46 protein-coding genes, 9 tRNA genes, 2 rRNA genes and 4 pseudogenes (2 of these 61 only partly in view) are annotated in these 57,671 nt (G+C 53.9%); 9 read left to right on the forward strand and 52 right to left on the reverse strand.

Annotated elements, in window-relative coordinates; translation table 11 throughout:
* The 6 genes from ACHHV8_RS35520 to ACHHV8_RS35545 all read right to left on the reverse strand — a co-directional run.
* Window positions 1–70: the beginning of a GPW/gp25 family protein gene (locus ACHHV8_RS35520; protein ID WP_395164147.1), read on the reverse strand. 332 nt of this gene lie to the left of the window's left edge; 70 of the gene's 402 nt are visible here — the first part of the coding sequence; its start codon is at window positions 68–70; its stop codon lies beyond the left edge, outside the window.
* Between the two features lie 63 nt (window positions 71–133).
* Window positions 134–859: a phage baseplate assembly protein V gene (locus tag ACHHV8_RS35525; protein WP_395164148.1), complete on the reverse strand. Its 726-nt coding sequence runs from the start codon at window positions 857–859 to the stop codon at window positions 134–136.
* A complete protein-coding gene (locus ACHHV8_RS35530; RefSeq protein ID WP_395164149.1) occupies window positions 856–1,947 on the reverse strand; it encodes a phage late control D family protein in 1,092 nt (363 codons plus the stop codon). Before ACHHV8_RS35530 ends, ACHHV8_RS35525 begins: the two co-directional genes overlap by 4 nt.
* Before the next feature lie 3 nt (window positions 1,948–1,950).
* Window positions 1,951–2,589, reverse strand: coding sequence for a CIS tube protein (locus ACHHV8_RS35535; protein WP_395164150.1), 639 nt, complete (start codon window positions 2,587–2,589; stop codon window positions 1,951–1,953).
* Between the two features lie 194 nt (window positions 2,590–2,783).
* Window positions 2,784–5,972: a hypothetical protein gene (locus tag ACHHV8_RS35540; protein ID WP_395164151.1), complete on the reverse strand. Its 3,189-nt coding sequence runs from the start codon at window positions 5,970–5,972 to the stop codon at window positions 2,784–2,786.
* Window positions 5,973–5,986: 14 nt separating this feature from the next.
* A complete protein-coding gene (locus ACHHV8_RS35545) occupies window positions 5,987–7,588 on the reverse strand; it encodes a hypothetical protein (RefSeq protein WP_395164152.1) in 1,602 nt (533 codons plus the stop codon).
* Between ACHHV8_RS35545 and ACHHV8_RS35550 the strand changes: the two genes are divergently transcribed.
* Window positions 7,566–7,793: a hypothetical protein gene (locus tag ACHHV8_RS35550; RefSeq protein WP_395164153.1), complete on the forward strand. Its 228-nt coding sequence runs from the start codon at window positions 7,566–7,568 to the stop codon at window positions 7,791–7,793. The genes ACHHV8_RS35545 and ACHHV8_RS35550 overlap by 23 nt on opposite strands.
* Before the next feature lie 19 nt (window positions 7,794–7,812).
* On the opposite strand, the gene ACHHV8_RS35555 is transcribed toward ACHHV8_RS35550, so the two are convergent.
* The 11 genes from ACHHV8_RS35555 to ACHHV8_RS35605 all read right to left on the reverse strand — a co-directional run bounded on the left by ACHHV8_RS35555 (window position 7,813) and on the right by ACHHV8_RS35605 (window position 17,736).
* Entirely contained in the window at window positions 7,813–8,256 is a 444-nt protein-coding gene (locus ACHHV8_RS35555; protein WP_395164154.1) for a phage tail protein, read from the reverse strand.
* A 5-nt stretch (window positions 8,257–8,261) separates the two neighbouring features.
* Window positions 8,262–8,504, reverse strand: a complete 243-nt coding sequence (locus ACHHV8_RS35560; RefSeq protein ID WP_395164316.1) for a DUF6760 family protein — start codon at window positions 8,502–8,504, stop codon at window positions 8,262–8,264.
* Window positions 8,459–8,836, reverse strand: a complete 378-nt coding sequence (locus ACHHV8_RS35565) for a phage tail assembly protein (RefSeq protein ID WP_395164155.1) — start codon at window positions 8,834–8,836, stop codon at window positions 8,459–8,461. The genes ACHHV8_RS35560 and ACHHV8_RS35565 overlap by 46 nt, the downstream gene beginning before the upstream one ends.
* Before the next feature lie 86 nt (window positions 8,837–8,922).
* Window positions 8,923–9,357 carry a phage tail protein gene (locus tag ACHHV8_RS35570; protein ID WP_395164156.1) on the reverse strand — a complete coding sequence of 145 codons (435 nt, stop codon included), beginning with the start codon at window positions 9,355–9,357 and terminating at the stop codon, window positions 8,923–8,925.
* A 79-nt stretch (window positions 9,358–9,436) separates the two neighbouring features.
* Window positions 9,437–11,173 carry a phage tail sheath subtilisin-like domain-containing protein gene (locus ACHHV8_RS35575; protein WP_395164157.1) on the reverse strand — a complete coding sequence of 579 codons (1,737 nt, stop codon included), beginning with the start codon at window positions 11,171–11,173 and terminating at the stop codon, window positions 9,437–9,439.
* A gap of 149 nt (window positions 11,174–11,322) precedes the next feature.
* Entirely contained in the window at window positions 11,323–12,129 is an 807-nt protein-coding gene (locus ACHHV8_RS35580) for a hypothetical protein (protein ID WP_395164158.1), read from the reverse strand.
* Between the two features lie 11 nt (window positions 12,130–12,140).
* Entirely contained in the window at window positions 12,141–12,710 is a 570-nt protein-coding gene (locus ACHHV8_RS35585) for a Pvc16 family protein (protein WP_395164159.1), read from the reverse strand.
* A gap of 133 nt (window positions 12,711–12,843) precedes the next feature.
* On the reverse strand, window positions 12,844–13,449 hold the full coding sequence (locus ACHHV8_RS35590) for an ATP-binding protein (protein WP_395164160.1): 606 nt from the start codon (window positions 13,447–13,449) through the stop codon (window positions 12,844–12,846).
* Window positions 13,343–15,136 carry an ATP-binding protein gene (locus tag ACHHV8_RS35595; protein ID WP_395164161.1) on the reverse strand — a complete coding sequence of 598 codons (1,794 nt, stop codon included), beginning with the start codon at window positions 15,134–15,136 and terminating at the stop codon, window positions 13,343–13,345. Before ACHHV8_RS35595 ends, ACHHV8_RS35590 begins: the two co-directional genes overlap by 107 nt.
* 73 nt (window positions 15,137–15,209) lie before the next feature.
* Complete coding sequence (locus tag ACHHV8_RS35600) at window positions 15,210–15,734, reverse strand: type III secretion system chaperone family protein (protein WP_395164162.1); 525 nt, start codon at window positions 15,732–15,734, stop codon at window positions 15,210–15,212.
* Window positions 15,735–15,819: 85 nt separating this feature from the next.
* Complete coding sequence (locus ACHHV8_RS35605) at window positions 15,820–17,736, reverse strand: hypothetical protein (protein WP_395164163.1); 1,917 nt, start codon at window positions 17,734–17,736, stop codon at window positions 15,820–15,822.
* A gap of 243 nt (window positions 17,737–17,979) precedes the next feature.
* Between ACHHV8_RS35605 and ACHHV8_RS35610 the strand changes: the two genes are divergently transcribed.
* Window positions 17,980–19,374, forward strand: coding sequence for a hypothetical protein (locus tag ACHHV8_RS35610; protein WP_395164164.1), 1,395 nt, complete (start codon window positions 17,980–17,982; stop codon window positions 19,372–19,374).
* Window positions 19,375–19,451: 77 nt separating this feature from the next.
* Here the strand turns inward: ACHHV8_RS35610 and ACHHV8_RS35615 are convergent, their stop codons facing one another.
* Both ACHHV8_RS35615 and ACHHV8_RS35620 read right to left on the reverse strand, forming a co-directional pair.
* Window positions 19,452–20,570, reverse strand: coding sequence for an ABC transporter ATP-binding protein (locus ACHHV8_RS35615; protein WP_395164165.1), 1,119 nt, complete (start codon window positions 20,568–20,570; stop codon window positions 19,452–19,454).
* A 91-nt stretch (window positions 20,571–20,661) separates the two neighbouring features.
* A complete protein-coding gene (locus ACHHV8_RS35620) occupies window positions 20,662–21,402 on the reverse strand; it encodes a PucR family transcriptional regulator (RefSeq protein ID WP_395164166.1) in 741 nt (246 codons plus the stop codon).
* Between the two features lie 648 nt (window positions 21,403–22,050).
* Between ACHHV8_RS35620 and ACHHV8_RS35625 the strand changes: the two genes are divergently transcribed.
* From ACHHV8_RS35625 to ACHHV8_RS35650, 6 genes are all read left to right on the forward strand, one after another.
* Window positions 22,051–22,758, forward strand: a complete 708-nt coding sequence (locus ACHHV8_RS35625; protein ID WP_395164167.1) for a lactate racemase domain-containing protein — start codon at window positions 22,051–22,053, stop codon at window positions 22,756–22,758.
* Window positions 22,700–23,374, forward strand: coding sequence for a nickel-dependent lactate racemase family protein (locus tag ACHHV8_RS35630; RefSeq protein WP_395164168.1), 675 nt, complete (start codon window positions 22,700–22,702; stop codon window positions 23,372–23,374). The genes ACHHV8_RS35625 and ACHHV8_RS35630 overlap by 59 nt, the downstream gene beginning before the upstream one ends.
* Before the next feature lie 138 nt (window positions 23,375–23,512).
* The gene (locus ACHHV8_RS35635) at window positions 23,513–23,905 is read left to right on the forward strand and encodes a hypothetical protein (protein ID WP_395164169.1); all 393 of its coding nucleotides are present in this window, start codon (window positions 23,513–23,515) and stop codon (window positions 23,903–23,905) included.
* Between the two features lie 4 nt (window positions 23,906–23,909).
* The gene (locus tag ACHHV8_RS35640) at window positions 23,910–24,512 is read left to right on the forward strand and encodes a gluconate 2-dehydrogenase subunit 3 family protein (protein ID WP_395164170.1); all 603 of its coding nucleotides are present in this window, start codon (window positions 23,910–23,912) and stop codon (window positions 24,510–24,512) included.
* Window positions 24,499–26,073: a GMC family oxidoreductase gene (locus tag ACHHV8_RS35645; protein ID WP_395164171.1), complete on the forward strand. Its 1,575-nt coding sequence runs from the start codon at window positions 24,499–24,501 to the stop codon at window positions 26,071–26,073. The genes ACHHV8_RS35640 and ACHHV8_RS35645 overlap by 14 nt, the downstream gene beginning before the upstream one ends.
* Window positions 26,074–26,171: 98 nt before the next feature.
* Window positions 26,172–26,480: an MTH1187 family thiamine-binding protein gene (locus ACHHV8_RS35650; RefSeq protein WP_395164172.1), complete on the forward strand. Its 309-nt coding sequence runs from the start codon at window positions 26,172–26,174 to the stop codon at window positions 26,478–26,480.
* Between the two features lie 227 nt (window positions 26,481–26,707).
* On the opposite strand, the gene ACHHV8_RS35655 is transcribed toward ACHHV8_RS35650, so the two are convergent.
* The 33 genes and pseudogenes from ACHHV8_RS35655 to ACHHV8_RS36890 form a co-directional block, all read right to left on the reverse strand.
* Window positions 26,708–26,780, reverse strand: a tRNA-Lys gene (locus tag ACHHV8_RS35655).
* Between the two features lie 7 nt (window positions 26,781–26,787).
* Window positions 26,788–26,872 (reverse strand) — tRNA-Tyr (locus ACHHV8_RS35660).
* 52 nt (window positions 26,873–26,924) lie between these two features.
* Window positions 26,925–27,000: transfer RNA gene (locus ACHHV8_RS35665), tRNA-Phe, on the reverse strand.
* A 27-nt stretch (window positions 27,001–27,027) separates the two neighbouring features.
* Window positions 27,028–27,104, reverse strand: a tRNA-Asp gene (locus ACHHV8_RS35670).
* Between the two features lie 14 nt (window positions 27,105–27,118).
* Window positions 27,119–27,194: transfer RNA gene (locus ACHHV8_RS35675), tRNA-Thr, on the reverse strand.
* 13 nt (window positions 27,195–27,207) lie between these two features.
* A tRNA-Val gene (locus ACHHV8_RS35680) sits at window positions 27,208–27,283 on the reverse strand.
* A gap of 62 nt (window positions 27,284–27,345) precedes the next feature.
* Window positions 27,346–27,419 (reverse strand) — tRNA-Met (locus ACHHV8_RS35685).
* A gap of 20 nt (window positions 27,420–27,439) precedes the next feature.
* A tRNA-Ser gene (locus ACHHV8_RS35690) sits at window positions 27,440–27,527 on the reverse strand.
* A 79-nt stretch (window positions 27,528–27,606) separates the two neighbouring features.
* Window positions 27,607–30,556: ribosomal RNA gene (locus ACHHV8_RS35695) — 23S ribosomal RNA — on the reverse strand.
* 131 nt (window positions 30,557–30,687) lie between these two features.
* Window positions 30,688–30,763: transfer RNA gene (locus tag ACHHV8_RS35700), tRNA-Ala, on the reverse strand.
* Between the two features lie 101 nt (window positions 30,764–30,864).
* Window positions 30,865–32,407 (reverse strand): 16S ribosomal RNA (locus ACHHV8_RS35705).
* Together the 16S and 23S rRNA genes with 9 tRNA genes alongside form the textbook arrangement of a ribosomal RNA operon.
* A gap of 706 nt (window positions 32,408–33,113) precedes the next feature.
* Window positions 33,114–35,131 (reverse strand): annotated as a pseudogene (ligA, locus tag ACHHV8_RS35710) (NAD-dependent DNA ligase LigA).
* A gap of 202 nt (window positions 35,132–35,333) precedes the next feature.
* Window positions 35,334–37,691, reverse strand: a pseudogene (gene pcrA / locus ACHHV8_RS35715) (DNA helicase PcrA).
* A 30-nt stretch (window positions 37,692–37,721) separates the two neighbouring features.
* Window positions 37,722–38,435 (reverse strand): heptaprenylglyceryl phosphate synthase, encoded by a 714-nt coding sequence (gene pcrB / locus ACHHV8_RS35720; RefSeq protein ID WP_395164173.1) that lies wholly within the window; start codon window positions 38,433–38,435, stop codon window positions 37,722–37,724.
* Window positions 38,436–38,790: 355 nt separating this feature from the next.
* Window positions 38,791–39,669 carry a spore coat protein gene (locus ACHHV8_RS35725; protein ID WP_395164174.1) on the reverse strand — a complete coding sequence of 293 codons (879 nt, stop codon included), beginning with the start codon at window positions 39,667–39,669 and terminating at the stop codon, window positions 38,791–38,793.
* A 27-nt stretch (window positions 39,670–39,696) separates the two neighbouring features.
* Window positions 39,697–39,933, reverse strand: coding sequence for a hypothetical protein (locus ACHHV8_RS35730; RefSeq protein WP_395164175.1), 237 nt, complete (start codon window positions 39,931–39,933; stop codon window positions 39,697–39,699).
* 161 nt (window positions 39,934–40,094) lie between these two features.
* Entirely contained in the window at window positions 40,095–40,967 is an 873-nt protein-coding gene (locus tag ACHHV8_RS35735; protein ID WP_395164176.1) for an SDR family oxidoreductase, read from the reverse strand.
* Window positions 40,968–40,983: 16 nt separating this feature from the next.
* Entirely contained in the window at window positions 40,984–41,184 is a 201-nt protein-coding gene (locus tag ACHHV8_RS35740; protein WP_395164177.1) for a DUF2188 domain-containing protein, read from the reverse strand.
* 238 nt (window positions 41,185–41,422) lie between these two features.
* Window positions 41,423–42,556, reverse strand: coding sequence for a hypothetical protein (locus ACHHV8_RS35745; protein ID WP_395164178.1), 1,134 nt, complete (start codon window positions 42,554–42,556; stop codon window positions 41,423–41,425).
* A 245-nt stretch (window positions 42,557–42,801) separates the two neighbouring features.
* Window positions 42,802–43,803, reverse strand: a complete 1,002-nt coding sequence (locus ACHHV8_RS35750; protein WP_395164179.1) for a DUF4340 domain-containing protein — start codon at window positions 43,801–43,803, stop codon at window positions 42,802–42,804.
* Window positions 43,800–45,185: a GldG family protein gene (locus tag ACHHV8_RS35755; RefSeq protein WP_395164180.1), complete on the reverse strand. Its 1,386-nt coding sequence runs from the start codon at window positions 45,183–45,185 to the stop codon at window positions 43,800–43,802. The genes ACHHV8_RS35750 and ACHHV8_RS35755 overlap by 4 nt, the downstream gene beginning before the upstream one ends.
* A 24-nt stretch (window positions 45,186–45,209) precedes the next feature.
* Complete coding sequence (locus tag ACHHV8_RS35760; RefSeq protein WP_395164181.1) at window positions 45,210–45,920, reverse strand: ABC transporter permease subunit; 711 nt, start codon at window positions 45,918–45,920, stop codon at window positions 45,210–45,212.
* Window positions 45,913–47,041 (reverse strand): annotated as a pseudogene (locus ACHHV8_RS35765) (ABC transporter ATP-binding protein). The gene ACHHV8_RS35760 and the pseudogene ACHHV8_RS35765 overlap by 8 nt, the downstream one beginning before the upstream one ends.
* A gap of 305 nt (window positions 47,042–47,346) precedes the next feature.
* Window positions 47,347–47,739, reverse strand: a complete 393-nt coding sequence (locus ACHHV8_RS35770) for an STAS domain-containing protein (RefSeq protein ID WP_395164182.1) — start codon at window positions 47,737–47,739, stop codon at window positions 47,347–47,349.
* A gap of 12 nt (window positions 47,740–47,751) precedes the next feature.
* Complete coding sequence (locus ACHHV8_RS35775; protein ID WP_395164183.1) at window positions 47,752–48,804, reverse strand: AfsR/SARP family transcriptional regulator; 1,053 nt, start codon at window positions 48,802–48,804, stop codon at window positions 47,752–47,754.
* Window positions 48,695–49,144, reverse strand: a complete 450-nt coding sequence (locus tag ACHHV8_RS35780; protein WP_395164184.1) for a hypothetical protein — start codon at window positions 49,142–49,144, stop codon at window positions 48,695–48,697. Before ACHHV8_RS35780 ends, ACHHV8_RS35775 begins: the two co-directional genes overlap by 110 nt.
* Window positions 49,041–49,526, reverse strand: a complete 486-nt coding sequence (locus ACHHV8_RS35785; protein WP_395164185.1) for a hypothetical protein — start codon at window positions 49,524–49,526, stop codon at window positions 49,041–49,043. Before ACHHV8_RS35785 ends, ACHHV8_RS35780 begins: the two co-directional genes overlap by 104 nt.
* Window positions 49,527–49,774: 248 nt before the next feature.
* A complete protein-coding gene (locus ACHHV8_RS35790) occupies window positions 49,775–51,088 on the reverse strand; it encodes an FtsW/RodA/SpoVE family cell cycle protein (protein WP_395164317.1) in 1,314 nt (437 codons plus the stop codon).
* Window positions 51,088–51,420 (reverse strand): PadR family transcriptional regulator, encoded by a 333-nt coding sequence (locus ACHHV8_RS35795; protein ID WP_395164186.1) that lies wholly within the window; start codon window positions 51,418–51,420, stop codon window positions 51,088–51,090. The genes ACHHV8_RS35790 and ACHHV8_RS35795 overlap by 1 nt, the downstream gene beginning before the upstream one ends.
* Before the next feature lie 85 nt (window positions 51,421–51,505).
* Window positions 51,506–51,655, reverse strand: a complete 150-nt coding sequence (locus ACHHV8_RS35800) for a hypothetical protein (protein ID WP_395164187.1) — start codon at window positions 51,653–51,655, stop codon at window positions 51,506–51,508.
* Window positions 51,645–53,021: a sodium-dependent transporter gene (locus tag ACHHV8_RS35805; protein WP_395164188.1), complete on the reverse strand. Its 1,377-nt coding sequence runs from the start codon at window positions 53,019–53,021 to the stop codon at window positions 51,645–51,647. Before ACHHV8_RS35805 ends, ACHHV8_RS35800 begins: the two co-directional genes overlap by 11 nt.
* Before the next feature lie 286 nt (window positions 53,022–53,307).
* Entirely contained in the window at window positions 53,308–54,300 is a 993-nt protein-coding gene (locus ACHHV8_RS36885) for a U32 family peptidase (RefSeq protein ID WP_483874905.1), read from the reverse strand.
* Window positions 54,301–54,303: 3 nt separating this feature from the next.
* Window positions 54,304–55,811: pseudogene (locus tag ACHHV8_RS36890) on the reverse strand (peptidase U32 family protein); the annotation flags it as partial.
* A 713-nt stretch (window positions 55,812–56,524) separates the two neighbouring features.
* Here ACHHV8_RS36890 and ACHHV8_RS35815 point away from each other — a divergent pair.
* Window positions 56,525–57,671 carry the start of an FG-GAP repeat domain-containing protein gene (locus tag ACHHV8_RS35815; RefSeq protein ID WP_395164189.1) on the forward strand. It continues 1,682 nt past the right edge of the window, so the window shows 1,147 of its 2,829 coding nt (coding positions 1–1,147); its start codon is at window positions 56,525–56,527; its stop codon lies beyond the right edge, outside the window.

A 57,671-nucleotide genomic window follows, 5' to 3' on the forward strand; every position in this document is an offset into this window, starting at 1 on the left:
GGATTCTGCCTGTGGATGGATCGACCTGTATCGGAAATTTCCAGCCCCGGCCCAAAAATTCGTCCGCCATAAGCCATCCGCTCCTTTCCCCTGCTCCGTATGCGCCGGACGGCACCGTGCGATGATCATGAACCTAGTTTATTTTGACCATACTTCCTTTGATATTGATCAGCCCGTCCGACTTAATATCGAGCGAGGCCCCAGCCTTCAGCGCCATCGTCGCCGTAGCCTCAATGTTAACCTGCGTCGACTTGATTTTAACCGCCTGCTGGCTCTCGATGGTGACCTCACCTTTGGCATTGAGCGTAATTTTCGTGGAACTGCTCTTGATCGCGATCTCGTTAGCCGAGCCGCCTTCAATCGTAATCACGTTATTTCCGCTTTGATCGGCGATCTTGAGCTTATCATCCTTGTCCGTTAACTGGATGGTGTGGCCTTTTTTCGTTTTTACCGTGACGCTCTCCTCACCGGACTTGTCGTTAAACACCAGCTGATGACCGGAGCGGGATACAATTTTGCGCTCATCGTTCTTCTCGGCAGGGGTCGGCGGTTTATGCTTGCTGTTCCACAGCATCCCGATAACAAAGGGCTGGCGAATCTCGCCCAAATGAAAAGCAACGAGCACTTCATCGCCGACCTCCGGGATAAACAAGCTTCCCATGCTGTTCCCGCCCATCAGCGTAGCGATTCGCGCCCAGTCGGTCTCGGTCTCCGTTTCCTGCAGCGGCAGCCGCAGCTTTACCCGCCCCAGCTTGTCCGGATCGTTGTTGTTCGTCACTACTCCGACCATCACACCGTGGACCTTATGGCTGAACGGATCCGCCGACGTACTTATCGAAAGCTCCGGCCGAATCATCATATCGCATTCCCTCCGATCTGAAAGCGCGTCACGTAACCGTCGTCAGTCAACAAATGGGTCGCACCGGTAATAAAGTACGGCTGATCGTATTTCTTTCCGAGCCCGCTTAAGGCGATGTATCGGCCGGCTCGTATCTCGGGAAGCCCGACGGATTCCCCGCTGCCGCTAAGCAGCTTCATGGAGCGCCGGTTCAAGTAGGCTTCCGCCATATTTTTGGCTTCCTCTTGAGACGAAACGTTGGTGTAAATGTACTCTACATAGTCGCCTTGGACAGCGAGCAAATCTTTGCCGGTCTTCGCGTTTTTGCCGAGCTTCTGAATCGTTCCGGATTTGCCCTCCACCACCTTCAGCTCCTTATCGTCCCAGCCCCGGACTTTCACTTCCGTAAGCTGTTCCGCCAGATTGGCGTCGATAAACAAGCTGCGCAGCGTCCTGCCGTACTCCAATGTGACCACAGGTGACGTTTCCGTCAACGGCTTGCGAAAGTAAACATGTTTGCCGACGATGAAAAAATCGTAGTTCACCAGCTGCGCTAAATGCTGAATGTACATATAATCGCTGGCCCTGTTCTGCGAAAGCGCGGGAAAGCTTGTAGTTGTTGCATCCACATGAGCCGTTGCACCATGGTTTCCGGCAATTTCCGTCACGATATCGCTGTATTTCTTGTTGTTCCATGTGCGCGACTTGCTGCCCTTCAGCATCAAATAAGTCAAGTCCATTCCCCGGACGATAAGCCCCGGCGTTTCGCTTTCCGCAAAATCCGCCACAACCGAGGTGATGTAGCCGGAAAAAACCGGCGCTAGCTTGTTCGAATAGCCCAGCTGAATGTCTATCGACTTCCCCAGCGAAAAAGTATCCAGCCATAAAAAGTCGCCTTTTTGCAGGTCAAACGCATTGGTTATGCGAAAAGAAAACGTATCGGCCACAGCCTCTACCGTCGTCTCCACTTCCAATCTGCTAATGCCGATCTCCGCTGGAATGGCGGTTCCATCCACGCTGATTTCGAGGGAGGGCGCAAAAAACTGAGCGTATTTCTTCTCAAGCTCTTCTATGGAGTATTGCTTGGAATCAAGCTGCAGCTGTGCCATAGGCTAATCCGCCCCCGGAACCGTAAGCTTGCGTCCCGTCGTCATACGCCTTGGATTATCAATCCCGTTGGCATCGGCGATTTCCCTCCAGCGGCCCGGATCCTCGTATTCCTGATCGGCAATCATCCACAGCTCCTCCTGCTGCTTGCTTATGCGCTGCTTCACCAGCTTCGCGCTGGAAGGCGGCAGCTCTTTCAGTAGCTCATCGGGGTCCTTCCACGATTTAAACTGAACCTTGAGCTTGGCCCGGACCGGGATGCCCGAGTCGAGAAACATAATGAAATTTTGCGTAACCTTCTCCACTACCCCCTGGAAATCCAGCGAGCCCCAAACAAACCGGCAGACCGGCGGCCGCTTCAAGGTCGAGTCCTTGTCCAGCAGCGACATGATGCGGTTCGTATAGTCCCTTACATCCGTCCGGTCCCCATAGGTATCGAAGAACAAGTCGACATTCAGCGTCGTTCCGTTGCCGTGGGCATACTGTCCGATCGGCATGGAAAGGCTGGGGATTTTCATCCAGTTGTAGGTGTTGCCGGTGTCCAGCGTATATTCGCCGGGATTGAATAAAACTTCGATGTCATCATCGGGGTCCTTCGCTTTCTTGCCCCTATCCACTAAAATCATCGCTTTCTGAAGCGCCATCGGGAATCCGTCCCTTCCTTTCCATCCCATTTCACGGCCCTAAGGCCATTGCGAACAGCCTCTGCTCTCGCCGGCCGTTCCTACTGCCTTCGCATCCGTGCTACAGTCCTCTTCGCTGACGCTCGAACCGCATTTTCTTCTCGATTTCCTGGTACACCTTATCCGCAATTTTACGAATATCCAGCTGCGGCAGGTCACTTGATCAGCTCCTCCAGCTGGCTCAGCTCGATCTGCGGCGCCGGCTGTATCGCCGGCACGGCTGCTGCTGCCGGAGCTTGAGCAGGGGCCGGCTTCAGCCAGCTGATATCAAGCGGAGTCTGCGCCCATTCGCTTTCTTCCGGCGTAACGGAAGGTGTCCGCTTATGCTCCAAGACATCCTGATGACCGGCCCTATGCTCTAGCCCGGAACCGGTCAGGCTGCTCGTAGCCCCGCTCCGCTGCGCTTCCGGCTGCATCCGTTTCAGCATCATATGAACGAATACCGTGTTCACGCCGGAGGCGATTAAATGCCGATCCTCTGTGCTTGGCAGAGCGCCCTGTCTTCCGTGCGAGCCAGGATCTATCCCCATAACGGCTGTACCGATTGGTTGACGGGCTGCATGCTGCAGCCAGACGATAAACCGCTGCACCCCCGCCCCCTTCTCGGGAGAAGATGTTTGTCTAAGCCGCTGTGCCTCTTGTAAAGGCCCTGATCCCCTAGCCTGTATAACCTTGCGAAGGGTTCCCAGCGTTTCAGCTGCTGCCGGTAAGCTCTGTCCGTGGAATATAAGAGCGGCTCGCTGCAGACTGCCGCTCCATCCGCCCGTGCCTTTAGGTTCCTGCGCCAGTGGGAACCGAAGTCCAGATATGGATGGCGATACGATTTGGCTATCCGCTGCCGCCTGTCCTATGGCGCTAGACAGCCAATTTGCAGCTTGTGCCAACGAAGTTCGGACAGCTCTGTCATATGCCGACAAAGCTGCTGAAACCGGCAGCTGCCGATCCGCTTCAGCATTCGCATCCATAGAATTCCGAAACCCGTATACCGTCTTCTGCATCCAGTCGCCAGGGACGCCAAACGAGGCTGCAGGCCGAAGATATTGAAGGCCGGGCAAATACGGATTCGTCGGCCACCCTGCCGTGGCGGTGCTTCCGGCTAAACCTGCTTGCCGAAGCGGGATTATTGCCTCCCGCAAGATGGCGTCAAAAGCAGGGCTTACCCTGCTCCCGAAAACTTGTTCGCTGCCTCTCTGCCCGTTCGTTCTTCCGTCCGGATATATCGCAGTCCGATTCGTCAGCCATATTTCCCGGATCTGGGAGTTCATGCCCGCTTCCCCTGTCATGCTCAGCCGGAACGATCCATCGTTCCGGTTCCCAAAAGGCTGCAGGTTAAGAAGCTGCGTCGAAAGCCTTTCCTGCCAAAGCCGAAATGCCGGCTGCCGTAAATCTATCAGGCCATTCGTCATCCTTATGGCATGAACCTTCCATGCCTCTGCGCCGGAGCCTGAATCCTGTCTGACGTTCCGTGCAGTGTCCCAAGGATTCCAGAACCCCATGGCATGCATGGAGTTCAAAGCATTGCCCTGGCTTCTGTCCCTCCATGTGCTCCACAAATAACCGAAATCGGACATCTTGGCTGCGTGAACATTTCGAAGGCTTCGGCTGTTCCAGCTATCCGGAGTCACCGGGATCCATTCCGTTCCCGCCCCCCAATGGCTCCACCCTTTTGCTGCATTCGGGAAATTCATTCCGTTCCATGCCCGGAATACTTCCTGCAGCAGCGGGGCCTTCACTTCCGCCATACGGCGGTTTCCATTACCGTCCGAATCGCGTCCAGTGTTCATAGCTGCAATATGGCCAGCATGTATCCGGGGAGACAGCAGCCCGATACTTCGGCTCAGCCTAGTTATATAGTCGGTGATCGCCGCGAGCGCCGAGCTATCTATGCCTTTGCGTACATGGGGCCCCTGCCGATGGAGCTGAACCGTTCGAGGGCTGCTTCCGGTCAGCCCTCCATAGTCAACTCCAGGCCGCGGCCGTCCGGTTTGGCCGGCAGCACGGTCTGCCTCGACGCCTTCGTCCCTCAGACGACGCCATCCGAGCGCCGTCGCGGTCGCTCCCTTGGGATTCATCTCTTCCAGCGCTTCTGCCGGGTGCAGCCTCCAAAGCCTTCCCGGTTCCCTTGGGAGTGAGCCGTTGAACGGCTGGTTCAAGCGGTTCTGCAGCCTTAGGCCTCGCAGGGAGATGTACAGATTCGCGTTAGCCTGCGCCTTCCTTGTCTCTGCCTCTCCCCGAGCCCTGCTGCCCGCCTGTTCAAAATCGCTCCATCCATTCCATTCCCCATCCGTCCGCTGGAATCGGCTTAACCAAGACCCCCTGGAAGGGGGCCGGTTAAGTTCCAATACGTTCAGCAGGAAGGCCTTGCGTTCCTTCGCGGGTCCATAGCTTGGATCTGGATACGGCTGCTGCTGATGGGAAATACGGCTTCTCCCCTCATGCTGGGCCGAGCTCTGGCGAATCGAGCTTGTTAATCCTCCCGTAACAGCTCCTGCTGCCTCCAGCTCCGCCAAATACAACCATAGCGCTTCTTTGCCCGGCGAGCGCTGCAGCTGTGTCAATGTAACCGCTCGAAGCAGGCTTCCCCCGCCCGCTGGACTCAAACCGATAAACGGAATATTCCATCCTAAGTTAGGAACTTCCCTATGCTGCCACAGCCCCATCTGTCTGCCCCACCGCCAAATCGGCGGTGAGATCGGCGTTTGTTCTTCGACCGGCATAGATGGGGAGCCAAGGTAGCTCCCCTTCGCAGCCAGCTGCCCGGCGGGCAGGCCTTGCACGGAATAGAGTGCATTCCACCTCGGATAGGACGGCCTTTCTGCTAAGAAAAAGTGCCCCCCCGCATCCATATAAGCAGGCCCGAGGGACGCCACCAGCCATGGCGTTTGCGCTTGTCCCCACATTGTTGTTGCAGAGCCGCCGCGCTGCGCTGCCCGCTGTACCGGCATGTGTGCTGCCGAAGCTGCACTATGCCCCATTCCTAAACGGGCTGCGGCCAGAGCTTCCAATGTGCGCTGCAGCATCGGAACGCTTACCCCTGGCCGGGCAAGAGAATCCACCGGCGAGCCATTCGTTACCGGGCGGTTCATGATGCCTTCCATGAATCGCTCCATGTTCAAACTGTAAGTCGTCGGCATCCTCCACAGCAGCGCCGCTGCCGGGCGGGATGGAACGACAAACGCTTGTCCGCTGTTTGCTGCCGCTTGATCCGAAATCTTCCCTTGAAGAAGATAGCGCGCAAGCGCATTTTCCCTTGAACCAAGAAACTCTTGCAATACTTCCCATGCTGCGCCCAGCGGTCTTGCACGCAGGCTCAGGGCCGCTTCGAAACGAAGCCTGCCTTCCATGCGATGGCGCGATCCTACAGCATCAACGGCCGATTCCTGGCGGCCACCCCAGAATGGCGCCCACAAGTGAACCGGCAAAAATACGGCCGGTTCACTTGCAAAGCGGCCTCCGGTTCTTCCAGCGTGATTTGGCAGCTCCGGCCAAGGACCGGGCTCCAAGCATTCAACCCTGACTCTCTCAGACGCCTTTGGAGCGGCGAGCCGACATGCGGGACAGCCTGTTCAAAGCTGATCGCTCCCGCTCCGGCAGCTGGCTGCCTTTGCGCTTGCCTTCCTCCTCGCTCCCGCTCAAAAATGAAAGAACCCGGGCTCTGCGGCGGAGCAAGAGCTCCTTCCTTTTGCTCACCCAGCCTGCCATCAGCAGGGGGGTGCCCTTCAATGACCAGCCGCATCCATTCTCGTGCCAGCCTCGCCTGTTCTGCATTCCAGCTCCGCTGAACCGCAAGTACGGCATTTCTCTGAATTGCTGCAGCATCACTATTTTGTGATACCAACGCCTGGGCAGCCCGATAAAACAGCCCTATCGACGGCCACAGCCTTCGATTTAGAGGGGACGAGCCTCTCCCGCTTCCCGGTGTATGCCCCAGCAGGTCCCAACGAAAACGTTGAATCGTTGGCAAGCTAAAACCGCTCAAGGCGGTCCTAAATCCCAGCCCTGAGAAGCGGCTCTCGTTGGCTCCCGCAACCGGGGTCCTCTGATCCTTAAAGCTTTCGCCATAAGAAACGTTATTGCTGCGTATCCAAGTAAAATACGGGTTATATGTAAAGAGGATGGAAGCCGGATGCCCCTGGGCAAACGCCGCAAACCTCTCCTGCCTTGGCGAGAAAGAGCCGGCAGACGTCTGGCCCCATTGATCCGCCCATCCTTTATCATGTTCAAAGTTAACGTATTCCGTAAAAGGGTAACCGTCCTTCCGAACCGCATTCGCTCCATTCGTTGAGCGAAACCGGCCGGTCTGTCCGGCGATTGTCCTAACAACTACTTGCGGCCTTACTAAGCTGTACCCTAAAGAGCGTTCCAGCCAACGTTCAATGAAGCTATGCTCCGGTAAACCCAACTGCATGCCCAATCGGTTGCCCTGCAGCGCCAACAAAGCGCGCGTGAGGTTAAATTCAAGCCGATATGGCGTTAATTCTTGTCCTAACCTGCCTTGCTCCAGCTTGGTGAAAATCCCCTGTTCCGCCGGATCCATCTGATGATGTCGTACTTGCGGTTCCTGCTGCAGTCTTGCTCCAGCCAGCCGTGCTGGCAGCGAAGCCAAACGGATGATCTCTTTTGCTGCCGGTCCCTGTCTGCCGTCTGCTTCCGAAAGGACTCTTCCGCCTTCCCGGGGCACAGCCGGGCCGGTCCCCAATAAGGTCCATGCCATGCGTAGCAAGGATGTATATACCTGTCCATTGGCAGGCAGACCTGCATCCCCATGACGCCTGACAGAGTCAAGCTTGTCTGCTTCGGCATACCGAAGCCATTGCTCCCATCGATATGTCTGCTCCCGCTCGCGGCGAACCCAGAGCTGTTGAGCTTCCTTCATCTGCTGAAGCACGATTTGAATCTGAAGAAACCATTGATGATAGATTGGAGCCGCTCCCCGGATGCGTACCGGTGCTGCCTCCATCTCCTTCAAGGTGCCGAAAAATCAATTCCAGCCGGCCGAATCGGCCGCTGCGTCCAAAGCCGTATTTACCCGCAATGTCTTGGGCAAACCGGTCAGCCTGCAGGCCTCGCCCTCCGATAGGGCTCCGGCTGCTGCCGATCATAGGACGTGTAGAAGCAATCTGTGCTGCAACGACGGGGATATGCGATTGTCGGGAAATCATTAACCGTGTCCCCCTGCCGCTTCTATTTGCTAAAAATCGTTTTTAATCCATGGTGAACAATCTCAATCGATTCAATCGCCACGTTTCCGTTAGCCGCATTCAACTCAGGCCCGTTCCATTTGACCGGATAGGCATCGAAAAAATTCCAGCGGCATACTTCTTCGCCTGTTTCGTTGAACAAAATAATGGAGCCGTTCGTCTGCTTCGCTTTCCCAACGATCGTCGCTTCGTACCAATCCCATAATTCCGTCGATTGGGTCAATCCCCGCTTCAGCACGATCCGCGAAAACTTCGTCTGCTTCGGAAAATAATGGAGATGCGTGTTAACGCCGCCTTCCTGATATTCCATGACCTCGGTCTCCGCCTGCATGCCGGTCACTTCGGAAAAACCGCCGACGATGACCCCTTTGATTTCCACCTGAAACCGGAACGCGCCGATCACGTTTTTTTGCTTCAAACCGGCCATCGCTCTCACCTCTTGTTAAACACATCAAACGGATTGTCCTGCGTCTCTTCACTGCTGTTCATCTTCTTGTTGATCCGGGATATTTCCTCGCACCATTGACGGCGTTCCCTGTGTTCCATTGACATGATTTCGTCATGAGGCCAATGAAAGTAGTAGGCGATAAAGCCGGCTTCCTCGTAAATCTTGTCAACGGGATACCCGGTTATGCCTCCGCCGTCTCGTTCAAAAAAGACACGTTCACATCGAATTCATGATCGCATTTGGGACATACCGCGTGCACCTTCGGCACTTCTACCTCATTGATGGTGCGGTACAAATTTTGCAAATAAGCCAGGTCCGCCGTAAACAAACGCTCAATGACGCGCGTATCGATCGCCCGTACATCGCCGAGCTTCGTCACAACCCTTGCCAGCAAAATAATGCTCAAATAGCCTGGATTCTGCTGTACCCGCTGATCCCGCATCGGCAGGATCTCATCGGCCGCCGTCGCCAGACGCATAACCCCGCGCTTGTGCAAATTTCCGTTCTCATCCACGTAACCTCTAGGCAGCTCGAAATCGTATTCTGTCTGAAATGCCATGCTGTTAGCCTCCTTTTAAAATGGGAGAACAAGAGCCAGCCGACAGCAGCTTGCCGGTTCAGCGGCTCTTGCCCCCAGGTTTATCGTTACTTCGTACGTGTCATGCCTTCATGCGCGAGCTCCATCAGCTCGATAGCTACTTCGTTGCCCGAACCGTTGAAGTTCGGAGCCGTATATTTGGTCGGCCAGGCTTCGATAACCTGCCAGGTCGCCACATCGGCGCCTTCTTCGTTGATCGCAATAATAGTGACCGTCTTACGCTGAATTTTGCCCTCCAGCGATTCGGACATCCAGTTGTACATATCCATGGAGTCGGTCACGCCCCATTTCAGCGTAATGTTGCCGTATTTCGACAAGCCCGGCAGCTTCCGAGGCGTCGTAATTTCGTTGCCTTCTCTATATTCGATAACGGAGATGGAAGCATCAAAGCCGGACACTTCGCTGAAGCCTGCCTGTTGAATGCCTTCCACTTCAATACGGAATCTAAAATTGCGGTATGGATCTCTACGTTCGACTGCCATACTAAGCCCCTTTCCTTCTCCTCAAAATGGTTGCCGGACCTCTTCCGGCCTCGGCGTAAGCGCCGTCTACAATATGAGACTACTCTTCTCTCGTCTTCTGCGTAATCCGGAAAATGACGAACTCGGCCGGCTTCACAGGCGCTACGCCGATGACGCAGATCAATCTTCCGTTATCGATATCGTCCTGTGTCATGGTGCTGCGGCCGATATTGATGTAGAACGCCTCGCCGGCACTTGATCCGAGGAGTGCTCCGTCTCTCCAGACACGTGTCAGGAAAGCATCGATCGTACGCTGTACGCGAGCCCACAGCTGTTCGTCGTTCGGCTCGAATACAACCCAGTTGGTCCCGTTCTTGATCGACTCTTCCAGGAAAATGAACAAACGTCTTACGTTCACATATTTCCATAAGGTGTTGGACGATGTAGTACGTGCCCCCCATACGCGAATGCCTTGTCCGGCAAAGTAACGGATCAGGTTGACGCCTTTCGGGTTCAGGATGTCCTGCTCGCCTTTGTTGTATTGGCAGTCCAAACCTACCGCACCGCGAACCACTTCGTTCGCAGGAGCCTTTTGCACCCCGCGGCTGTTATCGGAACGGGCGTAAATCCCTGCAACGGAACCGGACGGCGGGATGAAAATATTGCGCTTATCCAGCGGATCGAACACCTGCAGCCAAGGATTGTACATCGCCGCATAGCTGCTGTCAAAAATGTTGCGGTGCGTCATAACGTCCGCTACCTTCGTTTTGTCGCGCGGAATGTCCAGAATGGCAAAGCGGCTGCCCAGGTTCTCGCAATGAGCCACCAGCGCCAATTGAACGTTAGGATCGGTCACGCCCGGAATCGCCATAATGCTGACCACATCGTTGTCGATGAACGACTGGATCCCCGTTCTTTTGCCGGGACCGCGGTCTTGACCCATGTAATCGGCCGCCGACAAATTCGCCAAAGAGCCGTCGCTGCCTCCGGACAGTGCAATCTGGAATTTGCCGTCCTCTTCCTTCAAGCCGGAAATCACTTCAAACGGAGGCACCTCGCCGAGATCGCCTGTCGTGATGTCCTGTACCTTCACAATGTTGGAACGGGACAAAATTTTGCCGATATGGTTGGCAGCCGTTACGTTCAAAGATACTTTCTCGTACGATTCGGCTTCATCCCCGTAAAATACGTTCAGCGACACTTCGCAAGTCGTCAGCACCTTCGCAGGAAGCAGGTTGCTGTCGATGACGTCTTCTCCGCCTTCAAGAGCCGTGCTCAGTTCAATGATGTTGTCCTGCGAGGAAACGATTTTGCTGTACTGCTTCTCGCCGTCCGCTTCGAAAGCGACAACGTCGCCTACGTTAAAGCCGGCGTTATTTTTAACGCGGTACTGCTTGTCTCCCACAATCTCATAGATTTGGGTTTTGGCTTTGCTGGAAGGAACAACGACGATGCGAATCTGATTTCCCCAGGTTCCCGGGTTTTTCGATTCAATAGCCAAGACGGAGGACTCGGTGTTGCCTTCGGCCTGGTTCGTTGCCGGCTTCGCATCCGTTGGTGCGACACGCATAACATAGCAGCGGGAGCCGCCGTTCAGGAAGAAATGCTCAACCCCATAGGACAGAAACCGGTACTCGCCAAATGCGTTTTCCGACAAATAGCCGCCGAACAGACGGTTAAAGTCCGCCACGCTCGTCACGAGCTGGGGAACGCCCTCGATCTCTCCTCTTTGCGCCAATCCGATAAAACCCGCGGTGCTCGTACTTGCACCCTCCAGCGGTTGCGCACCGCTGTCAAACTCTTCCACATACACGCCAGGCGATAAATACTCAGCCATTGTTTCCCGGTTCGCGATGCAGGGCGCCCTTGCGGGGCTAGCATGACCCTCTCATCCCGATTCCGGTTCTCTCCTTTCTGCTTGGGGGATTAGTAGATGTAACCTTGCAGGACCTGTTATTTATGTATAAAGAAATTGCTGCCATGGTGTCATAGGATGATACTGCCGGAATGAACGGTTCCGCCTTCCTCCAGCACCACCTCCCTCAATACGGCCGGCTCCTGAACCGGAGCCTCTCTATGCAGACTTAGCTGCGCCGTAAACTGCTTCAAGCCGATACCGGGAAAAGCGAGAACCGCCTCTCCGCGCGCGGTTGTGCGGGTCTGAACGACGGGGAGCAAGTAAGCTCCCCTGCTGTATGTATGCTGTAAAGGGCCGGCCAGCTGAAATCTTTTCCCGAAATCGATAACCCCCGCAATCTCGACGGTTTCTTCGAACGGTTTAGCAGAACGGCTTCGGATTAAATAACGGTCGCCGATGCGGATGGATCCGCTTAATGCCCCAACCGTAATCTCATGAGAGCCCATTTCCTGCTTCTCTCCGGTCAGCCGCGCCCGGACGGCATCCTCCTCGGTGATAACCGCCGTAATACCAGCGTTATCGACCGGACGCCCCTGCTTGTCCTGTACGGACAACCGGAGAAGCGTGTCCGCAGGGCGAAACGGATAGGAAGGCAGAGGCAGAAGCCTGACATGAACGATCGTACCGACCGAAGCGATCATAACGTCCCGCTGCTCGGGAAAATAATGCTCGGAGGCAATATGGAGCCGGTAGGCCCCTTCCTGCAGGTCGCCGAACACAAAAAAACCGTCGGCCTTCTGGACCGGTTTAGCCGGAATTCCTTCCAGCCAGGCGGAAGCGCCGCCAAAGTAAGACGAATCCGCCGCTGCCGCGGAATGAAGCCCGACGACCAGCGAGACGCGGGATTTCAGCTGCGCTACTCGAATGAATGTCAATTCGAGTCCTCCTAACCCTGAATTCGAAAATCTCTTTCCAATACTCTTTTGGTGGTCTTGATGCGAGTGGAGTCAATGTTAATCGGTCCAACCGTATAGCTGACGGAAAGCCGGTAAGGGGTATCGGCAAAATTCCACATTTGCAGCATGCTGCTGCCGGGAATTTGCTCCATGACAATGCGGACTTCTTCATCCTTCTCAGCAAGCGTGCCTACGGTCATTGAACCCCGCAAAATGGAGTGATCGTACAGAACCTGCATCGCACGCCCCATGATCCGGTGCTCGTCGAGAGATCTCGTCTGCAGCTCCGCCGGAGACTGCACCGTGAGCATGTAGCCGAGCTCGATCGTCATCGGCGGATACTGAAGCTCGCCGACTCCGCGAGATACCATCTGGGTGCGCCGGCTGTCGCCGCTTTCACGGATGCTGTATAAAAAAAGCGACAAATACAGGCCCCCTTTATCCACGGGGGAAGCTAAGCCGATCAGTTCCGGCTGCGGAATCGGGTCCGGCGTCATCTGATCGCGAAGCAGCTTGATTAACGATGCGCTGACATCGGCAATCACGGAATAATCGCCCATAAGCCCTCCTGCCATGTATAGGTATTTATACCTTTTTGTCGGAATTTGTTTCTATTATCTATTATAATTCTTATAAGTTCACATGACTATAAGATTATTTCGACAAATCTCACGCTTTTTGATAGAGCTGCTGTTAGAAATCGTCGAGATCTTTGCCGAGAACTATTTTCCCCGACTTTTGCAGCTCATGCTTGACGGACTGAATAATGTGGCGCATGCCGATAGGCTCATCCGAAGAAGCGGCCAAAAATGCCGAGGACAGCACGACGTTCTTGATATTCCCCCCGGCAATCTCGTATTTGCGGGCCAAATATTTAAAGTCCACATCGTCATCCAACGGAGCTTCAGGAGGAAACTGAGTACGCCATAAACTTTCACGATATACGGCATCCGGGAACGGAAATTTCACAATATAGTTGATCCGGCGAAGAAAGGCCTCGTCGATATTTTGCAGCAGGTTGGTCGCCAAAATGGAAATTCCCTGGTACTCCTCCATTTTTTGCAGCAGGTACGCCGTTTCAATGTTGGCATACTTGTCGTGCGAATCTTTGACTTCCGACCGCTTGCCGAACAGCGCGTCCGTTTCATCGAAGAACAGCACCGCCTGGCTGGATTCCGCCTCATGAAAAATTTCATGCAGGTTTTTTTCCGTTTCCCCGATATATTTGCTGATGACCTGCGACAGATCGATTTTGTACAGCTCCAGCTGCAGATCCTTGGCCACCACCTGGGCGGACATCGTTTTCCCCGTTCCGGGAGGAGCCTGCAAAAAGCATGCTGAGCCCTTTCCCGTAAGCCAGCTTCCGGTCAAAGCCCCAGCTCCCGTACACGAGCGTGCGGTACTTCACCTGGTTGCAGGCGCTGCGCAGCTGGTCCTTCTGCTCGTCGGGCAGCACGATATCGTCCCAGCCGTACCGCGGAACAATGCGGGTCGCCTTCCGCTCCAGCTTATGCTGCACCTGGCCGTAGCAGGCTTGAATCAGCGTCTCCGTGCGGATTCGAATCTCGCCCCCATCGGCAGAAGCATCCGGCTGAGCCGTGGCCGTGTCCCAGCCTGTCAGCTCCGCAGCCAGCAGCAGCGAGCGGCGAATCTGGCCCGGCGTAAACCGGAATTTCCCGCCCATCGCCCGCCAGTCGGCGTCAGACTTCACGTTCAGCTCTGCGGCAAAAGCTTCCCACAGCGCTTCCCGCTGCCGTTCCTCCGGGACTCCCAGCTCCGCTTCGAGCCACATCCGGTCCGGAGCCTCTCCGTTCAGCCGGAGCGGACGCTCCCCTAACAGGAACAGCCAGCCTTCAAAGACCTCGAGCAGGCCGTAAAACTGCTCTGCACGCTGCTTTGCGGCAGCATCCTGCTCTTCCGGGTACAACGAGGTCACGCCGGTAAAAGCTAGCGCAGCCTGATGCAGCATCGCTTCCCGGATCAGCTCCTGCATCCGCTTGACGAAGTCTGCAGCGGCCAAAGAGCTCAGCAGGGAAGCATCGGCCATCAGCACCGGCTTCCCCATTGCGCTGCATGCATGCCGCACCTGCAGCCTTTTGCCGGCGCCCGGTTTGCCCCAGAGATAGATCCCGCGGCGGGTCTCCCTCGCCTCCGGTTCCTTGCTTCTCGCGGCAGCCTGCCGCAGATAGCTTTGCAGGCGAAGCTGCGCATCTTCGCCAACCCGCAGGGGCGGCAGCGCCTCATCGGGATAATAAATGCTTGCGGCCGGCTTCAAGCCCTCGTCGAATGCGCCGGAGTCGAGCAGGAACATCGCCATCCGGCGATCCAGGGCGACCGCGCCGGAGAGCATCGAGCGGCCCGCGGTTTCCTGCATCTCCCCGGTACAGAAGTACCGGGCCAGCTTGCCGGTCAGAGCAAACGACATCCGCGCCGCGCGGTGTTCCTCCGGCGTGCGGCATACCAGCTGCAGCACGAGGCTGACATTCGGCAGCTTGGCCGTCAGATCGTCCTGCAGAAAACCGAAAATCCGCTCGTACTTCCGGTCCAGCTCCACGGCTGCCGCGGTCATGACGATCCGCCGCTCGAGCTCGGTTAATCCGAACACGGCGGATACATAGATCAGCGGCAAAAAGACGCCGCTTTCCCTGCTGGCCGACACCCGCGCGGCAAGCTGCGCCTCCTGGGCCTCGATCTCCTGCTCGACGGCCTCCAGACGACCGTCCCCCGTCTCAGCTCTCTGTGCCGCCCCTACTAACCGCAGAAACTCGTCCTCCGAGATGAACATGCCCCGGTAAGCATCCGTCTGCGGATCCGGCGTAATCTCCTGACGCAGCACAAATATACGCTGCAGCAGCAGATCGAGCAGCGCCAGCTCGTCCGCATAATGCTCCCATACATGGCCATAGGCGGCAAACCGCGGCTGCCTCCTTACGGCCTCCGGCGTCTCGTGAGACCGCGGCGCCGGTGACTGTGATCCCATTCCCATACCTACCTAACTTCCTTTCCAGGCCTAGACTGTATCCGACTCTATCCGCGGATCCTCCTCTGCCGTCAACCGTTTAATTCCAGTCCTGCCATGCCTTCCGCCAGTCCATTCTGCCTTCAGCCACTTCCTCCAGGCCGGTCGAGAACATATTCAGCATCAGGGTGTACACGGCAAGCAGCTCGAGCAGCTCCTCCCGGTCTGCGGTTCTGTCAGCCGGAAGCGCGTGAATATGACGAAAATGCACTTCGTTATCCCCGTTCATGCCAAAGTGGCCTACCGCCGTTAACGTATTGACCCGAACGAGCAGCCGCTCCAGGCCTACGGTTCCCGGACTGTCCCCTCCTTCTGTGTGAAAAGGCATCAGATACAGCCATTGCAGCAGATGCACCGATTCCAGCTCCTCCGCCGGAATAAAGCTGACATGCAGCAGCCGCTCCCGTCCCGCTTCATCCGCCGGCAGTCTGACTAGCAGCACAGGCAGCGGCAGCTCCTCCGTCGGCTCAATCAGCTCCGAAGGGATCTCCGCTTCTTCCAGCAGTCCTCCCAATACGCTAAGCTCAGCGGTGTACCGCAAAGCCGTAGAATCTGAAAATGTCATCTTTGCGCCTCCTTTAGTAGGTTATTCTCTTTGCGCCATGGACTTGATCAGCAGCGCCCGCTGGGCATCAATATCTCCGTTCAAATCATACAACCGCCGCAGGCTGCAGCCCGTTGCCGCAATAAAACGCTCCACATGGCGGTAACGCATCACGACATCCGGATTCGCCCGGTTCGATTTCCGGCAGCTTCACGATCATATCCATAATCAATTCCGTGTCGTCCACCCGCTTCTGATGCTTTTTCTCGCTCGACTTCTCGGCATTAAACACCATACCGAGCGGCGCCCATCTATGCGCGTTGTTCCGGCCGGCCTGCTTAATCAAGCGAGTGATCGGCATCGCCGCTTTTCCGCTTGCCGCTACGACCTTCAACGCCACTCCGGCATGCGAGCCCGCTCCGCTCAGGGTTGCAATATCGCCTGCCATATTGGTCATTTCGAGACCTATTTGCACTAAAGCGCGGTCAATCCGCTTCACGTTGATCGATTTCATCTCTTTGGCGATAATGTACTCTCTCATACGGTGCAGCTCTTCTTTTTCCTCATCGGTGGCTGTCCCGCCCGTATCCTTCGCTTTAAGTGCCTCGTGCTGGGTCTTTAATGCGTCCTTATCCGTACCGAGACGGCCTTTGATTCTGCCGCCAAAATATTCTTTGCGCGTCATATAGCCCTTCGTTTTGTAGCTATCCTTAAAGCTCTGCTTGATCGAATTCATCTGATAAGCGCTAATCCCCGCTTTAATCGTATCGTAGGCTTTGATCGTAATTGTCGCTCCGCTGATGGCCAGGCCCAGCGCCGGGATGGCGGTAGACAAGCCGGCCGTGCCGACATTGAGCACATCAAGAATCGCTTTCACGGTCTTAATTACCGATGAAGCCGTCTCCAGGCCGCTTACGACGATATCGACCGTATCCCGGAACGCTTCTCCCGCACCGATGCCCGATTTACTGAACGCCTTTTGGAACAAATCGTAAATTTTCTTAACGGTCTGGAATCCGTTCTTAATGATCCCGACCGCTTCCCCTACGCTGCCCGACCAGCCGGCTACCGCTTTGGAGACGCCGATTCCACCGGAATGTCCCGCTGCCTTTGACGCATTATACACCATCGAGGAAACCGCCGAATTAGCGTTAACCGCGCTTTCCCCGACCGATAAAGCATTACTGCCGATTTCCTTCGCCTTTTCCGTCCGGGTCTTATTGTTATCGAACGCCGTCGTCAAAATATTTTTCATCCCGATCAGGCCTGAGAAGCCGCTGCTCAGAATACCTACCGACGCGTTCGCGACTCCCATTCCCGTGGAAGCCTTATCGAGCTTATCCGCCTTGTCTCCGCTTGCCTTCTCGCTCAGCTCGCCTAAGCCTTCGTTGAACTGATCCGTCGTTTCATCCGCCATTTCCCCGACCGGTTCGGCATACTCGTTCGCGTCGTCCAGCAGATCCTGCTTCTCCGGCGCCTCTGCCGTTCCCCAAGTACCCTGCGACCGCGCATGGCTCAAGCTCGCTTTCGCTCCGGCAATACCGCCCGGCCAGCTGACCTTGTTCGTCCGGATAAAACCCTGCGTACCTTTAAATTCGATCATGGTCCATGCGCCGGTCTTATCTTTCTTCTCGAGATCTTCAATCGGTGCCCTGAAGCCGATTCGTTCTCCATCCATCTCTTGCGGCTTCACGGTATATTCCGGCTGCGTCGGATTTAACGGATTCGCCGTCTCGTCATATTTACGCATGTGGGCGCCCATTCTTGAGTTCATCATGGCGGGCTTGAGCTGCAATGTGCCGCCGAGCCCGCCCGGCAAGGCACCCGCTCCCGCGGAGGAAAGCATCTGCATCGTCCCGCGGTTGCCAAGCTGAGTCTGCAGCACGCCGGCGAGACCGGTTCCTCTTACCGGTGTTTGGGCCCCCGCCGAGACCGATTCAGCTGCCTGCCTTTGCCTATCCGCGCCGCGAATAGTTTCTCTTGTCCCCGAAGACGGCTTGGACAAGCTTTTTTTACCCCACATGCCTTCGTACCCCCGATCTTATCCCCATCATAATTGATTCTTATTCGACAAATAGAGCCAAAATCCTTGACCGTTTGCCAAATTTTATCTCCGCAGCCTAAAGGGTTACCCGGGATGCATACCATATTTTTACTCACCTGTGGTACTATGAAAGAAAGAAGTTTAACAGCTTACAATCCTGCATTCATCCCTATTCACATAAGTCAAATGACGTTAGCGAAGCTTAAATGAAAGGAGTCCCATATGAGGGATTATAAGAAGCGAAGTCCTGGCAGCCCGTCCACTTTCAGTGCCGGTCATTCCATGGCCGAGTACCCTGAGCAACAGACTTCCCGTTCCCCTGGAACCCAGCCCTTCGGGCATTCCGCGGGCCTTCCCCAGTCCAGAAATTCATCTGCCGGCCCTCCTGCGGGAATATTTCAACTGCAGCGCACGGTAGGCAATCAGGCCGTTCAGCGGTTACTTCAGGCGAAGAACGATAAGGAAACCGGTCCTATTATGCGCCCAATTTCGAATCCGCAAGCGAATTCAGGGGAAAGAACGGCTGTGCCAAGCCAACCCTCGGGCGAAGCGCCGATTCAGCGGCAGCTGTGGAAGGCGGAGCTGCGGGGCCGGAAGCCGAAAACCTTGATGGTCAAAGCCTATGACCGCTGGCTGGGCCCGCCCGACAGCAAACCGGCCGGATTTATTACCATGGAAGAGGCGTTCGGGTATTTTGTTCTCAAGCCGAAACGGGAGCTCGAGAATGGGGAGATTTTCGATGACGAGACCGGAGAAATTACTACGGTTGCAGAGCAAAATCAAACAAGAGCCGCCTCCCGTCAAAAAACAGCGAAAAAGAAAATGACCGAAGCTAAGCGAAGAAAGGATCTAACCACCGGTCAAGGATTCAAAAGCTCCCGGCTCAAAACCAACGCTGAAAACGAATATAAGAAAAAGCGCGCGCTCGAAGAAGCCCAGGAGGATACCGGACTGTACCATATGGGCGGGGATACCGATACGGAAGAGTTCGAGGGCGAAGGCCTTCACCAAACCATCATCGATCGGGTAGACAACCTGCATATTACACAGACGGATCTGATGAACGATGCTTCAGGAAAAGAGCAGCTCGCCTGGTTTAAATTAAACGAGGCCCACCGGGAGCAAATCGAAGCCGCCCGCCAATCGGCTCTGAGCAACCGTGACGAGATCTATCATTCGCCGGGAGAGCGTCCTATGTATACGGCATCCCTTCTTGAGGCCGCCACTCCGCAAAAAAGGCCCGCTTTAAAAGAAGACACCACACATACCGGCATCGGCGGTCCGATTGATGATCTAAGCCACTCCATACCATGGGCACAGGTACCTGAGCACCTGCGTAATGCAAACGAAGGCGGGGTTAACCACCCGAAGAACATCCCTTACGAGAATTTCGTCACGAATCAGGTCGTCAATACCGCTGTTGAAAGAGTTGCCCAATCCTATCTCGATCAAAAAAAGCAGGTCGTCAAAGTGGTCTGCCGCCTTTGGAAGGACGACCATGTGAACCGAACCGTCCATGTTTATTTTGTCCAAGACCTAGCTTATCCGCTCGTTTTCGCAACGCGCAATCTTGGCGATAAAAAGCCGAAGCGCTACAAGCGCGGAGTCGAGCTTTGACAATCTATTTTGATCAACATGCAAAAAAAGACCAGCCCTCGCGGGACTGGTCTTTCGCTTATTGTACTGGACTAATCTTAGTTAGAAGCCAAGATAGACAGTGTTGTTTGTTGATCGAAGAAATGCGCTTTGTTCATATCCAAAGCCAATTTTACGTTTGTGCCTTCTTTAAATCCAGCGCGGCCGTCAACACGAGCTACCATGCTGTTTTTGCCAATGCCGTTCAGGTACAAGAACATTTCATGACCCAAGTTCTCGGAAACCTCAATGTGAGCATTAACAACCGTGTTAGGGGAAGCTTCCATAAATACTGGCTCTTCGTGGAAGTCCTCAGGACGAATACCCAGAACTACTTCTTTACCCACATAACCGCCGGCGCGAAGCACTTTCGCTTTGCCTTCCGGTACTTCTACCGAAACGTTGTCCACTTTGAATTGCAGGGCGCCGCCTTGCTCTACCAAAGTACCTGTAACAAAGTTCATCGAAGGAGATCCGATAAAGCCCGCTACGAACATGTTTGTAGGGTTGTTGTAGATTTCTTCCGGCGTAGCCGCTTGTTGAATAATCCCTTTATCCATAACGACGATACGATCGCCCATTGTCATCGCTTCGGTTTGGTCATGCGTTACGTAAATAATTGTTGTTTCAAGACGTTTGTGCAGTTTGCTGATTTCAGCACGCATCTGTACGCGCAATTTGGCATCCAAGTTGGACAACGGTTCGTCCATCAAGAAAACTTGCGGTTCACGGACAATCGCACGGCCCAAGGCAACACGCTGACGTTGACCACCGGAAAGAGCTTTAGGTTTGCGATCCAGCAAGTGAGTGATGTCCAAAATTTTCGCAGCTTCGCGAACGTCGATGTCGGCTTTTTTGAACTTACGGAGCTTCAAACCGAAAGCCATGTTTTGATATACGTTCATGTGTGGATACAAAGCGTAGGATTGGAATACCATCGCGATGTCGCGGTCTTTAGGTGCTACGTCATTCACCAGACGATCGCCGATGTACAGTTCACCTTCAGTGATTTCTTCCAAACCTGCAATCATACGGAGAGTAGTGGACTTCCCGCAACCGGACGCGCCTACAAGAACCAAAAACTCTTTATCTTTGATTTCAAGATGAAAATCTTTCACTGTCGCTTCTTCAGCGCCTGCATATCTCTTAACGATGTGGTTTAAACGTACACCTGCCATGGTTCAATTCCCCCTACGAGTTAGTATCGGTTATGTACCTATCTTACCTTACAGGGTGTCTTTGTGACTATGCACAATCTTCACAAAAAAATCACTTTCTTTTCGTTACTTTGTACAATAACAAAGCAATCTTCACCAAAACCGCGTCATTAAAGGTCCGGACGTCCAGCGAAGTCTCCTGCTTGAACTTATCCAGCCGGTACAGCAGCGTATTGCGGTGGATATAGAGCCGCTTGGCGGTTTCGCTTACATTGCAGTCCAGCTCAAAAAAATGCTCCAGCGTCGTAAGCGTCTCCGCATCGAGCGCAACGTCCAGCCGCTTGAGCACCCTCTCCAGAAACCGGTTTTTCTCCGGCTCGGGAATCAGATTGATCAGCTTCTCCAGCTGCAGGTTCCAAGGCAGGTGCATATTGCTGCCCACGTGGTAGGTACGGCCGAGCATCATCGTCTCCCTGAGCTGCAGCACCGCTCCGTACAGTGATTTGGCCGGCATCATCGGGTAGTGAATAGCCAGGTGGCATTCGCCGACCCATTCGCTCTCCAGCATCTCATGAAGTCCGTAGCCGATGGCGGCAAGCGTGTCCTCCAGGCTTTCCTCGTCTCCGTAATCCCGGTCATCGGCAGAATCGATGGACAGCATCTTCTCCGAGCCGAGCAGCAGCCATTCCTTGTCCATCAGCGGAATCAGAATGACCTCGGCATCGAAGAACGATTCCAGCAGCTTCTTCAGCTCCTGGTAGCTTACGCGGCGGGACGGCGAATAATCGCCGTAAAGCAGAAGGGGAATTTTCGTCGAATAAAGCGACATCTGCGATACGAGCGAGTCGGGCATTTCCGCATTCGCAACTCCAAGCTCCTGCTGCTGATTGAACCATTCCCTGGACCAGCGTCGCCTTGCGCTCTTCCTCGCTAACGGCAGGCACGGGCTTCTTCTCCTGGGTGCGCCGGGCTTCCAGCATCATCTCCACCAGCTGGCGCTCCGCCTCCGTCATCGCACTTCGCTGAACGACCAGGATCAGAGCATCCTGGCTCTCTTTTTGGGCGAAAAATACCCACTGGTCATCCTTATATAAGCTTTTGGGCGGCGTCCCTTTATTCTTGGCCGCTGTATCGGCTTCTCTTAACCATTGCTCCCATGTCCATTTCAACAACTTGACAGGTCCTTCAAAAATGTGCTCCAGCTGCTGTCTCAACGGTTCCCAATCCATACCCGAACTCCCATCGTCGTATATTTATATCTGGATGTGGCGAATGCTAGCTATTACAGACTTTTTAGGGGATTGCTTGTCTTCATCATAGCAAAAAATACCTAAGCATACTAGGAAGATTCGGATCATGCTCGTCTTCTACGGCGGTACGTGCCGATTTAAATGCGGTATGCTGCCACAGACGCCGCAGTCTGCAGGCGGCAGGACCCGAAACGGCACGGTTGGCGCACATATTATGGGCTCTTGCCCGGCTCTGACGACTAAGGATAATTTTGAACGCATGGGAAATAATTGAACTGTGCTTTTACCCATACAAAGAGGGGGCCGAGACTATTTACGCTCTGCCTTATGGCAGGAATGCCGTTTCTTTCTCCCTGCCCGCCAATCAGACATGCGATTGGATTACATACCAAATGGATGACGGCCTGAACTGCGATAAAAAAGAACGCTCCGCGCAGGTTGTCCGTCAAGCCTTAGCGTCGCCGACGGGTACGTCGAAGCTGTCGCAGCTCGCCTGCGGCCGGAAAAAGGCCGTTATTGTTATCAGCGACGGAACTCGGCTGTGCCCGAGCGAGCTCCTGCTGCCTGCCCTGCTTGAGGAATTAAATGCAGGTGGCATGCCGGACTATGCGATAGATATTGTCATTGCATTAGGACTGCATCGCAAACAGACGAAGGAAGAAATGATCTGCTTGGTAGGCGCACCCGTGTTTCGGCGTATCCGGGTGCACAACCATTCCGCCGAACCCGAGGATTGCGTCCGCCTCGGGCGCACCTCCTCAGGCACTCCCGTGGAAATTAACAGGCTCGTCGCCGAAGCGGATCTTCGCATTGTCACGGGAAATATTGAGCCTCATGCAATGGCCGGCATTTCCGGAGGTATGAAATCCATCGTTCCCGGCACGGCTTCCAGGCGGTGTATTGAGCACAATCACGGTCTCTCTCTGCACGGACCGCGTAAAGCTAGGGGAGCCGGATAACCGGGTGCATACGGATATTGAGGAAGCGCTGCGGTTTATTTCCGTAGATTTTATGCTCAATGTAGTCGTAAATCACCGCCGCGAAGTACTGGAGGCCGTCGCAGGCCATATTATTGATGCGCATCGGGCAGGGGTTCGCCTGGCATCGGAACGGTTCATCGTTCCCGTTGGCCGATCGTACGATCTCACGCTTGTTTCTCCGGGCGGGTATCCTAAGGATATGCAAATGTATCAGTCGCTTAAAGCGCTGCGCAACGCATCCAAGATCACAAAGAACGGCGGTGCCATTATTATGGCTGCAGCCTGCCAAGAGATATTCGGCAACGGCATTTTCCAGTATTGGGTGGAAACGATGAAGGACCGACAACGAACGGTATCGAAGCTGAACCGTGAGTTCGTCCTCGGAGCCCATAAAATTACTCATCTGGACGAAGTTCTGTCCAAGCAGCGTGTATACCTGCTCTCCGAAATCCCTGAGCCCATTGTAAGGCTTCTGGGCATGGAACCGGTGACTGACTTGCAGTCCGTGCTAGAGCAAATACTCGATCAGGCCCGCGGGAAGCCATCCATAGCCTGCATGCCCTACGGCTCGCTCACCTTTCCGAGCCTGTCCTGAACGCTTGGACCTGCTAGAGCGCTTATCGGCATCCCTTCGGTCCCCGCTGCTTTCGACGATAGAAGACATAACTAGCGGAGCAATCGCAATTGCAGGCCGATATTATCCTGATCAGGCGACAAAAGGAGGCCAAAACTTATGCATTGGACGAGTTGGAACCTGGAACGAGTCCTTATTTTATTTGTCGGCATCGCCTTTCTGGCGGTTGGAGCGCAAGTAACGCTGTCGCATTACCGGCAAAATTTTCATCACCGGGCCATGTGGTATCCCGTCGTTTCTGCACCTATCTTCGCCGTTACTGCTGCAGCGTTAGCGACTGTTCGGGCTGACTGGCTCTTGCAGTTGTTTCACCTGCTGATGTGGGTAGGCGCCGGTATCGGGGCGGTCGGCTTTTACTATCACTTTCATGGCGTCGGCATTCGGGTCGGCGGCTGGACGATGCGGAATTTCCTGGTAGGCCCCCCGGTGATATTGCCTGTACTATTTATTGCGATTAGCGCTTTAGGACTAATAGCCGTGTACTGGAGGTAAGCAGATGAGCAAAGAAACCCATTACCCAACCTATGATGTCATGAATGCCCAGCATGAGTGGGATGGACATACGCGCCGAATTGTGAATGAACGTCTTCATACGGGAGGGGATTATCAGTTCCTCACCGTGCTGGAAGCCGAGATGCTGCGTTCCTGCTGCGCTCAATTGGTTGATGACGACCGGGCTGAGCTGATCCAGTACATTATTGAATACATCGATAAACAAATGGCTTCAGGCATCGAAAGCGATAGAAAAACAGGCCTGCCTTCCGCTCCAGCACTCCTTCGGATGGGTCTCGACGCTTTAGGGGACTCGTGCCAGCTGCTGCATACGGAGCACTTTTTCCATTTGGAAAGAGAGCGTCAGCTGGAGATTCTAAAGTCCATCAGCCAAGAAGATGGCTTACCCTATGAAACCTGGAAGCATGTGCCGCAAAAAGCCTTTTTCCAGAAGCTCCTGACGCTCACGCTGGAATCGTATTATTCGCATCCACGTATTTGGTCGGAGATCGGGTATGGCGGTCCCGCCTATCCTCGAGGGTATGTGCGGATGCATCCCGGACAACTCGATCCTTGGGAGGCCAAGCCTAAGTATGAAGAAGCGTAAATATGAGGGAGAAGTGGCCGATGTCGTTATTGTAGGCGCAGGGGCTGCCGGCGGCGTGCTGGCCAAAGAGCTGAGCACCGCAGGGATGCGGGTGGTCGTGCTGGATGCAGGGCCTTTTCGGGCCCCGCAGCGGGATTTCGCCAGTGATGAGCTGTCGATGCAGCGCCTGGGCTGGCAGGACACCCGTGTTACAGACGGCTCCGATCCGCTGGAGATGGGTCATAATAATTCAGGCTGGGGCGTCGGCGGAGGAACGGTTCATTTTACAGGCGTATTTCTCCGGTTTCATGAAACGGATTTCAGAGCCAGAACATTGGACGGAGTCGGTGAAGACTGGCCGATCGGCTACAGCGACCTGGCTCCCTACTATGATAAAGTGGAAAAAGAAATCGCCGTATCCGGCCCGAAATACTTCCCGTGGGGCAATTTCCACGGGCCGTATCCGTATCCGGAACGCGATCCGCTTAGTCCGAATGCTCAGCGGTTTCAGCAGGGCTGTGAAGCGCTCGGTATCCAGTCGGCCGTCACGCCTCTCGCTATTTTGTCCGCCCCGTTCGATAACCGCCCCCCTTGCATTAACCGGGGCTTCTGCAATCAGGGCTGCATGCCTAATGCCAAATTCAGCACGCTGATCGTCCATATTCCTAAAGCGATTCAAGCCGGCGCCGAAGTGCTTCCCGACTGCATGGTGACGCAAATTACAATGGGGCCTGACGGCAAAGCCTCGGGTGTCATTTTCGTCCACGAAGGGCAAACATATGAGCAGCGGGCCAAAATCGTTATCGTGGCCGCTTATGTAGTCGAAACCCCGCGTTTGCTGCTGCATTCGGCCACTGCGCAGTTTCCTGACGGACTGGCCAACAGCAGCGGCTGGGTCGGCCGCGGGTTCATGACGCACAGCAGTCATGACGTGTACGCCAAATTTCCGGAGGAAATCAGGCTCTACAAGGGTACGCCTGTGCTTGCCTCCACACAGGATTTCTACAGCACTGCGCCCGAGCGCGGCTTCGTCCGCGGCTACACGCTGCATGCGCATGGAGCGCGTCCTGTCGGCTTCGCCACCGGCTTGTCCAAATCGTCCAGGCAGCCGATGTGGGGCTCAGAGCTTCGCCATAAGATGCTGGACTACAATTACTATGGACGGATCACCATGGTAGGCGAAGTGCTTCCGAATCCGGATAACCGTATTACGTTAAGCGATGAACCGGATCACCATGGCATGCCGCGGGCCAAAGTGACATTCAGCTACGGGGATAACGACCTTCGGCTTATCGGTCATGCGGTAGAGAGCATGAGAAATATTTTGACCGCAGCCGGCGGCAAGCCGGATTTCGTGGTGCCCGATACGGCCCATCTTATGGGGGGCTGCCGCATGGGAGACGACCCGAACACATCCGTAACCAACTCTTATGGCCAAACGCATGATATCTCCAATCTATTTATTTGCGACGCAAGTCTGTTCGTCACCTCCGGCGCAGGGAACCCCACCAATACGGTAATGGCACTGGCTATGCGCACGGCTGACTACATAAAGGACCAGGCAGCCCGTATGGAACTATAGCCTTGTATTCGCTACAATAGCCTTATAAGCTCCACAAGAAGGGGCAGCAGAACGCGCATCAAGCCCCCAAATGATAAAAACGCAGGACGGACCCAAACATGGCTATTGTAGAACTGACCATTATTCCGATTGGTACGGGCACGCCCAGTCTCAGCCAATATGTCGCGGACATTCAGCAAGTACTGGAGCAGTCACCCGAACCTATTCATTATCAACTGACGGCTATGAGCACCCTTATTGAAGGCGAGCTGCCAGATTTGCTGAGGGTGATTCACCGGCTGCATGAGGTTCCTTTCCAGCATGGCGCCCAACGTGTGTCTACCTCGATTAAAATCGATGATCGGCGTGACGTCAAAGGATCGATCCAGCAAAAGCTCCAATCGGTACAAGCAAAAATGAACCGCTAGCCGCTGGCTTATCCGCCACTGATATAACCCCCACGTTCACTTACCTTGCCGACGGTTGGCAGCTGGCTGCTCATCATGTGTGGTCCTTGGTAAGGGGGAATCGGGTATGAAAAGACCTGACGATTAAGTGAGTAAGTTCACTCTTCCGTCAGGTCTTTTTTATGGCCAAAGCCAGCCAATAGCTGCACAAAAAAAAGACCTCGAAAGGTCTCTTTTCTTTTACTCGATGAGCCATGTAGGACTCGAACCTACGACACCCTGATTAAAAGTCAGGTGCTCTACCAACTGAGCTAATGGCTCTTATAAATGGTGGAGGCTGATGGATTCGAACCACCGAACTCGATGAGAGCAGATTTACAGTCTGCCGTGTTTAGCCACTTCACTAAGCCTCCATATGAATAGCATGACTTAATTGCGTTACTTTTATTCAAGCAATTAAATCAATGGTGGCTCGGGACGGAATCGAACCGCCGACACGAGGATTTTCAGTCCTCTGCTCTACCGACTGAGCTACCGAGCCAGATGATCACTTGTCCAAAATTTGTAATGGCGGAGCCGACGGGATTCGAACCCGCGGTCTCCTGCGTGACAGGCAGGCATGTTAGGCCTCTACACCACGGCTCCGCATTAAACAAACATGGTGCCGTCGAGAGGACTTGAACCCCCAACCTACTGATTACAAGTCAGTTGCTCTACCAATTGAGCTACAACGGCGTATTAAACTAAATGGTGGAGGCTGACGGGATCGAACCGCCGACCCTCTGCTTGTAAGGCAGATGCTCTCCCAGCTGAGCTAAGCCTCCATACACATGTGACACGAGACACATCATAGCATGTCTTGTCACAAATGCGCAATTAAAAATTATAGCGGCAGAGGGGATCGAACCCCCGACCTTACGGGTATGAACCGTACGCTCTAGCCAGCTGAGCTACGCCGCCACATTGATTGAAAGAAACTACGGAGAGAGAGGGATTCGAACCCTCGCACCACTTACGCAGTCTAACCCCTTAGCAGAGGGCCCCTTATAGCCACTTGGGTATCTCTCCATGGACTCAAGAACAATGTTTATTGTTCCTTGAAAACTAGATACGAAACAAGCATACATCCTTCTTCTTTGCTGTTCTCTTGGATAAGCCCTCGACCGATTAGTATTCGTCAGCTCCATACCTTACGGCACTTCCACCCCGAACCTATCTACCTTGTCGTCTTCAAGGGGTCTTACATACTGGGAAATCTCATCTTGAGGGGGGCTTCACGCTTAGATGCTTTCAGCGCTTATCCCGTCCGTACGTAGCTATCCAGCCGTGCTCCTGGCGGAACAACTGGTACACCAGCGGTACGTCCATCCCGGTCCTCTCGTACTAAGGACAGCTCCTCTCAAATTTCCTGCGCCCACGACAGATAGGGACCGAACTGTCTCACGACGTTCTGAACCCAGCTCGCGTACCGCTTTAATGGGCGAACAGCCCAACCCTTGGGACCTACTTCAGCCCCAGGATGCGATGAGCCGACATCGAGGTGCCAAACCTCCCCGTCGATGTGGACTCTTGGGGGAGATAAGCCTGTTATCCCCAGGGTAGCTTTTATCCGTTGAGCGATGGCCCTTCCATGCGGTACCACCGGATCACTAAGCCCGACTTTCGTCCCTGCTCGACCTGTTTGTCTCGCAGTCAAGCTCCCTTATGCCTTTGCACTCTTCGAATGATTTCCAACCATTCTGAGGGAACCTTGGGGCGCCTCCGTTACTTTTTAGGAGGCGACCGCCCCAGTCAAACTGCCCACCTGACACTGTCCCCATACCGGCTTACGGTACCAGGTTAGAACTCCGATACGATCAGGGTGGTATCCCAACGTCGCCTCCACCCAAGCTGGCGCTCAGGCTTCTCAGGCTCCCACCTATCCTGTACAGATCGTACCAAAGTCCAATATCAAGCTGCAGTAAAGCTCCATGGGGTCTTTCCGTCTTGTCGCGGGTAACCTGCATCTTCACAGGTATTAAAATTTCACCGGATCTCTCGTTGAGACAGCGCCCAAGTCGTTACGCCATTCGTGCGGGTCAGAATTTACCTGACAAGGAATTTCGCTACCTTAGGACCGTTATAGTTACGGCCGCCGTTTACTGGGGCTTCGGTTCATAGCTTCGGGGTAAACCCCTAACCACTCCCCTTAACCTTCCAGCACCGGGCAGGCGTCAGCCCGTATACTTCGCCTTGCGGCTTCGCACAGACCTGTGTTTTTGCTAAACAGTCGCTTGGGCCTTTTCACTGCGGCCCCCTCGGGCTATTCACCCTACCGAGGCACCCCTTCTCCCGAAGTTACGGGGTCATTTTGCCGAGTTCCTTAACGAGAGTTCTTCCGCGCGCCTTAGCATGCTCTGCTCGCCTACCTGTGTCGGTTTGCGGTACGGGCACCTTCTCCCTGGCTAGAGGCTTTTCTTGGCAGCCTGAACTCATGACCTTCGCTACTGCAATTTTCGCTCCCCATCACAGACCAGCCTTACGATGTGCGGATTTGCCTACACACCAGCCTCTCTGCTTGGACGGACATCCATCAGTCCGCGTCACTATCCTTCTGCGTCACCCCATTGCTCATAACGGTTCACGGTGGTACAGGAATTTCAACCTGTTGTCCTTCGACTACGCCTTTCGGCCTCGCCTTAGGTCCCGACTTACCCTGAGCGGACGAGCCTTCCTCAGGAACCCTTAGGCTTTCGGCGGATCAGATTCTCACTGATCTTTTCGTTACTCATACCGGCATTCTCACTTGTATGCTGTCCAGCGCTCCTTACGGTACACCTTCTACCTACATACAACGCTCCCCTACCCAAGTGCAAATCTTGTTTGCACGAGCCATAGCTTCGGTGGTGTGTTTAGCCCCGTTACATTTTCGGCGCAGAGTCACTCGACCAGTGAGCTATTACGCACTCTTTCAATGGTGGCTGCTTCTAAGCCAACATCCTGGTTGTCTTTGCAACTCCACATCCTTTCCCACTTAACACACACTTGGGGACCTTAGCTGATGATCTGGGCTGTTTCCCTCTTGACAATGGATCTTAGCACTCACTGTCTGACTCCCGGGATAAAGTATGTGGCATTCAGAGTTTGACTGGACTTGGTAACCCTTGGCGGGCCCCGCACCCAATCAGTGCTTTACCTCCACTACTCATCTCCCGAGGCTAGCCCTAAAGCTATTTCGGGGAGAACCAGCTATCTCCGAGTTCGATTGGAATTTCTCCGCTACCCCCACCTCATCCCCGAATTTTTCAACATTCGTGGGTTCGGGCCTCCAGTGCGTGTTACCGCACCTTCACCCTGGGCAGGGGTAGATCACACGGTTTCGGGTCTACGTCCACGTACTGCGATTTTTCGTAAGAAAATATCGATACGCCCTATTCAGACTCGCTTTCGCTGCGGCTCCGGCTCTTCACCTTAACCTTGCACGGGAACGTAACTCGCCGGTTCATTCTACAAAAGGCACGCCATCATCCATTAACGGACTCTGACTTCTTGTAAGCACACGGTTTCAGGTTCTATTTCACTCCGCTCCCGCGGTTCTTTTCACCTTTCCCTCACGGTACTGCTTCACTATCGGTCGCTAGGGAGTATTTAGCCTTGGCAGATGGTCCTGCCTGCTTCCCACGAGGTTTCACGTGTCTCGCGGTACTCGGGATCCGTCTAAGGTTTTCGCAAAATTTCGATTACAGGGCTGTTACCTTCTGTGGCCGGCCTTTCCAGACCGCTTCATCTACTCTGCTAAACCCACATTGACGTCCCACAACCCCAGAGGGCAAGCCCTCTGGTTTGGGCTGTTCCGCTTTCGCTCGCCGCTACTGACGGAATCACTCTTGTTTTCTTCTCCTGAGGGTACTTAGATGTTTCAGTTCCCCTCGTATGCCTCCAACTACCCTATGTATTCAGATAGCGGTAACTGAGTATTACCTCAGCTGGGTTCCCCCATTCGGACATCCCCGGATCAACGCCTGCTTACGGCTCCCCGAGGCGATTTCGTCGTTCGCCACGTCCTTCGTCGGCTCCTAGCGCCTAGGCATCCTCCGTGTGCTCTTATTAGCTTAACCCATGTTCGATGAATCGAACGGCAGCTAAAGATTGTAAGAGTAAGATCATCAAGATCTATCTCTTTCAAGGATGATTCTATGCTTTGTTTCGTTATCTAGTTTTCAAGGAACAAACTATAAATATGAACATATGGTGGAGCCAAGCGGGATCGAACCGCTGACCTCCTGCTTGCAAGGCAGGCGCTCTCCCAGCTGAGCTATGGCCCCATACAAGTCATATTTATTGATGGAAAACTCCATCAAAACTGAACAAATGATTGGTTGAATGCTTTATGTCCGTTACCCTACAGGTAACATGGACTCCATAGAAAGGAGGTGATCCAGCCGCACCTTCCGATACGGCTACCTTGTTACGACTTCACCCCAATCATCTACCCCACCTTCGGCGGCTGGCTCCCTTGCGGGTTACCCCACCGACTTCGGGTGTTGTAAACTCTCGTGGTGTGACGGGCGGTGTGTACAAGACCCGGGAACGTATTCACCGCGGCATGCTGATCCGCGATTACTAGCAATTCCGACTTCATGCAGGCGAGTTGCAGCCTGCAATCCGAACTGAGACCGGCTTCTAAAGATTCGCTCCAGATCGCTCCTTCGCTTCCCGTTGTACCGGCCATTGTAGTACGTGTGTAGCCCAGGTCATAAGGGGCATGATGATTTGACGTCATCCCCACCTTCCTCCGGTTTGTCACCGGCAGTCACTCTAGAGTGCCCAACTCAATGCTGGCAACTAAAGTCAAGGGTTGCGCTCGTTGCGGGACTTAACCCAACATCTCACGACACGAGCTGACGACAACCATGCACCACCTGTCTCCTCTGTCCCGAAGGAAAGGTACATCTCTGTACCGGTCAGAGGGATGTCAAGACCTGGTAAGGTTCTTCGCGTTGCTTCGAATTAAACCACATACTCCACTGCTTGTGCGGGGCCCCGTCAATTCCTTTGAGTTTCACTCTTGCGAGCGTACTCCCCAGGCGGAGTGCTTACTGTGTTTACTTCGGCACCAAGGGTATCGAAACCCCTAACACCTAGCACTCATCGTTTACGGCGTGGACTACCAGGGTATCTAATCCTGTTTGCTCCCCACGCTTTCGCGCCTCAGCGTCAGTTACGGTCCAGAAAGTCGCCTTCGCCACTGGTGTTCCTCCACATCTCTACGCATTTCACCGCTACACGTGGAATTCCACTTTCCTCTCCCGCACTCAAGTCATCCAGTTTTCAGTGCGATCCGGGGTTGAGCCCCGGGCTTAAACACCAAACTTAAATAACCGCCTGCGCGCGCTTTACGCCCAATAATTCCGGACAACGCTTGCCCCCTACGTATTACCGCGGCTGCTGGCACGTAGTTAGCCGGGGCTTTCTTCTCAGGTACCGTCACCTCAGGAGCAGTTACTCTCCTAAGCGTTCTTCCCTGGCAACAGAGCTTTACGATCCGAAAACCTTCATCACTCACGCGGCGTTGCTCCGTCAGACTTGCGTCCATTGCGGAAGATTCCCTACTGCTGCCTCCCGTAGGAGTCTGGGCCGTGTCTCAGTCCCAGTGTGGCCGATCACCCTCTCAGGTCGGCTACGCATCGTCGCCTTGGTGAGCCGTTACCTCACCAACTAGCTAATGCGCCGCAGGCCCATCTGCAAGCCACAGATTGCTCCGTGTTTCATGATTCCCTCATGCGAGAGAACCAGCTATCCGGTCTTAGCTATCGTTTCCGATAGTTATCCCGGTCTTACAGGCAGGTTGCCTACGTGTTACTCACCCGTCCGCCGCTAACTTCACCCGAAGGTGAAATCCGCTCGACTTGCATGTATTAGGCACGCCGCCAGCGTTCGTCCTGAGCCAGGATCAAACTCTCCATTAAAGTTGTATAACTTGTAACAGAGCTTGTCTTAAGCTCAAAAATGCTGACTTGCTTTTGTAAATCAAATGGCATTCAACCATCATTTGTTCAGTTTTCAAAGAGCTTTCTTGATCATTGCTTCGTCACTTTTTTTCCGTGACAAGAATTCATCTTATCACATTGTCGAGTGCGTTGCAACTCTTTTATTTACTTCTTGTTTCCATCACTTGCTGAGGCTTGTCTGTCTCAGCGGCGACAAAAAGTAATGTACCATAAATCGCATATGGATTGCAACATCTTTTTTAAAAAGATTTTAAAGAGCTCAGCTCACGCCGTTTAACCATACCTGGCATGGCTATTCAACGCCTTTATTCCTAATGAAATCAAGCCCCTCAACGGGTCCTTATAAAGGATGCACTCCCGGCAAAGAATCTATGCAAGCAAATTAAGCATAGCCAGTCCCGACTCCCCGTCACTTCTTGTGCGATGCTTCTACGCTTAGGTGAACCATATTAGGACCCTTGCTCTCATCTCAAGTCATAGGCAAGCTGTTATCAAGCAGCGGCAATCCTTCACAGAACGCTTCTCACTGACGTTGAATCATCACCATCGACCTGCTTATTTTAACCTGCAGCAAAAAGAAAAAGCTCCTGAGAGGAGCCTTTTCAAAGGAGGCATACATTATGCTTGGAGGTGGCTGCTTCTCTCTTCAACAAAAAGGTGGCGATTAAGCCTCCCCCAGAAGCTGCAGCAGTTCCTGTTCGTCCTCAATAATACGGATTCCGAGATCCTGCGCTTTCGTCAGCTTGCTGCCAGCGCTTTCGCCTGCAATGACGATATCGGTCTTTTTGGAGACGCTGCCTGTAATTTTGGCACCCAGGGCCTCCAGCTTTTTGCCGCATTCATCTCGGCTCATTGAAGACAGCGTACCTGTCAGCACGATTGTTTTCCCGAAGAACGGGTTATCTTCATTCACTATAACGGGGGCTTGCTCACTGGCAGGGCATACTCCGGCCTGAAGCAGCCTCTCAATACTGCGCTGCATAACCGGGTCCCGGAAAAAGCTGACGATGCTGTCGGCAACAATCTGACCGATATCCTGCAAAAGAACAAGCTCCTCCGGCTCAGCCTGCATCAGCTTGTGAAGGTCGCGGTAATGGTCGGCCAGCACTTTGGTCGTCGTTTTGCCTGTATTCGGAATGCCCAGCGCAAATAGGAAAGAGGCCAGGTCACACTGCTTGCTTTTTTCGAAAGCGGCCAGCAGCTTATTCGCCTTTTTCTCGCCAAACCGGTCCAGCTTAATCAAATCGTCGAAGGTCAGGTCATATAAATCCGCAGGATCGCGCACCCCCAGCTCCTGGTACAGCTGTTCGGCTGTCATGATGCTGAACGTCTCTATATCCATGGCGTCGCGCGAAGCAAAATGCGTGATGCGCCCGATCAGCTGGGGCCGGCATTCGAGCCGGTTCAGACAGAACAAATGAGCGCCCTTCAGCTCAAGCTCCGAGCCGCAGGAAGGACAATGGGTAGGGAATACGATCTCCTGTCCGTCCAGCTCTTCGGTCGCTTTACCGAGAATCTCAGGGATGACATCGTTGGAACGGCGGATCAGCACTTGGCTGCCCAGCGCATGCTTCAGATTTTTGCGTTCAATGTCGCCGATGTTGTTCAGCGTACAGTTCTGTACGGTCACACCCGCTATATCTACGGGTTCAACCTTGGCGACCGGCGTGATTTTGCCGGTGCGGCCCACTTCCCACGACACGGACAGCAGAGTGGTGACCGCTTCTTCCGCTTCGAATTTAAAGGCTACCGCCCAGCGCGGGAATTTATCCGTATACCCCAGCACCTCGCGGGTATGCATGTCGGTCACCTTGACCACCAAGCCGTCGATCAGAAAATCAAACGTATTGCGCATTGAGACGAGCTTATCCAGCTCCTGCGCTACCTCTTCAATCGAATCGTAAAATTGAACATACGGGCTTACTTTAAACCGGTTGGCCCGCAAAAACTCGACCATTTCCTGATGGCTGTCGAAGGTCAGGCCGTCGGTATAGCCTATATTGTAAAAAAACGCGTTCAGCTTGCGTTCTGCGGTGACTTTCGGGTTCAGGTTACGCAGGGCTCCGGCAGCCGCATTCCGGGCATTCTTAAGAGGCTCTGCCGCTGTCTGATTGTATTTATCCAGTACGGACAGGTTCATAATCCCTTCGCCCTGCACCTCGATGACGCCTTCCGTGTAAGGAATGGTCAGCGGAATGGATTTAATCGTCTTGACCTGCGCCAGAATGCCCTCTCCCACGGTTCCGTTGCCTCTTGTCGCCGCCTGTACCAAGGTTCCGCGCTCATAAGTAAGGTTGAGCGTCAGCCCGTCGAATTTCAGCTCGATAACAAAGGACGGCGAAGGCAAAGGCGACTCCGGATGCTGCGTGTTATAGTCCTGAACGAGCTTGGAGACACGAGCGTGCCAGGCCATCAGATCGTCATGGGTCTGCGCTTTGTCCAGACTCCACAGACGGGAACGATGCTTGTGAGGCTCGAAGCCGCCGAGCAGCTGGTCCCTACTCTAAGCGTAGGCGAATCCGGCAGCACGACCCCGGTTTCCTTCTCCAATGTAACCAAACGGTCGTACAGCTTGTCGTACTCCGCATCGCTGATGGTCGGTTCATCCAAAGTATAATACTGATAATTATGGGTATTGATTTCTTCAATGAGGGCTTTCATAGCCGTCAGGGCTTCCGTCATATAAAGGAAACATCCTCTCCAAAAGAAGTCCCGCCGCTTCTTTACAGTACTAAAGCGGCGGTAAGGATCGAGCAGCCCCTCCGCAGAAAAGGGGCTGCCGCTATTTTCGGTTATTTCAAGGCATTTTAAACCAAAGCTAAGGCCGGCTCGCCGGACATAGCAAAACTTGTACGGCAGCGGCACAAGCGGAAGGCCTCTCCGCTCAGCCTTCCTTCGTGATCGGCGCGAACTTGGCGAGCAGCCGCTTCACGCCGACCGGCGCCGGAAAGGCAATCTGCAGCTCGGTGTCGTCCCCCGAGCCCTTGATGGCTACGACGGTGCCGATGCCCCACTTGCCATGGGCCACTTTGTCGCCCATGGTGTAGTCGGCAGCCGGCTTCGCCGCGGCGCCGGAGGCTGCGGCGGGCCGAATCGTGCCCGCCGGTGCGGTTTTGCCGGCGGCCGTCGGCCGGAAGCCGGCAGCTTTGGCCGGCGCGGCGGTCCCGGCCGCGCCGAAGCCTCCAGCGGAGCCGAAGCTGCCTCCGCTGCCATAGCGGCTCTCGCGCCCGCTGCGCGAGAAGCCGAGCCCCGTGGAGCGGCCGCCGATGACGCCGCCAGGCGACACCGGCTCGAGCAGCTCCTCGGGGATCTCCGTCAGGAACCGGGACGGCGCGTTCATGTTCGTGCGTCCGAACAAGGTGCGCATCCGGGCGCAGGTGAGGAACAGCTCCTGCTCGGCGCGCGTGATCCCCACGTAAGCAAGACGCCGCTCCTCCTCCAGCTCATCGTTGTCGTTCGCCGCCCGGCTGTGAGGAAAGACGCCTTCCTCCATCCCGATGATGAAGACAACCGGGAATTCCAGTCCCTTCGCGCTGTGCATCGTCATCAGCACAACCGAGTTATTCGCATCGGCCTGCTCTTCCGCCGCATTGTTCATGGAGTCGATATCGGCGATCAGCGCAAGATCGGTCAGAAACGAAACTAGCGACTTGTCTTCATTGCGTTTCTCAAAGTCCATCGTCACGGACAGAAACTCGTCGATGTTTTCCAGACGGGCCGTGGCCTCGATCGTTTTTTCCCGCTGCAGCTCCATTCGGTATTCGGTAAGCTCAAGCATTTTTTCCGTCAGCTCGGTCACGGACAAATATTCGACCATCCGGTTCAGGTTGTCGATCATATCGCGGAAGTCGGCAAGCGCGTGCTTCGCCTTCGTCCCGATCTCCAGCGCGTCCACTTCCTCCAGCATCTCGAACATGGAAATGCCGCGGCGTCCGGCTGCATCGGCCAAACGGTCCACGGTCGTATCGCCGATACCCCGCTTCGGCACATTGACGACCCGCACAAAGCTGATATCGTCCGTCGGGTTCGAGATCAGACGCAGATACCCCAGAATGTCCTTAATCTCTTTGCGATCGTAGAACTTGATGCCGCCTACGATTTGATAAGGAATATCGGATTTAATCAAAATTTCCTCTATTACCCGCGACTGCGCGTTCGTGCGGTACAGGATCGCGTGGTCGCTGTACTTTTTGCCGTTCGTTCTTACATTCTTATTAATTTCGTTCGTAACAAAGTACCCTTCCTCATGCTCCGAGTCGGCTTGATACAAACGAATTTTGTGCCCCTCGTCCTTGCTGGTTCACAGGTTCTTTACCTTACGCCCCGTATTATTGCCGATGACCTTGTTCGCTGCATTCAATATATTCGAAGTGGAACGGTAATTTTGCTCCAGCAGAATGGTCGTCGCCTTCGGGTAATCCTTCTCAAAGTTAAGAATGTTCGTAATATCCGCTCCGCGCCAGCGGTAGATGGACTGGTCGCTGTCCCCTACGACGCAGATGCGTTTATGCTTATCGGCCAGCATCAGACAGAGCATATACTGCGCGCGGTTCGTATCCTGGTATTCATCGACGTGGATATACTGAAACTTGTTCTGATAAAACTCCAGTACCTCCGGCACCTCTTTGAATAATTGAATCGTCTGCATGATTAAATCGTCGAAGTCCAAGGAGTTGTTGGCCTTCAGCTTCTTCTGATACAGCTTGTACACTTTGGCAACGATGCCGTCAAAATAGTCGCCGATCAGGCTCTCCAGCGTTTCAGGCGATTTCAATTCGTTCTTCGCAGCGCTGATCGCGGCTTGAACCGACTTCGGCTCAAACTTTTTGACGTCGATGTTCAATTCCTTCATGCAGTTCTTGACAACGGACAGCTGGTCGCCGGAGTCCAGGATCGTAAAATTGGATGTAAACCCGATCCGGGTGATGTCCTTGCGCAGAATGCGCACGCACATGGAGTGGAAGGTGGATACCCAAATATCCTGACCGCCGGGACCGACGAGCTTGCCCACCCGCTCCTGCATTTCCCGCGCGGCTTTATTCGTAAAAGTAATCGCCAGAATCGCCCATGGCGGAGCCTTGCGGGTAGCGATCAAATAAGCGATCCGGTGCGTCAGCACACGGGTCTTTCCGCTGCCTGCGCCGGCCATAATAAGCAGCGGTCCGTCGACCGTTTCGACCGCTTGCTTTTGCTGTGGATTCAACGTCTGTATGGATGCAAATATATCGACACTCTCGTTCATCGTAAGTTCTCTCCTCACCCTGTTCTTTCATTAAGAAGCTTGCCCGGCCGTCCTTACGGCACGCACCGCCTCAACAGTGGCCAATGCCTGCTCCGGCTGTTCGTACAAGGCATTGCCGACGACGACCGTATGCGCCGCCTCTGCAGCCTGACGCGCCTTCTCCGGACTATCGATGCCGCCTCCGTAAAAAATACGCGCCGACTGCACCAGCTCCCGCGTACGAGCAACCAAAGCCATATCCCCAAACATACCGCTGTACTCTATATAAAAGATCGGACACCGCAAAAGCCGGTCCGCCATCCGCGCATACGCCTCGACATCCTTGACGTCCAAAGCCGTATCGGCCTGCGTTACCCTTGCCGCAGCGGATTCGCCGTTCAGAATAACGTAGCCTTCCGTCAGCACCTGGCTCCAATCCAGTATCGCTCCGTATTCACGCAGCGCCTTCTGATGGTTGCCGACGATCCACCGAGGATCCCGCGCATTCAAAACCATCGGAATAAAAAACAGATCAAATCCGGGCGCTATCGCCTCTTGATCCGATATTTCCAGCACACACGGCACCTCGTACCGGCGAATACGCGCCATCAGATCGACCGTGTTGTCAAAGGTCACGCCCGTCGAGCCGCCTACGAGGATCGCATCGGTCCCCGATAAGCACACCTGTTCCAGCAGCTCATCTGAAAGTTCCTTGTCCGGATCCAGTTTAAACACATGATTCCATTTCGTTACATCTAAATGCAAAGGTTACAGCCTCCTCTGTACAATACGAAAACGGCTGCCGGAGTTGTCCGTCGGCCGCTTCTGCTGCACCCCCTGGAGCCGGGTGTACAGGTCTTCTCCAGGCATGCTGATGCGTTCTTTGTTAGGTACCTATGAAATTAGTCTATGCTACCGTGCATACCGTGTCAAATGGGTTCTATTCACTAATCTAACCCCCCTTTCAAAGAGAGACGCTCCGCGACAGAGCCGCCATTGCTGCAAAAAAATGAGGTTGTTACCCCCTTATCCCCTTTGCTTTGACCCGTGTCACTTGAAAAAAAGCAAATACCCCGCGGGAGGAACTCCCGGCAGGGTATTATCGGTTAGCGCTATGTGTCTACAGCATGTACTTGCTGTTATGTCCTGTCGCCTTATCCGCGGAAGCGTCGACGCTTGCGCTGCTTTGCGTATCGTCGGAGGCACTCCAGTTATAGCTGTTGCCGCCTCTTGCCGCATTCGAGTTGTCTGCGCTCCAATTGTAGCTGTTGCCGCCGCGAGGCTCCGCTGCGTCTCCAAAAGCTTCTGTGGAGCTTTTGGAGGCTATGCTCCCGTAGCTGCTGCCTGTCAGGCTGCCTCCATAACCAGACTGAGCCGAGCCCGTCCGGTAGGAGCCGGCAGATTGCCCGCCGCCCGTATTCGCGCTGAAGCTAGGATTCAGCACGGAGCTCGCAGGAGAGCTGTAGCTTGAGCCGCCCCCATAGCCTTGGCTGCCGGCGCCGGAGCCAAAGCCTTGCTGCTGGCCGTAGCCTTGTTGCTGCCCGAAGCTTTGCTGACCCATCGGCTGCTGAGCTTGCTGGTAGGCGCCAGTCTGGAACGCCGTATTGGCCGTGTAAGACTGCTGAAACGCATTGGCTTGCGATGCCTGCGCATGGCCGCTTTGAATCGCTTGCTGCACCAGGTTTTGCAGCTGCTCCGCTTTGTGCACCTGCTGCTGAAGCTCCTGCTGCACCTCCTGCATATTGGCCATTTTCACCGAACCATAGCCGTTCAATTGAGAGAGCACATCGAACAGCTCGGCCTGGTCCTGCATCGTATGCTGGGCCAAAGCCTGAAACGCCTGGCGGATCGCCGGGTGCGTCGCCTCCAACGCTGCGGTCGTATATTCACGCGCCGTCCGTTTTAATTCGGACAGCACCAGGTTGCCCCAGTCCTGTTCTTGAATGGAGCCGGACTGCTGGGTACCTTGCTGGGATATGCCGTAAGATGATTGATACATGCTGCTGCACCTCCTTATATGCGTCTATTAATGTGTAAGCTGCGTATGCTGCTGAAGCGTTCTTAGCAATTGATCCGTGTGCTGCAGGCGGTCCTGCGCAATTTGCGTCATTTTCTGCTTAAGCTGCGGCGTATGGCAGCAGGAGATTGCTTCCGAAGCCATTTTGGCCAGCAATTCCTCGTTTTTCAAGCAATCGGTTATGTAGGACAACTCCTTAGAGCTAACCGCGTTCGCACCTTGCAGTTGTGATTGCTGCGTATACATTGTTATACCCTCCTTTCTTTGACAAAAGTTAGGTTGCCCAGTTTGTGGAAAACTATTTATTAAAAAAGGAAAATCCTTCAGCTTCTTATGGATCTATACTTCTCCGCAAAAAAAGACTCCTGAACCTTTGACGGTCCGGAGCCCATGATTTGTAAAGTCTCCTATCCATTAATGACACTGCCTCCGTTAATGTGTAAAAATTGTCCTGACATATACGAGGAATCGTCAGAAGCCAGAAATACATAAGCAGGTCCCAGCTCCTCGGGCTGGCCCGGACGTTTCATCGGTGTATCCGCGCCAAACTTAGCTACCTTGTCGGCTTCAAAGGTTGACGGAATTAACGGCGTCCAAATCGGGCCTGGCGCCACGCCGTTGACTCTGATTCCTTTGTCCGCCAGATTCATGGAAAGCGACCGGGTAAAAGCAACAATGGCTCCTTTCGTCGAAGAATAGTCCAGCAGCGTCGGGCTGCCCTTATAGGCTGTTATCGATGCAGTATTAATAATGGAGGCGCCTTCTTGAAGATGAGGCATGGCCGCCTTCGTCATATAGAAGAATGAAAATATATTTGTACGGAACGTCCGTTCGAGCTGCTCCTGAGTAATGTCCTCCAGGCCGGGCTGAGGGTGCTGCTCCGCCGCGTTATTGACCAGAATATCCAGCTTTCCATAGGCTCCGATCGTACGCTCGACGGCATCCCGGCAAAAATCCTCTTCGCCCACGTCGCCCTGGATCAGCAGGCAGCTTCGGCCTTCCGCTTCAATCAGCCTTCTCGTCTCCTCGGCATCTTCACGCTCATCCAGGTAGACAATCGCGATATCAGCGCCCTCTGCCGCAAAACATACCGCCGCCGCTTTGCCGATGCCGCTGTCCCCTCCTGTAATGATAGCCGTCTTGCCTTCCAGCTTCCCGCTTCCACGGTACCGCCTATCGACGGATTTGGGCTGCGGCTTCATCTCCGTTTCTACCCCAGGCTGCCGCTCCTGATGCTGGGCCGGCAAGGTCTGCTTTACTGTCGCTTCGGAAGTACTCATAGCCTATCAGCTCCTTCTACTTGTTGTGATGGTCTGCACTGCCGGAAGCAGGATGGTCTTCGTTCCATTCCTTGGCTTTGGCTGTAGCAATGGCGATAGCTCGTCCTTCGTCGTAGCCGTCCTCGAGTAAAGCGTTGGCAATCTCCACCGCTTTGTTTCGGATTCGCGGCTGCAGGTTCTTCATAGATACAGGGTAATTGCGATGATTCCACGGCATGGATCAGCCCTCCTCTTGAAACGATAGAACCTTCCCTAATACTTAACCGCTTGGACGGGATTGAAACGCAGCAGCTTTCAAGCAAGACTGCCGATCGGAAAGCGGGTCAGAAACCATCCGAAAAAGCAGGATCAGCCCCTTGGCACCGAAGTGCAGCAAGGGGCTGATCGATATAATAACGCAGTCGGGCAGAGCATAAAGGTTTTAATGCAGCGGGCCCTACCGCTTACTACGGAACTTAGTTAGCAGCATCGGTTGCTGCCGCGTCTGCAGATGCTGCATCGGAAGCAGTACCTTGATCGTGTTGACGCGGTACTCTTTTGCTGTCGACCCATTTCGTAATTTGATCTGTCATGCCGTCTTTAATCTGGCTGATGAGCGAATCTTTCGTAATGCCCTTCGCTTCGGCAATTTCAGCAAGCGATTTGCCGTCCTTCAATTGCGTTTGAAGCTCCTCCTGCGTCAGTCCCAGAATCGCAGCCAGTGACTCCTGATTGCCAAAGAAGCCGCCGTTCATGCCTCCCTTACCATGCTCGCCGCCAAAGCCGCCGCGGCCGCTTGGTCCCTCTTTACCGGTACGGGCGTTCTCCACTTCTTTTTTCAGACGCTCCGCCAAATTTTCTTTTTGTTTGTCCGCTTGCTCCTGCGTCAGCTTGCCTGCCGTTACCGCCTCATCGATAGCGGTCGTTTCCGCTGCCGACAGCTTTGCCAGCAAATCGTCTTCGCTTAAGGATGCTTTCTCCTGAGCAACCTGCAACAACGTCTTACCCGCCTTCAACTCGTCCTGAATCACACTTTCCTCCACGCCGAGAATAGTTGCCGTTTCTTTCAGAATATTGCCGCCAAAGAAGCCGAAGCCCTGCTTACCCTGCTGCTTGCCGCCGCCAAAACCGCCGAAGCCGCCTTTGTCTGTACCTGCGCGTTCAACTTCTTTTTTCAACCGGTCCGCCAAATTTTCCTTCTGCTTGTCAGCCTGCTCCTGGGTCAGCTTGCCTGCGGTCACCGCCTCATCAATAGCGGCCGTTTCCGCTGCCGTCAGCTTGGCCAGAAAATCGTCTTCACTTAAGGAAGCTTTGTCCTGCGCAATTTGCACCAGCGTTTTGCCGGCTTTCAGCTCATCCTGAATGACGCTTTGCTCTACGCCCAAAATGGTTGCCGCTTCAGAGAGAACCTTGCCGCCTCCATTGAAGCCAAAGCCTCCTTGACGATGGCCGAATTGCCCTTTTGCTTCTGTCGATTTATTTTGAACAGCCGCCGATGTGTCCGCTGCCTGTGCTTGAGGAGTGTATAAGCTTCCGACAAGTCCGCCTCCAAGTAAAAAGCTTGCTGCAATTGTACCTGTGATCATTTTTTTGCCGAATGGTTTCATCATTTATTTCCTCCACCTTTTGATTAGAATTGATCTTACATTTCCAAGTATATAGGCACAATCTTAAACTGGCATGAATTTCCGCTGAATGTAAACTGAGTGTTCCCTTAATAATCCATGAGTCTTATTTATCTTCTGCCGCTGCACAAGCCATGAAGGGAGATGATCGCTTCGCAGCAAAAAGAAAGCCCATGCTCCGGCGCTGTACACCGAGGCATGAGCTTCTGCTGTTAAGAAAAACGTATTCGTTACTTCGCTGCCGGAGCAGGAGCCGTTTGCCCGTCTGCCGGGGCTGTCGGAGACGCCGGTGCGGCAGGAGCCGCTGTGTCCGCCGGCTGCGGCTTATCCAGATCGGACAGCTCCTGAATGGCAGAAGCCGGAACCGCAAAGGCCCATTCTCCGCCCTCCTGAGCGATCCAAACCTGCTCGCCATCCAGCTTGCCGACATAGGCCGTTGTCGCTTCCTTACCTGAAGTATCGGCCGTTTTGAGCTCGATACGCAGCTCCGGCGCGTCCAGCTTCACGTCGGCCGTCTTTTTGACAGGCTGCTCCGTTGCCAGGGACTGCAGCTTATCCAGATATTTGCTGGAATCGGCTCCCTTGACCTCCTGGTCGCCAAGCTTCCAGTTGGCTTCATACGATTTTTTATCAACGTCGGTTTTGGTTAAGCTCCACTTATGGCCCTTCCAATCGACGCTTAAACCGCGGATCTGTTCATAATCGAATTTCACCGGGCTTTTTTCCATAAAGTCCATCTCCGTCTTCGCAAGCGACTTCACTGTCGAATCGCTGATCCGGAATACCTCTGGAGAGCCGGTGAATAAAGCGTAGTCGTAGCCTTGTACCGGTACGGCATTGCCGACGCTCAAGGTTTGCTCCGTGCCGTTAGTCAGCTTGACGGTAAATTTCTGCTTCGGCTTATCCAGTCCGAATTTCGCCAGATCTTTCCCTTCAGGGTCGATGATCTTGTCCTTTGCGATCATATTGAACGAATCAAGCCAGCTGGTAACGCTGTAATCGTTCAATGGAAGCGGAGACGGCTTGGACATCGTCCATTTGCCGTCCTTTTGCTGCAATTCGAGCTCCGATCCATCCGATAAGACCGAATAGCTCGCTACCTCTTCGTTTTTCACCTTTGCCACAGGGGCCGCTTCAGGGGTCTTCTCCTTGAAGAAGTCCTTGCTGGAAGCATACCAGAAGCCGCCGATACAAATGATGACCAACAGAAGTGTGGGAATGAGCCGCTTCATCCTCTTCTCCTCCTCCACCAGATCGAACCGCCTACGAGCAGGAAGAATAACGGGAACAGAAGCACCGTGCCATAGAAAATCATTTGCGCTTGACCGCCGGTAATGGCTGCCGTCGGCATTTTCGGGTTCTCCCGCGGTCGGATCGTCACTTGATCCTTTTGCTCCTGCAGCCAGCCTACGCTGTTCAAAGCAAAGTCACGGTTCCCCTGCTGCGAGATGACGTCATCCCGCAGGAAGGTCGATCCGCCGAGGACGATCGCCTTCGGCTTGTTATCCTTGTCGGAAACGGCATAGCCAAGGTTGAGCGGACCTTTGATGTCCTTATCGTCCTTATTGGTTTTATTCTGCAGGAGCTGCGCGATGTCGGTCTCGCCATAAGCCTGTTCGGTCGTTTGCAAAATCGACGTCGCCGGATAATCGGCCACCGGCTGGGAGCTCAGCGAAATCGCCAGGTTCATCAGCGTTAACAGGTTGTAGTCCTGAAGCTTCTTCGTAATATCATGCGAGCCGTACTCCGGAATAATCGTGAGCGGGCTGTAAAGCTTGCTCTGCTTCGGCTCAACGGCTACCGCATGCTGATCCTGGACGCCGTAGAGCGCAAGCAGGCTGTCGATATTTTTCCACTTGGTGGTCATATTCTCATCAAAGCCAAGCGCCATATACAGCTTGCCTTTGCCGTTCAAGTAATCTTTGATCACCGTAGCTTCCGAATCGCTCAAGTCGGTTTTCGGTCCGATGATGAACAAAGATTGCGCGTCATCCGGAATTTTGCCTTCGCGCAGCAGGTTCAAATCTTTAACTTCGTAATTCTCGCCTTCGAGACCGCTTTGCCATAGCGTCATTTGATTCAAAGGGATCTCACTGTGACCGGACAGGAAGTATACCTTGGTCTTGTCCTTCACATTCAAATTCACGAGCGCTTGAGTCAGCTTCTGTTCGCCGCTGAAATTGTACTCGCCTTGATCCTGTCCCTGCTGGAACATGTCGTAATAGTAGATCGATTTCTTCTGCGTACCGCTCTCCACAACGAGGCTGCCGGACGGGTCTACCTCGTACTGCTGGGCAACCTCGGGATTTTTCTCCATATCGTACTGGTCAAATACGATTTTCCCATTGCGTTTCTTGTACTCCTGTACGAGCTCAGACACCTGACGGCTCATGAGCGGGTCCGTCTGCGAGCTGGTAAAGGCGATGATATGCACGTCTTTATCGAGTGTTTTTAACGTTTGAACCGTTTGGTCCGATAACGTGAACTGCTTGTTCTGCGTCAAATCGATCTGCATCGTCTTGCTGGAATTCAGAAAGATCGTCAGGACGATGAAGATACCGATCACCGCAAGCGAGAGCACGACCGCGTTCGTGCCGCGAATCCACTTGTTCAATTGCCTTTCCCCCTTAGAGCCGGTTTATCTCCAGCGTTTTCTTTCCAAAACCTGTATGCTCAAGACGATAAACACAATAGCCAGCGTCACATAGAAGAGCACGTCCGCAAAATTCAGCACACCCTTCTGCAAGTTGTTGCCGCGGCTGACAATTGAGAAGATGCCTAAATAATCTTTAATTTTGCCGCCGACCGTATCTCCCAGCCAATCGATCGTCCATAGAATCAGAAGCAGGCCAATCCCCAATATACCCGACACCATCTGATGCGAGGACAAGGAAGAAGCGAACAGCCCGACAGCCATCATCGCTGCGCCGATCAGGAACATGCTGAGGAAGGAAAGCCACAGCAGCGGCTGATCCAGCTTGCCGTAAGAGCTCATAATAAGCGGATAGAGCAGGCAGCCGACAACCAGCAGCAGCTGGACGACCACGGCGGCCAAATATTTGCCGATCACGATTTCGGTAATGCTGATCGGCGAGGTGAGCAGCAGCTCGTCCGTGCCCTGCCGCAGCTCATCCGATACCAGACGCATCGTCAGCAGCGGAATAATGAGCAGGTACAGAAAATTAACCGGGCTCGAAACCATCCGGACGTCGATCATCGACGAGTACAGGAAGTTGGAGCTGAACATATAGCCCACAACCAGAAAAAAGAACGCAAACGCGACGTAAGACGTCGGCGAGTAAAAATACATTTGCAGCTCTTTCTTCGTAATAGCCCAGGTTCTACGCATTCGGGTTCACCTCCTCCGTCTCGTCTGCTGCGTCGTCCGTTAAACCGGATCCGGCCGTATCCGATGACGGTTCATTGGTTGTCAGCTTAAGGAAGATGTCCTCCAGGCTCAAGCTTTCCTTCTTCATCCCGACAATCGGATATTTCCGCTCCGCCATCCGGTAAAAAATCGCTTCGCGAATGTCCGCGCGGTCACTTCGCGGTCACAAGCACCTTCACGGTCGACTGTGTATCGTCGGCCGCAGCATCCGCTGCGCCCGCACGGCTGCCCGACGCCTCAGGCCCCGGCTGCGTATCAAGCGCAGCGTCGGATGCAGTCTCCGCTCTTGCGGGAATCGGCACGGCCGTCTCTTCCGCCAGCGGCTTCACGGCCGCGATCTCCGGCATGCCGCGCAGCTCGGCCAGTACATCGTGGCGCGGCCCCTTGATCTCGAGCGAGACCTCGAACGTCTCGCCCATCGAATGGGCCAGCTGATCGGGATGGCCGTCCATCACGATGCGGCCCTGGTTGATAATCATCACGCGGTTGCACAGCGCGTTGATTTCAGGCAGGATGTGCGTGCTCAGCAGCACAGTGTGGTTCTCACCCAGCTCACGAATCAGCTGGCGGATTTCAATGATCTGCTTCGGATCGAGACCTGATGTAGGCTCGTCCAATATGAGCAGATCCGGATTATGCAGAATGGCCTGCGCCAGCCCCATCCGTTGTTTATAGCCTTTGGATAAACCGCGGATAATCTGGCGTTCGCGGCCCTGCAGACCGAGACGCTCGATGACCTCGCCGATGCGCTGCTTTTGTTCCCTTACCGGTACGCCGCGCAAATCGGCGATAAATTCCAGATAGGCCTGCACCGTCATTTCAGGGTACAACGGAGGCGTTTCCGGCAAATAACCGATCTTCTGTCTTGCTCTCTTCGGGTGATCGGCCATCGACAAACCATCGATTATGATCGAACCGACGGTTGGATTCAAGTATCCGGTAATCATCCGCATGGTCGTCGTCTTGCCTGCACCGTTGGGCCCGAGAAAACCGACGATTTCCCCGCGGCTCATTGAGAAATCAATGCTGTGGACCCCTCTTTGGTTCTCGTACAATTTACTGACCTGTTTGACTTCAAGCACGCCCTCAAACCTCCATTCGCAACAAAAAAATACCTACTAACCACCATTGCCACTTTTGTGTCAGCTTAACCACCAACAATATACAGTTGAAACAATAAAGCGAGATTAAACAAATCTGAAAATTAGCTTAAAAAATTATGTCCAAATTGTGAACGTCCATAACAAAAAGACTGTTCCGGGGCGGCAGCCCTTAAAAACAGTCCGATTTTATCTTATTTATGAGTCCGGTTATACACGATTATCCATGCACACTCGAAGGATGATTCTTCCGTTTCATCTTTAGTTTAGCCTGCAGTTCTGCAGATTCAGGACGATAGCGAAGCTTGCCCCGCAGCCGGGCCGGAGGACATAAGCAGCCTCTGCATTACGACATGCGTATCAGGATACAGCATGACGAACCGCGTCAATCCCATCACTTCAAACAACCGCCGGTATGCCGGAATCAGACCGCATACAAACGTTTGGTAATCCCCCTCTTCCCCCGCCTGCGCCATACGTATAAGGACGGTTAGCCCGGCGGCGCTCATGTGCCGAACCCCGTCCGCGCAAATGACAAGAGCCCGCTTTCCGCCGCCCAATCCATGTCGCCAGCTTCGCAGTTTCATCAAGGCGGACTCCGATTGCTGCAGCAAATCCCCCTTCAACTCAACAACCAGTGCAATATCCGAAGGCACTACCCTTACCGCCAAAGATTCCATCCCTTACACCCCTCAGCCTTTATACGCGTGGCTCTCTTCCTCCGGCGCAACAATCGATTCGGCGCTGCGCACCTTTTCCCATTTCTTCGTCCAGCGCCGCGCTTCTTTCTTGTCGCCCGCATGATGCAGCAAGCGGACCAGCTCCCGGTAGCCGTCCTCCTCCAAAGGGAATAGCTCGACCTTGCGCCTTAAGTATTGCGCCGCGCGCTCGAACTGCTTCTGTTCCAAGGCATGATTCGCCAGCTTCTGAAGTATCACCGCTTGTCTTCCATCCATCCGCTCTCTATATTCATGAATCCAGTCCGTGTAACGGACCTCCGGAAGAAACGGGCCGTACATTTGAACAGCCTGCTCATACAATTCCAGCGAAATCGCTCTGTCCGATTCCCACAGCCGGTCCCCTGTTTGGATAAGCGCGTAAAACTGATCCAGCTCTTTCGAGTAGAGCAGATCCTCGTTTAGCCGAATCCAGCCGTCTCTGACGAATACGCCCGGATCGATATTCAGCTCCTGCCTCAGCGTTTGCTTGAGCTGATGAACAATAACATAAAGCTGGTTACTCATCTTCAGCAAATTTGGAGGACCCAGCAGCGCCTCCATCACCTGTTCCTTGGCAGCGGAAAGCCCTGGCTGGATCAGCAGATAAGCAAAAAGCTCCAATGCCTTTTTTCGTTTCCATTTCAGACCGATCAGTTCGGTGCTGCCCTGAACAAACCTCATTTTACCGAAGCAGGAGATCGTCCAGCCTTTCTTCTCAAAAGGTTTGTTGTCCGGCTTGGCTTCGATCTCCATCTCTCCAAGCTGCTTAAGCCATGCTGTATACATGGGATTACGAGTCAGCTGCTCCCAGTCCCTCAGCCTGGTCAGCCAGCGTTTCGCTTCCTTATGGTTTCCATCCAGGGACGCCCGCTTGTAAAGCACGGCCCCCGCTTGAAACTGAACATCCAGATCGGTTTCATACTGATTCACGATCCGCTCCAGCGACTGCCACTCTGCCGGTGCCGCAGGCCCCTGCTCGGATGCATAGTGCCAGATGCCATATGAAGCAGCTGGAGGTGTATTCATACGACAGCTGCTCCGTTTCCACTGACTTGAAAGCAAGCAGCGCCTCCTGAAGCTCCCCGCGCCGTTTAAGGCAGACGGCTGATGCCAGCAGCCACATCGGCTTGTACACAGGCGCCAGCTTCGCCTTTTGTTCCATATATAATAAAATACGCTCCTGCTCCGAAGCCTCGAGCGTAAAGCCTCTGAACATCACTCTGTCCAGCCCGAGCCGCATCGCTCCCTGAATATCTCCATCCTCAATAAAACGGTTCCATGCTGCCGTAAAAGCTGAAGGATACCGAGCCTCTTCGGGCAGTAAATGAGCTCCAAGAGCCAACGCATGCAGCACATGTCCGCTCACCCGGCATTCCCCGCCGGTTGCATTCGCCGTTTAAAAAAAGCAGCAGGCTTCGGGCTTCGAGCCATTGGCCGATACGCATATGAAGCACCGCCAAATACGCCAGCACATCCAGCAGCATCGTCTGAAACGTTTGCGTGGCAAATCCTTGCGCGGCAGCGCGAAATACCGATTCCGCCTGACTCAGCTTCCCTTGCCGGAGCCAGAGCTCCCCTTGATACTTCAGCAGCATAGGAGCATTTTGTTTATACAGATCCGGTATTTGGTCCATCCATGCCGTATCTACCGTCTGTTTATCCATCAGCATACGCTCCAGGTCAAGAACCGCTTCTTCATACTGACAGTCAGCCAATAACTGAATGACTTTCCTACTCTGCTGAATCATGCTGCCCCCCTCTTAACCTAGTTCTCAAGCCTCGTTTTTCCTCATTTTACCTCTAGGTTAATTATCCTGCAAACATTAATTTATTCACTTATTGGAGCGCGCAGCTTCCTCTCATTAGGTATACAGACCCAGCTTCCTAATAAAGTCTTAACAATAGAAGCACACGGCGAAAATACAACAAAGACGGACCGCACCGATCCGCCTTGGCTTCATTCTGTATTAAATTGTACATGCTCTGCCAAACGGGATTATCTGCGTGCCGGAACCCGGATCATATCCTTGCGCCTGTACACGCTCAGCATCAATCCCAACGCAGCCATATGAATGAGCAGCTGACTGCCGCCATAGCCGATAAGCGGAAGACTGATACCCATAATAGGAAGCATGCCGACGGACATACCGATAGACCAGACAAATTGGACGGCGAACAGAGCCGCCAGGCCGGCAACAAGCCCTTTTCCGTAAGGATCCTTCACTTCCAGGACAATACTGACCATCTGTACCAGGAGCAGAACGATACATAAAACAATCGCACCGCCGGCCAGCCAGCCCAAGCTGTAAATGAGATACGTAAACAGCGTGTCGGTATGGATCATCGGCAGCCGGGTATTGACCGCGGCAAATCCATGCCCCCACCAGCCTGCGGAGCGAACGGCTTCATCCACCCGGATGTACATATATCCTGCGCCGAGCGGGTCGCTCCCGCGGTCCAGAAAAGCAGTAAGCCGCTCCATAGCATAGTCCTTGGAGAAGAGAAAGTTCAAAAAAAACAAAGCCCCGGAGGAAACGACGGGAATGAGCTCCTTCCAGCTTCTCCGAATATAATAGGACAAGATCAAATAAGCGGAGGTATATAAAAATAAAGAGGAAAAAGAGTTGGCGCCCAAGTATAAACCGGCAGGCACCGCGACAAATAGAAGCTGCTGCACACACCATGCTTTTAAACTCTTTTCCTTATCAAGCATCATTCCTGCCGCACACAGAATAAACACGAAGACGCTCACGGTCGTCCAGTCCATCCCAAAGCCCGCTATGTATAAATATCCCCGCACCCCATTAACTTGGTGACCATAAGCCATTGTGAGGAAAGTTACCAGAACCGCTCCTGTATAGATCATCAGCGAATAAGCCCGCAGCTTGCGGTAATCGAAAAACACCAGGACAGCAGCTACCCCAAGGCCAAGAAAGGTAAATACCATTTTATTCTGCAGAAAATGATATCCGTTGAAGGGACCGTTCGGCACTGCCGCATAGCTCAGACCTACCGCATACATGGCCACCAGTGAAATGATTAATAATGCAGCCAAGCCTCCAATCAGCCCCCAGGCTATTCGAGGCTTATGGACCCGGTTCAACCCGGCTCCGACCGTCTCGGGATCGCCCATTTGTTCCAGCGCCCAGCGTACGGCGGTCTCTTCATCCGCCCCTTCTTCCCGCTTGCAGCCGACAAGCTCTTCGAGATGAACCGCCATCTCCTGCCTGATCTCCTTATGCAGTTCTCTGGCTCTTATCTGCATGCAGACCGAGGATAAATACTGTTGAATCAAAGGATGCTTATCCATCACGCGTTCCCCTCCCCCAGCACCCGGTCGACGGCGTTGCGGAACAGCCGCCATTCCCGTTTCTTCTCTTGAAGCTGGCGTCTGCCGCTATCCGTAAGCTTGTAATATTTTCTCTTGCGGCCCTCGGCTTCCGACCAATATGCTTCTACCCATCGTTCTGCCTCCATGGCATGAAGAATAGGGTACAGCGTGCCTTCCTTTAGCACGAACGTACCGTCCGAGCTGCGCTCCAATTCCTTGATTAGCTCATAGCCGTACAAATCCTGCCGATCCAGTAAGGTGAGAATAAGCGTTCCCGTGCTTCCTTTGAGCAGTTCCTTCTTTACCTGCAAGCTTCATCGCCGCCTTTGAAGAAGTAATTGTATGAAACCATACCTAGATTATCTATACATAGTATATCTAGGTATTAATGGATTATCAAGCCCCTTCTCTCTCTTTAACCACTAACAAGCGTTTAGCGATAAAAAGGCGGCTGCCTATGAAGTTCCCCCAGGTCATCCATTCCGCTCTAACAAAAAAAGCCGGAAGGGAGACTTCCCCTTCAGGCTGCTGCGGCTTATTTGCCATATTCTCCTCCGCTGATAATACCGGAGGAATATAAGAAAATCAAAATGACCAATACCGGCGCAATATAGCGGATAACAAACATCCACAGCTTGAACATTCCGTTCGTCAAGCCAGCTTCTTCCCCGGCCTTCTTCCAGACATAGCCTGTAAAGATGGTAACGATCAATCCGCCCACAGGGAGTATGATATTGGAAGCGACGAAATCGACGAAATCAAAAAAAGATTTGCCTGCGATCGTAAATCCGCTGAATGCTCCGCCGACCGATAGAGCGGAAGGAACACCCACAATGCAGCATAGCACGGTTGTCCACAGCGCCGCTTTATTTCGGCTTAGGCGCCATTTATCCATCGCATAAGCGACTGGAACCTCCAGCAGCGATACCGTTGAGGTCAATGCGGCTATAGCCAGCAAAATAAAAAACAAACCGCCAAACACGCCACCCAAAGGCATGGCGGAAAAGGCTGCCGGAAGCGCCATAAACACGAGTCCCGCTCCCTGGGAAGGCTCGATGCCAAACGCAAAAGAAGTTGGGAAAATAATCAGTCCGGCGATCAGCGCGTACAGCAGGTCGCCTGCTCCTACAGCCGCGGCCGCTTGTCCAAGCGATTGTCTGCGCTCTACATAGCTGCCGTATGTAAGCATCGTCCCCATGCCAAGCGAAAGCGAGAAAAATGCGTGCCCCAAGGCAACCAGTACCGATTCGGTTGTCAGCTTGGAAAAGTCCGGCTTCAGGAAAAACTCCACCCCGGCCATAGCGCCCGGGAGTGTGACGGAGCGAACGATGAGAACAATCAGCAGAACCAGCATACCCGGGATCAATATTTTATTGAACTTTTCGATGCCCCCGGAAACCCCTTTGGCAACAACCGCTCCCGTAATCGCCATAACCGCTACCTGCCACAGCACCGGCATCCCGCTCGCGGCAAAAGAAGTGAACCGATGGGTATAGTCGGCATCCTGAAATAAAACGTTAGAGAAAGAAATGATCGCGTAGTGAATCGTCCATCCGGCTACAACCGAATAAAAGGACAAAATCATAAACGCTCCAAAAATAGAAAGGAACCCGAAGCCCCCCCAATACTTCGATTTGGAGAGACGAATAAATGAAGTGGAAGCATTCCCCCGGCCTCCGCGGCCGATGGCCAATTCTGCCAGCAGTACAGGCAAGCCTACGACAAGCAGACAAATAATGAATAAAAGAAAAAATGCCGCCCCGCCATATTTCCCTGTAATATACGGGAACTTCCACATGTTGCCTAAGCCTACGGCGCTTCCGATGGCAGTCAAAATAAATCCGGACGAGCTAAACCGTTCCGTAGCGGAGCCACCCTGATCGGATGATTTTCCTGATGTCTGATTCTGCATGATTTTCTCCTTACTGTTCTTATGTTGGAACCCCATGATGTTTTGTTTTTGGAAACGGAAACAGGCAGTATCGTATCTTATTTTTTCAACATTGTCCATGTAAAATTTTTCAAGAAAATTTGAGGTGATTGACTTATTTTTTGAAAAGATCCGTTCCTTCATACTTGCAGAAACGATTGCCAAATAACCCATGCATTCAAGATTTTTCCCAGAAAAAAAGCGGCTCGATGCAGCAAAAGGATCTCTCCTGCCGCACCGGCCGCCCGCTTGGAAGCATCTGCCTAATTTATTTAATTAATTGACCACGGGTTACACCCAATTGATTCGTTGCCTTCAATGTTTTCCATACCTGCGTACCGCTGATTTCCCCCTGCAGGGCGCGCTCGTACAGCTCAATGACTTCGCGCACCTTGTCGGCCGATTCCTCCAGAAACTCTACGCGGAACGCAGAAACGCCAAGCTCGAGGAAGTTACGCACATATTCCGCACCCGACTGCTCAATAGCGTTATAAACCGTATTGCGGCAGCCTTCATCGACGCGCACCGGATGGGACATACCGACGCGGTCCTGCAGCGAAACGCGGTGATCCTCGCAAGGGCGGCCGCAGTTCGTGTAATCCGTGCCTTCGCTAAGGAACGTGCAGTAAACGCAGTGCTCCGTATGGAACATCGGCATATGCTGATGAATTACGACTTCCAGCTTCGAAGTCTCCGCAACCTCCAGCAGGTCTACCATTTGCTGAATGTTCAGGTCATACGAAGGGGTCACTTTGTCCAGGCCCGCTTCCAGAAACAGCGCCGCCGTTTTATGGTTGGCCACGTTCAGCGAGAAGTCTCCGATCAGCTCAGGGTGCTGGTCTTGCGGACGCTCCTGCCGCTGCTTCATATAGTAGTAAACGGCGCCGGTATTGCGCACCAATACGGCATCCGGCTGCAGGTTAGTAATGTTCTTGAAATAGCCGGTTTCGCCCGGCATATGAATTCTCGGGGTCGCCAAGGCGATGCGCTTCCCTGCCGAACGCGCAGCCTCGATCGCCGCCGGAAACTGCTTGATGAACTCGAAGTCGGCGTAGATCATCTCCACGTTCGTCTCTACCGCCGCTTTCACCTGCTCCAGCGTACGGCACAGCGCCGTCAGCCGCGGCGCCGGTGTGGCCGCCGGCTTCAGCGGCGCATCCGCCAGCGTGTCTACGCTGCGATGGATGTACGCTCTCGGCTGCTGCCTTGCCGCCTCCAGCTGCTCCACCGCGCGGCGGCGCATGCCGTTCAGCTCGCGCATCGGCACGATCAGCGCGCCGTTCAGCTGCACTTCCAGCTGCTCCGCTGCCAGCTCAAAAATGGTGCCGCCCAGACGTCCGAACTGCTCTTCGAACAGCGCCGCATCCATCGGGCGCTTCTCGGCCTGCACCAGCGCCAGCTCCGATTCAACCGATACGGTGTGTCCTGTCTGCAGGTCGGTTCACCAGCTTTTCAGCGGCTCGCCCAGCGTGCCGGTTACCCGGACGGCAACCGGGAACGTGCGGTAAGGCTTGTCGGTTTCGAACGTTTGACGCAAGCGTTTGTCAAGATGCGGATCGTTCGTCTTCCAGATGCGGTCTCCGACATGCAGACGATTCAGGTTCACGTCGTTACGGCCCGGCACAATCTCAATCAGCCCGCCGGGAGCCTCGCCTTCAACCTTCACGCCCTTGCGGCGGATATCGTACACGCGGCCGCCTTCTTCCTTGCGCGTAGGATCGCCGGCATCGAAGCAGATGCCGTCCCCGCGCTTCAGCGGCGCTTCCAGCTCGCAGAGAACGCCGTCGCGCAAAATCTGCTTCACGCGGCCCAGGTAGACGCCGCGGCTTTTCGGATACGTGCCTTCGACCAGCTTCTTGTTGTTCGTGCCTTTTAGAAATCCGTACGTAAACCCGCGGGAGAAGCTCTGCTCCAGCTCGCGCAGCTCTTCCTTCGTAGGCTTCGCTTCACCGGTTTCAAAATACCGGTCGATCGCCTTCCGGTATTTGCTGACTACGTTAGCCACGTATTCAGGGCTCTTCAAACGGCCCTCGATCTTGAACGAGGTCACGCCCGCTTCAATCAGCTCGGGAACGAGCTCCAGCGCAGCCAAATCCTTCGGCGACAACAAATAAGCGATATCGCCCATCGGCTTTTGCTCGCCATCGACCATCAAATCGTACGGCAGCCGGCACGCCTGCGCGCATTCCCCGCGGTTCGCCGAACGTCCGCCCCACATCTCCGAGGTCAGGCACTGTCCGGAATAAGAGACGCACAGAGCGCCGTGCACGAATACTTCCATCGGCAGCTTCGCCTGATCTCCGATCTGCTTGATCTGCTTTAAATTGTTCTCACGGCCGAGTACGACACGTTCTATGTCAAACGGCTTGGTAAATTCGACCGCTTCCGGCGACGTTATCGTCATCTGCGTCGAACCGTGAATCGGGAAGTCGGGCGACAGGCCCGGATCATTTTGACCAGACCCAGATCCTGTACGATGACCGCGTCGACTCCTGCCTTGATACAGGCTTCGATCAGCTGCTTCGCGTCGTTCAGCTCGTTCTCGAACACCAGAATGTTGAACGTCAGGAACCCCTTCACCCCATATAGATGAAGAAACGACATAATGTCCGGCAGCTCATCCATCAAAAAGTTGTTGGCTCTCGCCCTTGCATTAAACTTCTCTACGCCAAAAAATACGGCGTCCGCCCCGTTCGCCACAGCCGCCCGAAGACAATCCCAATCGCCGGCCGGCGCCAGCAGCTCGATATCTGATTTTTGCAGCTTTCTCATGCTTATAATTCCTCCGAATGCTATCTATATTATCTATCAGTATAGGCAAACTAGGATGCATTCTAATCCGCTTCATCCCGATAGATTTGAACAAGCCCGATCTTCCTAGTGTAACAGATAACCGCCTGTCAAAGCTAACGAAACCAGCAAATGGCAGGGTAGAAAAATACATAGAAAGCCAGCACGCCCGATAGAAACGCTTGACTTGAGGCGAATGGCTTCTCTTAGCATTGCATCGATTATACACAAATGGCTCCCGCACCAAACGATAAGTTTATAGATAAGTTCGCGCGATGCCGGTGTACAGAAGAACGGAACAAAGGCTGCAGCATCATTTCCATCAAATCAGAGTATACCCAGGCAATTGCGGTACATGGCATGACAGGGCAATGGAACACACGCTCACGCTCAGCCCCTTCCATTATGTGTGCAATCTCTTACCTGCTGCGTTACATATCGTCCGCTCAAACAATAGCCATCCTTCAATTCCGGCCCTCCCTCCCAGTCAAATTCAATGTATCCCGCTTCTCTCTCCTCCTTCACCATGGATACATTCTCCCTACGCACCCTTCCCGACAGTTCGCCAATACACCCCGCCGTTCCCTGCCGCCGCTTTCCGCAGGCCCGACCGGCCTCGACAAAAGTTAACAAAGACCGCGATTCCATGCTATAATGGCAGGGTAGTTCAACCGAGTCATAATTGAGGGATTTTATTGAAGTTATTTACGACCCGAATTCGAATTGCAGGTGCCGTACTCGGTACGCTGCTGATTGCTGCGGTGCTGGTTCTTGCCCTGTGGAATAAGGAGCTCTCGGTCCGCATGCTGTATGTGACCAAGGATGACAGCTTCGATCCCGCGGCGTACAGCCATCTTCAGCAATCGCTTGTCGCTAATTTACAGCTCGAACGGAACCACCTGGATAAGCTGACGCTTCGTCAGCTGAAGGCTTACGATTCCGTTTACTTGGATGCTTCTCTGCATAACGCCATGTCGGATGCGCAGCTCGGGCTGCTGCAAAGCTATGTGGCCCAGGGCGGGCATCTGTTCCTTGAAAATGAATTGGCCGGGGACTTTCCCCCGGCCTTTATCGGGGCCAAGCAGCTCGTGCAGATAACTCCGCCGCCGGCTATGGCTGCAAGCACAGGCAAAACGGCGGCTACCGCCGACCCGCGCTTCGCTTACCCGGAGGTAGAGCTTAATCTGCAGGGGATGCAGCAGCTGTTCCGTCAGTATATGGATAATTACATTAACCATGACGGCTTCGCTGACCTGTCCAAGTTCGCTTGGGGCCAGGGGCTGATCCCATCCACGGCAGAGCCGCTGGTCACCTGGAACGGAACGGCGCTTTACGCGCTGAACCGTTACGAGAAGGGCACGGTGTTTGTCAGCAGCGCGCTGCTGCCGAACCGGTTTTACCTCACCGGCTATGATCTGAACAGCGGCATGAACCCGTCCCTTGGCTTCCAGCAGCTGGCTGAGCAGACGAACAGCGCCAAGAAGCCGGTGCCCGGCGCGTTGTACTATGACCGCAACCAGCTGCCTTTAGCGCCTTACTATCACTTTACCTTTGCGGCGGCAAGCGCGCTATTTCAAAGCGAATACGTCTCGTTCGTCTCGAAGGAGCGGCTCGGCTACACTGTGAAAAAGGTACTCGGCCCTTACGGCCGGCCGGCGATGTCGCATCAGAATCATTTTGAGGCGATTGAAGCGATCCGGGACGGGGAAGGCATCCAGTGGGCGGAGCTGCTGAAAAAATACAACCAGGTGCCGTCGTTCTCCCTTGTCCGCTCCTCTTTTCACTGGGGACTGTGGCAGGAGTCCGTAGCCGTTCATTTGAATATCGGCGATAAAGACAAGC

This window comes from Paenibacillus sp. TAB_01 (assembly GCF_043945595.1).
Classification (GTDB): Bacteria; Bacillota; Bacilli; order Paenibacillales; family NBRC-103111; genus Paenibacillus_S.

Bases quoted from the DNA above. Each gene is read 5' to 3' on its own strand.
- ACHHV8_RS35615 (WP_395164165.1), bottom strand. From the start codon at position 20,570: ATGGCAGGTGTACGTTTAAACCACATCGTTAAGAGATATGCAGGCGCT.
- ACHHV8_RS35725 (WP_395164174.1), bottom strand. From the start codon at position 39,669: ATGTATCAATCATCTTACGGCATATCCCAGCAAGGTACCCAGCAGTCC.
- ACHHV8_RS35805 (WP_395164188.1), bottom strand. From the start codon at position 53,021: ATGCAGAATCAGACATCAGGAAAATCATCCGATCAGGGTGGCTCCGCT.
- ACHHV8_RS35525 (WP_395164148.1), bottom strand. From the start codon at position 859: ATGATGATTCGGCCGGAGCTTTCGATAAGTACGTCGGCGGATCCGTTC.
- ACHHV8_RS35610 (WP_395164164.1), top strand. From the start codon at position 17,980: ATGAGGGATTATAAGAAGCGAAGTCCTGGCAGCCCGTCCACTTTCAGT.
- ACHHV8_RS35530 (WP_395164149.1), bottom strand. From the start codon at position 1,947: ATGGCACAGCTGCAGCTTGATTCCAAGCAATACTCCATAGAAGAGCTT.
- ACHHV8_RS35575 (WP_395164157.1), bottom strand. From the start codon at position 11,173: ATGGCTGAGTATTTATCGCCTGGCGTGTATGTGGAAGAGTTTGACAGC.
- ACHHV8_RS35730 (WP_395164175.1), bottom strand. From the start codon at position 39,933: ATGTATACGCAGCAATCACAACTGCAAGGTGCGAACGCGGTTAGCTCT.
- ACHHV8_RS35745 (WP_395164178.1), bottom strand. From the start codon at position 42,556: ATGATGAAACCATTCGGCAAAAAAATGATCACAGGTACAATTGCAGCA.
- ACHHV8_RS35595 (WP_395164161.1), bottom strand. From the start codon at position 15,136: ATGGGAATGGGATCACAGTCACCGGCGCCGCGGTCTCACGAGACGCCG.
- ACHHV8_RS35550 (WP_395164153.1), top strand. From the start codon at position 7,566: ATGCGTACCGGTGCTGCCTCCATCTCCTTCAAGGTGCCGAAAAATCAA.
- ACHHV8_RS35785 (WP_395164185.1), bottom strand. From the start codon at position 49,526: ATGATTCAGCAGAGTAGGAAAGTCATTCAGTTATTGGCTGACTGTCAG.
- ACHHV8_RS35650 (WP_395164172.1), top strand. From the start codon at position 26,172: ATGGCTATTGTAGAACTGACCATTATTCCGATTGGTACGGGCACGCCC.
- ACHHV8_RS35760 (WP_395164181.1), bottom strand. From the start codon at position 45,920: ATGCGTAGAACCTGGGCTATTACGAAGAAAGAGCTGCAAATGTATTTT.
- ACHHV8_RS35600 (WP_395164162.1), bottom strand. From the start codon at position 15,734: ATGACATTTTCAGATTCTACGGCTTTGCGGTACACCGCTGAGCTTAGC.
- ACHHV8_RS35645 (WP_395164171.1), top strand. From the start codon at position 24,499: ATGAAGAAGCGTAAATATGAGGGAGAAGTGGCCGATGTCGTTATTGTA.
- ACHHV8_RS35740 (WP_395164177.1), bottom strand. From the start codon at position 41,184: ATGCCGTGGAATCATCGCAATTACCCTGTATCTATGAAGAACCTGCAG.
- ACHHV8_RS35535 (WP_395164150.1), bottom strand. From the start codon at position 2,589: ATGGCGCTTCAGAAAGCGATGATTTTAGTGGATAGGGGCAAGAAAGCG.
- ACHHV8_RS35605 (WP_395164163.1), bottom strand. From the start codon at position 17,736: ATGTGGGGTAAAAAAAGCTTGTCCAAGCCGTCTTCGGGGACAAGAGAA.
- ACHHV8_RS35790 (WP_395164317.1), bottom strand. From the start codon at position 51,088: ATGGATAAGCATCCTTTGATTCAACAGTATTTATCCTCGGTCTGCATG.
- ACHHV8_RS35565 (WP_395164155.1), bottom strand. From the start codon at position 8,836: ATGGCATTTCAGACAGAATACGATTTCGAGCTGCCTAGAGGTTACGTG.
- ACHHV8_RS35750 (WP_395164179.1), bottom strand. From the start codon at position 43,803: ATGAAGCGGCTCATTCCCACACTTCTGTTGGTCATCATTTGTATCGGC.
- ACHHV8_RS35775 (WP_395164183.1), bottom strand. From the start codon at position 48,804: ATGAATACACCTCCAGCTGCTTCATATGGCATCTGGCACTATGCATCC.
- ACHHV8_RS35735 (WP_395164176.1), bottom strand. From the start codon at position 40,967: ATGAGTACTTCCGAAGCGACAGTAAAGCAGACCTTGCCGGCCCAGCAT.
- ACHHV8_RS35620 (WP_395164166.1), bottom strand. From the start codon at position 21,402: ATGCCCGACTCGCTCGTATCGCAGATGTCGCTTTATTCGACGAAAATT.
- ACHHV8_RS35545 (WP_395164152.1), bottom strand. From the start codon at position 7,588: ATGGAGGCAGCACCGGTACGCATCCGGGGAGCGGCTCCAATCTATCAT.
- ACHHV8_RS35555 (WP_395164154.1), bottom strand. From the start codon at position 8,256: ATGGCCGGTTTGAAGCAAAAAAACGTGATCGGCGCGTTCCGGTTTCAG.
- ACHHV8_RS35570 (WP_395164156.1), bottom strand. From the start codon at position 9,357: ATGGCAGTCGAACGTAGAGATCCATACCGCAATTTTAGATTCCGTATT.
- ACHHV8_RS35585 (WP_395164159.1), bottom strand. From the start codon at position 12,710: ATGGGCGATTATTCCGTGATTGCCGATGTCAGCGCATCGTTAATCAAG.
- ACHHV8_RS35540 (WP_395164151.1), bottom strand. From the start codon at position 5,972: ATGGAAGGCAGGCTTCGTTTCGAAGCGGCCCTGAGCCTGCGTGCAAGA.
- ACHHV8_RS35800 (WP_395164187.1), bottom strand. From the start codon at position 51,655: ATGGCAAATAAGCCGCAGCAGCCTGAAGGGGAAGTCTCCCTTCCGGCT.
- ACHHV8_RS35770 (WP_395164182.1), bottom strand. From the start codon at position 47,739: ATGGAATCTTTGGCGGTAAGGGTAGTGCCTTCGGATATTGCACTGGTT.
- ACHHV8_RS35590 (WP_395164160.1), bottom strand. From the start codon at position 13,449: ATGTCCGCCCAGGTGGTGGCCAAGGATCTGCAGCTGGAGCTGTACAAA.
- ACHHV8_RS35635 (WP_395164169.1), top strand. From the start codon at position 23,513: ATGCATTGGACGAGTTGGAACCTGGAACGAGTCCTTATTTTATTTGTC.
- ACHHV8_RS36885 (WP_483874905.1), bottom strand. From the start codon at position 54,300: ATGCGCGAGCTGAACGGCATGCGCCGCCGCGCGGTGGAGCAGCTGGAG.
- ACHHV8_RS35640 (WP_395164170.1), top strand. From the start codon at position 23,910: ATGAGCAAAGAAACCCATTACCCAACCTATGATGTCATGAATGCCCAG.